General features: G+C 69.5%; 51 protein-coding genes and 1 pseudogene (2 of these 52 running past the window's edge). 21 read left to right on the forward strand and 31 right to left on the reverse strand.

The genetic code is table 11. The features are described from left to right. The 11 genes and pseudogenes from AC3A5T_RS04075 to AC3A5T_RS04125 form a co-directional block, all read left to right on the forward strand. Positions 1 to 173: the 3' end of a hypothetical protein gene (locus AC3A5T_RS04075; RefSeq protein WP_487627487.1), read on the forward strand. 418 nt of this gene lie to the left of the window's left edge; 173 of the gene's 591 nt are visible here — the last part of the coding sequence; its start codon lies beyond the left edge, outside the window; it ends in the stop codon at positions 171 to 173. Between the two features lie 10 nt (positions 174 to 183). Continuing rightward, complete coding sequence (locus tag AC3A5T_RS04080) at positions 184 to 735, forward strand: cob(I)yrinic acid a,c-diamide adenosyltransferase (RefSeq protein WP_487627488.1); 552 nt, start codon at positions 184 to 186, stop codon at positions 733 to 735. Between the two features lie 45 nt (positions 736 to 780). Beyond that, positions 781 to 1692, forward strand: a complete 912-nt coding sequence (locus AC3A5T_RS04085; protein ID WP_487627855.1) for a histone deacetylase family protein — start codon at positions 781 to 783, stop codon at positions 1690 to 1692. A gap of 135 nt (positions 1693 to 1827) precedes the next feature. Continuing rightward, the gene (gene lptD, locus AC3A5T_RS04090) at positions 1828 to 4296 is read left to right on the forward strand and encodes an LPS-assembly protein LptD (protein WP_487627489.1); all 2469 of its coding nucleotides are present in this window, start codon (positions 1828 to 1830) and stop codon (positions 4294 to 4296) included. After that, a complete protein-coding gene (locus AC3A5T_RS04095) occupies positions 4293 to 5612 on the forward strand; it encodes a peptidylprolyl isomerase (RefSeq protein ID WP_487627490.1) in 1320 nt (439 codons plus the stop codon). Before lptD ends, AC3A5T_RS04095 begins: the two co-directional genes overlap by 4 nt. Position 5613: 1 nt before the next feature. Further along, on the forward strand, positions 5614 to 6594 hold the full coding sequence (gene pdxA, locus AC3A5T_RS04100) for a 4-hydroxythreonine-4-phosphate dehydrogenase PdxA (protein ID WP_487627491.1): 981 nt from the start codon (positions 5614 to 5616) through the stop codon (positions 6592 to 6594). Next, complete coding sequence (locus AC3A5T_RS04105) at positions 6591 to 6938, forward strand: tRNA-binding protein (RefSeq protein WP_487627492.1); 348 nt, start codon at positions 6591 to 6593, stop codon at positions 6936 to 6938. The genes pdxA and AC3A5T_RS04105 overlap by 4 nt, the downstream gene beginning before the upstream one ends. A 37-nt stretch (positions 6939 to 6975) precedes the next feature. Further along, entirely contained in the window at positions 6976 to 7782 is an 807-nt protein-coding gene (gene rsmA / locus AC3A5T_RS04110) for a 16S rRNA (adenine(1518)-N(6)/adenine(1519)-N(6))-dimethyltransferase RsmA (RefSeq protein ID WP_487627856.1), read from the forward strand. A 38-nt stretch (positions 7783 to 7820) separates the two neighbouring features. Then, positions 7821 to 8204, forward strand: coding sequence for a Co2+/Mg2+ efflux protein ApaG (gene apaG, locus AC3A5T_RS04115; protein ID WP_332079618.1), 384 nt, complete (start codon positions 7821 to 7823; stop codon positions 8202 to 8204). Continuing rightward, the gene (locus AC3A5T_RS04120; protein ID WP_487627493.1) at positions 8204 to 9055 is read left to right on the forward strand and encodes a symmetrical bis(5'-nucleosyl)-tetraphosphatase; all 852 of its coding nucleotides are present in this window, start codon (positions 8204 to 8206) and stop codon (positions 9053 to 9055) included. Before apaG ends, AC3A5T_RS04120 begins: the two co-directional genes overlap by 1 nt. Before the next feature lie 5 nt (positions 9056 to 9060). Continuing rightward, positions 9061 to 9656: pseudogene (locus AC3A5T_RS04125) on the forward strand (DUF1287 domain-containing protein). Here the strand turns inward: AC3A5T_RS04125 and AC3A5T_RS04130 are convergent. Genes AC3A5T_RS04130 through AC3A5T_RS04155 form a run of 6 tightly spaced genes read right to left on the reverse strand, consistent with a single transcriptional unit; the run spans position 9657 to position 13660 of the window. Continuing rightward, entirely contained in the window at positions 9657 to 10160 is a 504-nt protein-coding gene (locus AC3A5T_RS04130; protein ID WP_487627494.1) for a dihydrofolate reductase, read from the reverse strand. It lies immediately after the preceding pseudogene. Beyond that, positions 10157 to 10711 carry a YqhG/Tai3 family protein gene (locus AC3A5T_RS04135; protein WP_487627495.1) on the reverse strand — a complete coding sequence of 185 codons (555 nt, stop codon included), beginning with the start codon at positions 10709 to 10711 and terminating at the stop codon, positions 10157 to 10159. The genes AC3A5T_RS04130 and AC3A5T_RS04135 overlap by 4 nt, the downstream gene beginning before the upstream one ends. After that, on the reverse strand, positions 10708 to 11502 hold the full coding sequence (locus tag AC3A5T_RS04140) for a thymidylate synthase (RefSeq protein WP_487627496.1): 795 nt from the start codon (positions 11500 to 11502) through the stop codon (positions 10708 to 10710). Before AC3A5T_RS04140 ends, AC3A5T_RS04135 begins: the two co-directional genes overlap by 4 nt. Positions 11503 to 11540: 38 nt before the next feature. Further along, positions 11541 to 12440 (reverse strand): prolipoprotein diacylglyceryl transferase, encoded by a 900-nt coding sequence (gene lgt / locus AC3A5T_RS04145; RefSeq protein ID WP_487627497.1) that lies wholly within the window; start codon positions 12438 to 12440, stop codon positions 11541 to 11543. A gap of 4 nt (positions 12441 to 12444) precedes the next feature. Further along, positions 12445 to 13224, reverse strand: coding sequence for a TerC family protein (locus tag AC3A5T_RS04150; protein ID WP_487627498.1), 780 nt, complete (start codon positions 13222 to 13224; stop codon positions 12445 to 12447). A gap of 55 nt (positions 13225 to 13279) precedes the next feature. Further along, positions 13280 to 13660: a diacylglycerol kinase gene (locus AC3A5T_RS04155; protein WP_487627499.1), complete on the reverse strand. Its 381-nt coding sequence runs from the start codon at positions 13658 to 13660 to the stop codon at positions 13280 to 13282. Between the two features lie 217 nt (positions 13661 to 13877). Here AC3A5T_RS04155 and AC3A5T_RS04160 point away from each other — a divergent pair, with 217 nt between their 5' ends. Then, positions 13878 to 14591: an SGNH/GDSL hydrolase family protein gene (locus tag AC3A5T_RS04160; RefSeq protein WP_487627500.1), complete on the forward strand. Its 714-nt coding sequence runs from the start codon at positions 13878 to 13880 to the stop codon at positions 14589 to 14591. Between the two features lie 401 nt (positions 14592 to 14992). After that, positions 14993 to 16216 (forward strand): S8 family peptidase, encoded by a 1224-nt coding sequence (locus AC3A5T_RS04165; protein ID WP_332079609.1) that lies wholly within the window; start codon positions 14993 to 14995, stop codon positions 16214 to 16216. 57 nt (positions 16217 to 16273) lie between these two features. Here AC3A5T_RS04165 and AC3A5T_RS04170 read toward each other — a convergent pair whose 3' ends face one another. The 5 genes from AC3A5T_RS04170 to AC3A5T_RS04190 form a co-directional block, all read right to left on the reverse strand. Further along, positions 16274 to 17509, reverse strand: coding sequence for an ABC transporter permease (locus tag AC3A5T_RS04170; protein WP_487627501.1), 1236 nt, complete (start codon positions 17507 to 17509; stop codon positions 16274 to 16276). Then, the gene (locus AC3A5T_RS04175) at positions 17506 to 18264 is read right to left on the reverse strand and encodes an ABC transporter ATP-binding protein (protein WP_487627502.1); all 759 of its coding nucleotides are present in this window, start codon (positions 18262 to 18264) and stop codon (positions 17506 to 17508) included. The genes AC3A5T_RS04170 and AC3A5T_RS04175 overlap by 4 nt, the downstream gene beginning before the upstream one ends. After that, positions 18261 to 19784 (reverse strand): efflux RND transporter periplasmic adaptor subunit, encoded by a 1524-nt coding sequence (locus tag AC3A5T_RS04180; RefSeq protein ID WP_487627503.1) that lies wholly within the window; start codon positions 19782 to 19784, stop codon positions 18261 to 18263. The genes AC3A5T_RS04175 and AC3A5T_RS04180 overlap by 4 nt, the downstream gene beginning before the upstream one ends. A 117-nt stretch (positions 19785 to 19901) precedes the next feature. Beyond that, the gene (locus AC3A5T_RS04185) at positions 19902 to 21215 is read right to left on the reverse strand and encodes a sensor histidine kinase (RefSeq protein WP_487627504.1); all 1314 of its coding nucleotides are present in this window, start codon (positions 21213 to 21215) and stop codon (positions 19902 to 19904) included. 22 nt (positions 21216 to 21237) lie between these two features. Continuing rightward, on the reverse strand, positions 21238 to 21951 hold the full coding sequence (locus AC3A5T_RS04190) for a response regulator transcription factor (protein WP_159680050.1): 714 nt from the start codon (positions 21949 to 21951) through the stop codon (positions 21238 to 21240). A 152-nt stretch (positions 21952 to 22103) separates the two neighbouring features. On the opposite strand from AC3A5T_RS04190, the gene AC3A5T_RS04195 reads away from it, so the two are divergent. Continuing rightward, complete coding sequence (locus tag AC3A5T_RS04195) at positions 22104 to 22448, forward strand: DMT family protein (protein WP_310233138.1); 345 nt, start codon at positions 22104 to 22106, stop codon at positions 22446 to 22448. 7 nt (positions 22449 to 22455) lie between these two features. Here the strand turns inward: AC3A5T_RS04195 and AC3A5T_RS04200 are convergent, their stop codons facing one another. From AC3A5T_RS04200 to nudE, 5 genes are all read right to left on the reverse strand, one after another. After that, complete coding sequence (locus AC3A5T_RS04200) at positions 22456 to 22758, reverse strand: Mpo1-like protein (RefSeq protein WP_487627505.1); 303 nt, start codon at positions 22756 to 22758, stop codon at positions 22456 to 22458. Between the two features lie 67 nt (positions 22759 to 22825). Continuing rightward, entirely contained in the window at positions 22826 to 23149 is a 324-nt protein-coding gene (locus tag AC3A5T_RS04205) for a YnfA family protein (protein ID WP_487627506.1), read from the reverse strand. Then, on the reverse strand, positions 23146 to 23931 hold the full coding sequence (gene mazG, locus AC3A5T_RS04210; protein WP_487627857.1) for a nucleoside triphosphate pyrophosphohydrolase: 786 nt from the start codon (positions 23929 to 23931) through the stop codon (positions 23146 to 23148). Before mazG ends, AC3A5T_RS04205 begins: the two co-directional genes overlap by 4 nt. 192 nt (positions 23932 to 24123) lie before the next feature. After that, positions 24124 to 24948 carry a 3'(2'),5'-bisphosphate nucleotidase CysQ gene (gene cysQ / locus AC3A5T_RS04215; RefSeq protein WP_487627507.1) on the reverse strand — a complete coding sequence of 275 codons (825 nt, stop codon included), beginning with the start codon at positions 24946 to 24948 and terminating at the stop codon, positions 24124 to 24126. Beyond that, on the reverse strand, positions 24941 to 25492 hold the full coding sequence (gene nudE / locus AC3A5T_RS04220; RefSeq protein WP_487627508.1) for an ADP compounds hydrolase NudE: 552 nt from the start codon (positions 25490 to 25492) through the stop codon (positions 24941 to 24943). The genes cysQ and nudE overlap by 8 nt, the downstream gene beginning before the upstream one ends. A gap of 53 nt (positions 25493 to 25545) precedes the next feature. Between nudE and bioA the strand changes: the two genes are divergently transcribed. Continuing rightward, positions 25546 to 26973, forward strand: coding sequence for an adenosylmethionine--8-amino-7-oxononanoate transaminase (gene bioA, locus AC3A5T_RS04225; protein WP_487627509.1), 1428 nt, complete (start codon positions 25546 to 25548; stop codon positions 26971 to 26973). Next, positions 26964 to 27701 (forward strand): 16S rRNA (uracil(1498)-N(3))-methyltransferase, encoded by a 738-nt coding sequence (locus AC3A5T_RS04230; protein ID WP_487627510.1) that lies wholly within the window; start codon positions 26964 to 26966, stop codon positions 27699 to 27701. The genes bioA and AC3A5T_RS04230 overlap by 10 nt, the downstream gene beginning before the upstream one ends. A 50-nt stretch (positions 27702 to 27751) precedes the next feature. On the opposite strand, the gene AC3A5T_RS04235 is transcribed toward AC3A5T_RS04230, so the two are convergent. From AC3A5T_RS04235 to pilG, 7 genes are all read right to left on the reverse strand, one after another. Next, positions 27752 to 28219: a chemotaxis protein CheW gene (locus AC3A5T_RS04235; RefSeq protein WP_487627511.1), complete on the reverse strand. Its 468-nt coding sequence runs from the start codon at positions 28217 to 28219 to the stop codon at positions 27752 to 27754. After that, positions 28216 to 29742 (reverse strand): chemotaxis protein CheB, encoded by a 1527-nt coding sequence (locus AC3A5T_RS04240; protein ID WP_487627512.1) that lies wholly within the window; start codon positions 29740 to 29742, stop codon positions 28216 to 28218. The genes AC3A5T_RS04235 and AC3A5T_RS04240 overlap by 4 nt, the downstream gene beginning before the upstream one ends. Beyond that, positions 29735 to 36265, reverse strand: coding sequence for a response regulator (locus AC3A5T_RS04245; protein ID WP_487627513.1), 6531 nt, complete (start codon positions 36263 to 36265; stop codon positions 29735 to 29737). Before AC3A5T_RS04245 ends, AC3A5T_RS04240 begins: the two co-directional genes overlap by 8 nt. Before the next feature lie 73 nt (positions 36266 to 36338). Continuing rightward, entirely contained in the window at positions 36339 to 38360 is a 2022-nt protein-coding gene (locus AC3A5T_RS04250) for a methyl-accepting chemotaxis protein (RefSeq protein WP_332079594.1), read from the reverse strand. A 40-nt stretch (positions 38361 to 38400) separates the two neighbouring features. Beyond that, on the reverse strand, positions 38401 to 38961 hold the full coding sequence (locus AC3A5T_RS04255; RefSeq protein ID WP_487627514.1) for a chemotaxis protein CheW: 561 nt from the start codon (positions 38959 to 38961) through the stop codon (positions 38401 to 38403). Beyond that, complete coding sequence (locus tag AC3A5T_RS04260; protein ID WP_332079592.1) at positions 38961 to 39326, reverse strand: response regulator transcription factor; 366 nt, start codon at positions 39324 to 39326, stop codon at positions 38961 to 38963. The genes AC3A5T_RS04255 and AC3A5T_RS04260 overlap by 1 nt, the downstream gene beginning before the upstream one ends. Positions 39327 to 39343: 17 nt before the next feature. Then, positions 39344 to 39748, reverse strand: coding sequence for a twitching motility response regulator PilG (gene pilG, locus AC3A5T_RS04265; RefSeq protein ID WP_332079591.1), 405 nt, complete (start codon positions 39746 to 39748; stop codon positions 39344 to 39346). A 183-nt stretch (positions 39749 to 39931) separates the two neighbouring features. Between pilG and gshB the strand changes: the two genes are divergently transcribed. Together gshB and AC3A5T_RS04275 are read left to right on the forward strand one after the other, a co-directional pair. Continuing rightward, positions 39932 to 40894 carry a glutathione synthase gene (gshB, locus tag AC3A5T_RS04270; RefSeq protein WP_487627515.1) on the forward strand — a complete coding sequence of 321 codons (963 nt, stop codon included), beginning with the start codon at positions 39932 to 39934 and terminating at the stop codon, positions 40892 to 40894. A 20-nt stretch (positions 40895 to 40914) separates the two neighbouring features. Further along, entirely contained in the window at positions 40915 to 41790 is an 876-nt protein-coding gene (locus tag AC3A5T_RS04275; protein ID WP_332079589.1) for an energy transducer TonB, read from the forward strand. A 156-nt stretch (positions 41791 to 41946) separates the two neighbouring features. Here AC3A5T_RS04275 and lepB read toward each other — a convergent pair whose 3' ends face one another. Genes lepB through mrcB form a run of 5 tightly spaced genes read right to left on the reverse strand, consistent with a single transcriptional unit; the run spans position 41947 to position 48479 of the window. Continuing rightward, on the reverse strand, positions 41947 to 42591 hold the full coding sequence (lepB, locus tag AC3A5T_RS04280; RefSeq protein WP_332079588.1) for a signal peptidase I: 645 nt from the start codon (positions 42589 to 42591) through the stop codon (positions 41947 to 41949). A 26-nt stretch (positions 42592 to 42617) separates the two neighbouring features. Further along, positions 42618 to 43355, reverse strand: a complete 738-nt coding sequence (tsaB, locus tag AC3A5T_RS04285; protein WP_487627516.1) for a tRNA (adenosine(37)-N6)-threonylcarbamoyltransferase complex dimerization subunit type 1 TsaB — start codon at positions 43353 to 43355, stop codon at positions 42618 to 42620. Next, positions 43352 to 45439: a DNA repair helicase YoaA gene (gene yoaA, locus AC3A5T_RS04290; RefSeq protein WP_487627517.1), complete on the reverse strand. Its 2088-nt coding sequence runs from the start codon at positions 45437 to 45439 to the stop codon at positions 43352 to 43354. The genes tsaB and yoaA overlap by 4 nt, the downstream gene beginning before the upstream one ends. Before the next feature lie 20 nt (positions 45440 to 45459). Beyond that, positions 45460 to 45993, reverse strand: coding sequence for a tetratricopeptide repeat protein (locus tag AC3A5T_RS04295; protein ID WP_332079585.1), 534 nt, complete (start codon positions 45991 to 45993; stop codon positions 45460 to 45462). Then, positions 45993 to 48479 (reverse strand): penicillin-binding protein 1B, encoded by a 2487-nt coding sequence (mrcB, locus tag AC3A5T_RS04300; RefSeq protein WP_487627518.1) that lies wholly within the window; start codon positions 48477 to 48479, stop codon positions 45993 to 45995. Before mrcB ends, AC3A5T_RS04295 begins: the two co-directional genes overlap by 1 nt. A gap of 123 nt (positions 48480 to 48602) precedes the next feature. Between mrcB and AC3A5T_RS04305 the strand changes: the two genes are divergently transcribed. Next, positions 48603 to 50699 carry a glycosyltransferase gene (locus AC3A5T_RS04305; protein ID WP_487627519.1) on the forward strand — a complete coding sequence of 699 codons (2097 nt, stop codon included), beginning with the start codon at positions 48603 to 48605 and terminating at the stop codon, positions 50697 to 50699. Positions 50700 to 50745: 46 nt separating this feature from the next. Here the strand turns inward: AC3A5T_RS04305 and AC3A5T_RS04310 are convergent, their stop codons facing one another. Together AC3A5T_RS04310 and AC3A5T_RS04315 are read right to left on the reverse strand one after the other, a co-directional pair. Continuing rightward, positions 50746 to 52293 carry a hypothetical protein gene (locus AC3A5T_RS04310; RefSeq protein WP_487627520.1) on the reverse strand — a complete coding sequence of 516 codons (1548 nt, stop codon included), beginning with the start codon at positions 52291 to 52293 and terminating at the stop codon, positions 50746 to 50748. A gap of 54 nt (positions 52294 to 52347) precedes the next feature. Next, positions 52348 to 54510, reverse strand: a complete 2163-nt coding sequence (locus AC3A5T_RS04315) for a RelA/SpoT family protein (RefSeq protein WP_487627521.1) — start codon at positions 54508 to 54510, stop codon at positions 52348 to 52350. Between the two features lie 61 nt (positions 54511 to 54571). On the opposite strand from AC3A5T_RS04315, the gene AC3A5T_RS04320 reads away from it, so the two are divergent. Beyond that, a complete protein-coding gene (locus AC3A5T_RS04320; protein ID WP_487627522.1) occupies positions 54572 to 55093 on the forward strand; it encodes a hypothetical protein in 522 nt (173 codons plus the stop codon). A 34-nt stretch (positions 55094 to 55127) separates the two neighbouring features. After that, on the forward strand, positions 55128 to 55625 hold the full coding sequence (locus tag AC3A5T_RS04325; RefSeq protein ID WP_487627523.1) for a hypothetical protein: 498 nt from the start codon (positions 55128 to 55130) through the stop codon (positions 55623 to 55625). Here the strand turns inward: AC3A5T_RS04325 and hrpA are convergent. Further along, positions 55618 to 56732, reverse strand: the end of a protein-coding gene (gene hrpA / locus AC3A5T_RS04330) for an ATP-dependent RNA helicase HrpA (RefSeq protein WP_487627524.1). Its footprint extends 2884 nt past the window's final position; the window shows 1115 of its 3999 coding nt (coding positions 2885-3999); the start codon falls outside the window, past its right edge; its stop codon occupies positions 55618 to 55620. The two genes, AC3A5T_RS04325 and hrpA, sit on opposite strands and share 8 nt — an antisense overlap.

Below are 56732 nucleotides of genomic sequence, written 5' to 3' on the forward strand. Positions count from 1 at the left end.
CCTCGGTCGCCGATCCCACGCTCGCCGGCTGGTGGAAGAACTACAGCGACTGGCTGCTGCCCTATATGCGCACCGCCGCGTTGTACGTCGGCGCCGCCGCGATGGCCCACGTGCTGCTGACGCGCGTGCTTCCGAAGCCGGCAACTGCCGCGCGTCCGCTGCACGCCGACTGACGTCGCGCGGATGGGCAACCGTCTTTCGAAGATCTACACCCGCACCGGCGACGACGGCTCGACGGGGCTTGGAGACGGCGCGCGGGTCGGCAAGGATTCCCTGCGCGTCGCCGCGTACGGCACCGTCGACGAGGCGAACTCGACGATCGGCCTGCTGCTGGCCGCTGACGTGCCCGAGGACATCCGCAGCCTGCTGACGACCGTGCAGCACCAGCTGTTCGATCTGGGAGGCGAACTGTGCATCCCGGGCCACGCCGCGATCGAGGACGCGGACATCGCGCGCCTCGAGCAACAGCTCGACCATTACAACGACGACCTGCCGCCGCTGAAGGATTTCATCCTGCCCGGCGGCGGCGAAGCGGCGGCGCGCTGCCACATCGCGCGCACGGTCGTCCGCCGCGCCGAGCGCGAATCGGTGGCGCTGGCGCGGGTCGAGGCCGTCCGCCCGCAGGCCGTGCGCTATCTCAACCGGCTGTCGGACCTGCTGTTCGTGCTCGCCCGGGTGCTGGCACGCGCCAGCGGCCACGGCGAAGTGTTGTGGCACCACGAGCGGCGGCGCTGAGCGATGCACCATCCGGTCGGCTTCGGCGGCGGTGACCAGCGGCGGGTGCCGGTGTTCTCGCATCCGAGTCTGCTGGACCACGACACCGGCCCCGGTCATGCCGAGCGCCCGGAGCGCCTGGCCGCCGTCATCGAGGCGCTGCGCGCCGCCTTCCCCGATCTTGACCTGCGCCAGTCGCCGCCTGCGACCCGCGGCCAGCTGTTGCGCGTCCACGACGCCGCGCTGCTCGCCACCGTGCTCGATTCGCAGCCGAGCGGGCGCATTCCGCTCGACAGCGATACCGTGCTCTCGCCCGGCTCGGCCCAGGCCGCGCTCCATGCGGCAGGCGCCGGCGTCGCCGCTGTGGATGCAGTGCAGGGCGGCAGCGAGCGCCGCGTGTTCTGCGCGGTGCGCCCGCCCGGCCATCACGCGACTGGCGACATCGCGATGGGCTTCTGCCTGTTCAACAACATCGCCGTGGCCGCGGCGCATGCGCTGGACCGCTACGGCCTGACCCGGATCTCGATCGTCGATTTCGACGTGCACCACGGCAACGGCACCCAGGCGATCTTCGAGGCCGAACCGCGCGTGCAGTACGTCAGCTCGCACCAGATGCCGCTGTTCCCCGACACCGGGCGGCGCGACGAGCGCGGGGTCGGCAACATCGTCAACCTGCCGTTGACAGCGGGCACCGGCAGCCGGCGCTTCTGCGAGGCCTGGCGCGAACGCCTGCTGCCCGAGATCGACGCCTTCGCCCCGCAGCTGCTGATGATCTCGGCCGGCTTCGACGCGCACTGGCGCGATCCGCTGGCCCAGCTGCAGCTCGATGCCGAGGATTTCGGCTGGCTGACCGGCGAACTCGTCGCCATCGCCGAGCGGCACTGCGAAGGCCGGATCGTCTCGATGCTCGAAGGCGGCTACGACCTCCAGGCGCTGCGCGAAAGCAGTGTCGCCCACCTGCGCGCACTGGCCGGCTGACCTCGCTTCAGCCGGCACCGCAGCCGGCCCGGAATCGCCGATATCGCAGGTGAACAGGATGTCTTCGGACCGCATTGCCGCTGCCCGGTGGATCGGTCATGCTGGCGCCCGTTTTTCCCGCTGAACGGATCGACCGTGCGCACAGCCCTCCGCTTGCTTCCCCTTCCGTTCTGCATCGCGGTTTCGCTGTCCGCCAACGCCGACGACAGGCTCCGTCCCAATTACTGGGCGCTGTGTCCGATCGAGGACGCCGTCCCGGCCTTCACCGACGCCCAGGCGCCGGTCGGCACGGTCGAGCAGCGCGAAACCCAGCCCACCGACATCGACGGCGACGCCTTCGACGGGCTGGCCGGCGTGGACAGCGACTTCACCGGCAACGTCACCGGCAACGTGACCCTGCGCCGCGGCGACCAGTTCCTCGGCACCGACGACCTGCAGTTTTCGCAGGACGACGGCACCTTCGTCGCCGACGGCAATGTGCGCTACCAGGACCGCGGCATGCGCGTCGTGGCCGACCGCGTCGAGGGCGACACGATCGCCGAGTCCTACCGCATGGACAGCGTGCAGTACCAGCTGACCGCACGCCGCGGCAACGGCGGTGCCGATCACATCCGCATGGACGGCACCGTCGGCGCCCTGCTCGGCTCCACCTATTCGACCTGCACGCCCAGCGACCGCTGGTGGGAACTGAAGGCCGGCCAGATCGACATCGACACCGACATGGGCATGGGCACGGCGCGCAACGCGACCCTGCGCGTGGGCAAGGTGCCGGTGCTGTACGTGCCGTGGTTCCGGTTCCCGATCGACGAACGCCGTCTGTCGGGCCTGTTGTTCCCGCGCATCTCGCAATCCGGCCGCAACGGCTTCGACTACACCCAGCCGATCTATCTGAACCTCGCGCCCAACTACGACATGACGCTCGAACCGCGCTTCATGAGCCGGCGCGGCGTGCAGCTAGGCACCGAGTTCCGCTTCATGACCGACCGCACGCGCGGCGAGCTGGACGTCGCCTATCTGCCGTCCGACAAACTCGCGAGCCGCGAGCGCGATCTGGAAGCAGAGCAGGTGCCGATCGTCGAGAACCGGCGCAAGGCCGACCGTGCGTTTCTCGGCTTCGGCGGTTCGCTGGACATCAATCCGACCTGGCAGGGCCGCGCCAATCTGACCTGGATGAGCGACCCGCGCTATCTGGAAGACTCCAGCAACAACGTCGACGGCATCTCGTCGGTCAGCGCACTGAGTCAGATCGGCGTGTTCGGCCAGGGCTCGTCGGGCGACCGCGGTTTCTGGAACGCGAGCGTGCTCGGCGACTACCAGCTGCTGACCGACTACACGCTTCCCGAATCCGTGCTGCCCTACAACCGCCTGCCGCATGCCTCGTTCACCTGGCAGCGCCCGTACGGCGACTGGATCAACGCCGGCGTCGACACCACCGCGACGCGCTTCGCGCACATCGACGATGCTGCGCGCCCGGGCGGCAGCCGTCTCGACCTGAAGCCGTACATCTCGCTGCCGTTCGAGGGCGCGGCGTGGTTCGTGCGTCCGACGCTGGCCTGGCGCCACACCAGCTATGCGCTGGACCGCGCACTGACCGACCAGATCGCCGCGCAGCGCGCGCGCGCCGAGCTCGGTATTCCCGGCGACCAGCCCGTGCCCGCCGACACCCTGGCGCTCTACAGCAACAGTTCGCCGAGCCGCAGCCAGCCGATCGGCTCGATCGACGCCGGCCTGTTCTTCGACCGCAACACCAGCTGGCGCGGTGAGGAGTATCTGCACACGCTCGAACCGCGGCTGTTCTATTTGAACTCGCCGTACCGCGACCAGTCCGCGCTGCCGCTGTTCGACACCACGCCGCTGACCTTCGGCTGGGGCCAGTTGTTCCGTGACAACCGGTATTCCGGCGCCGACCGGCAGGCCGATGCGAACCAGATCACGATGGCGGTCAGCACGCGCCTGATCCGCGAATCCGACGGCCAGGAAAAGCTGTCGGCCAGCCTCGGCCAGATCGTGTATCTCTCCGACTCGCGGGTCACGATTCCCGGCGAAGCGCAGGTCGAGCAGGGCCGTTCGGCCTGGGTCACCGACGCAACCTACGCGATCAACGACCGCTGGACGGTGAGCGCCGGCTACCAGTGGGATCCCAAGTTCCGCCGCGAAGACCTGATGTCGCTGCGGACGCGCTATCTGATCGGCGACGAAGGCATCGCGAACTTCGCCTACCGCCGCCGCGCAGACCTGATCGAACAGGCCGACCTGTCGTTCCTGTATCCGATCAGCCCGGCATGGAGCCTCGTCGGCCGCTATTACTACTCGTTCACCGACAACCGCCTGCTCGAAGCCGTGGCCGGCGTGCAGTGGGATAGTTGCTGCCTGGCGGCCCGCGTCGTCGGCCGTCGCTACCTGCGCAACCGCCAGGGCGAGCTGAACAACGCCATCATGTTCGAACTTGAACTGAAGGGTCTGGGCTCGGCCGGCCCCGACACGGAAGACCGTTTGCGCCGTGCTATTCTCGGTTATTACCGCGATGACCTCTATCTCGTGCCGCCGTCCGAGCTGCGCAACAGCGACGACGATGAGACCCTGACCCCCGGCCTGAGCCAATGAAGACACTGATCTATTCCCTCGCGGCCGCTGCCGCGCTGTTCGCGTCGACTGCGCACGCGCAGGACCTCCAGCCGCTGGACCGTATCGCCGCCGTCGTCGACGAGGACGTGATCCTCGCCAGCGAACTCGAGCGCGCCGTCGCCAACATCCGCGGCCAGTACGCCACCCGCCAGGATCAGCTGCCGCCGCAGGAAATCCTCGAGCGCCAGGTGCTGGAGCGTCTGATCACGATGCGCCTGCAGACCGCGAATGCGCAGCGCACCGGCGTGCGCGTCAGCGACCAGGAAGTCGATCAGGCGATCGCCGCGATCGCCCAGCAGAACAACTTCACGATGGATCAGCTGCGCCAGCAGCTGGCGGGCGACGGCATGTCGTTCGACGACTTCCGCGCGTCGCTGCGCGAGGAACTGATGATCCAGCGCATGCGCCAGCGCTTCGCGCAGACCCGCATCTCGGTCAGCGACGCGGAAGTCGATGCGGCGCTGTCGGCCGAGGCGACCGGCGCGCAGTATCGTCTGGCGCACATCCTGGTGGCGCTGCCGGAAGGCGCGACCCCCGAGCAGATCCAGACCGGCCAGCAGAAGGTCGACGGCATCAAATCGCTGCTCGATCGCAACGAGATGGAATTCTCCGCCGCCGCCGTGCGCTACTCCGACAGCCCGAACGCGCTGGAAGGCGGCGATCTGGGCTGGCGCCGCGCCGATGAAATCCCGGCCGCATTCGCGACCGCGGTGACCAGTCTCCAGCCCGGCCAGACGATCGGCCCGATCCGGGGCCCGAGCGGCTTCCAGATCCTGCAGCTGGTCGATCGCCGCGAAGCCGCGCAGTCGGCCGATGCCGGTTCGGTCACCGAGTACCAGGCGCGCCACATCCTGATCCGCAGCGAGCCGGGCAACGACGCTGCCGCCAAGGGTCGCGCGGACAGCCTGCGTGCCCGTCTCGTCGGCGGTGCCGACTTCGCCGAAGTCGCGCGCGAGAGCTCGGAAGACAACGCCACCAAGGCCAACGGCGGCGATCTCGGCTGGTTCACCCAGGACGAGTTCGGCCCGGACTTCGGCGGCCAGGTCGCGGCGATCGGCGACGGCGACATTTCCGAGCCCTTCCGCACCCAGGCCGGCTGGCACATCGTCCAGCGCCAGGCCACGCGCCAGGCGGCCGGCAACGACAACAACCGGCGTGCCCAGGCCCGCGAAGCCATCGGCCAGCGCAAGCTGGAAGACGAATGGGACCGCTACGTGCGCGAGCTGCGCGGCGAAGCCTATGTCAGCGTCCGCGTCGGCCCGAACCGCGATCCCGAGATCGGCAGCGGCGGCTGAGATGCGACCCGTCCGGTTGGCGCTGGTCCCGGGCGAACCGGCCGGCGTCGGGCCGGAACTCTGCGTGCGCGCCGCCTGGCGCGCCTGGGACTGCGATCTGGTCGCCATCGGCGACCGTCCCACCCTGCAACGCGCGGCCGACGCGATCGGCCTGTCGATCGCCTTCACCGATGCCGAAGCCACCGACGTGGCGCCGGGCACGCTGCGCCTGATCGAACTGCCGCACGCCGCGGCCACCGCCTTCGGCACTCCGGATCCGCGCAACGCCCGGAGCGTGCTCGACGGCTTGCTGCATGCCGCGGCCGGCTGCCGCGACGGACGCTTCGACGGCATGGTCACCGGCCCAGTGCACAAGGCGGCGATCAACGCCGGTGGCGTGCCCTACACCGGCACCACGGAGCTGCTGGCCCACGACGCCGGCTGCGACGTCGTGATGATGCTGGCCAACCCGACGCTGCGTGTCGCACTGGCGACCACGCACCTGCCGCTGCGCGCCGTGCCCGACGCGATCACCGCGCCGTTGCTGGAACGCGTCATCGGCATCCTCGACGCCGCTCTGCGCGCGGACTTCGGCATCGCCGCACCGCGCATCGCGGTGCTGGGCCTCAATCCGCATGCCGGTGAAGCCGGACATCTCGGTCACGAGGAGATCGAGACCATCACGCCGGTGCTCGAGCGCCTGCGCGCCCGCGGCCTGCTGCTCGAAGGCCCGCTGCCGGCGGATACCGCGTTCCTGCCGGCACGTCTGGCGAACGCCGATGCGGTGCTGGCGATGTATCACGACCAGGGCCTGCCGGTGCTCAAGTACAGCGGCTTCGAATCGGCGGTGAACCTCACCCTCGGCCTGCCCTACCCCCGCGTCGCCGTCGATCACGGCACTGCGCTGGAACTGGCCGGCAGCGGCCGCGCCGATCCGTCGAGCCTGTTCGCCGCGATCGAACAGTGCGCCGCGCTCGGCCGCAACCGCAGGCACGTCGCGTGAGCGCCGACGCCACCATCGGCTGGGACGACTTCATGCGCGTCGATCTGCGCGTGGGCCGCGTGGTGTCGGTCGAGCCGTTCCCGCAAGCGCGCCGTCCTGCCTACATCCTGCATGTCGATTTCGGCCCCGAGCTCGGCGTGCGCAAGTCCAGCGCGCAGATCACCGCGCATTACACGCCCGAGGCGCTGGTCGGCCGGCTGGTCGTGGGCGTGGTCAATTTTCCGCCCAAGCAGATCGGGCCGCTGATGTCCGAATGCCTGGTCACCGGCTTCCACGACGCCGACGGCCACGTGCGCCTGTGCGTGCCCGACGGCGATGTCGCGCCCGGCACCCGCCTGCTGTGAGCTTCCCCTCCATCCGATTCGGCTTGACCACACGATGATGCGTTCCCCTGCCGCGCCCGGCACGTTCTCCGAGCCGCCGAAGAAATCCCTCGGCCAGAACTTCTTGCACGAGCGGGGCGTCGTCGATCGCATCGTGCTGGCGGTCAATCCACAGCCCGGCGACCGGCTCGTGGAGATCGGCCCCGGCCAGGGCGCGATGACGTTTCCGCTGCTCAAGCGCCACGGCGCACTGACCGCGATCGAGTTCGACCGCGATCTGCTCGAGCCGCTGACGCTGCAGGCCGCCGCGCACGGCGCACTGGAGCTGATCCACGCGAACGTGCTCGATGTCGACTTCACCGCGCTCGCAGGCGATGCGCCGATCCGGTTGGTCGGCAACCTGCCCTACAACCTGTCCTCGCCGATCCTGTTCCACGCGCTCGACCATGCGGCGGTCGTGACCGACATGCATTTCATGCTGCAGAAGGAAGTCGTCGAGCGCATGGCATCCGGCCCGGGCAGCAAGGTCTACGGCCGCCTCAGCGTGATGCTGCAGGCCTATTGCGAGGTCACGATGCTGTTCGTCGTCGGCCCCGGCGCATTCCGCCCGCCGCCGAAGGTCGATTCGGCCGTCGTGCGTCTGAAACCGCGCCCGGCGCACACCGTCGGCATCGACGATCCGCGGCGCTTCTCCGATATCGTGAAAGCCGCCTTCGGCCAGCGTCGCAAGACGCTGCGCAATGCGCTGTCGACGCTGATGGACAGCGATGCGATCACCGCTGCCGGCATCGATCCGCAACTGCGCGCCGAGCAGCTCGCGGTCTCGGATTTCGTGCGTCTGGCGAATCATCCGGTGACGACGTAGTCGATGCATTCATGGCCTGCGGATACACTGTCTCCAGCATGGACGAGACAGCCGACTACACACTCGAGATCCAGATCGCGACGCGCTTCCTCGACGAGGAATCGACGCCCGACGACGACCGCTACGTGTTCGCCTACACCATCCGCATCCGCAACACCGGCCGACTGGCCGCGCAGCTGATGGCCCGCCACTGGGTCATCACCGACGCCAATGGCCGGATCGAGGAAGTGCACGGCGACGGCGTGGTCGGCGAACAGCCGCGTCTGGAACCCGGCGAAGCCTTCACCTACACCTCGGGCGCGGTGCTCTCGACCGCGGTCGGCACGATGGAAGGGTCCTACGACATGGTCGGCGACGACGGTGCGCAGTTCGATGCGCCGATTCCGCCGTTCACGCTCTCGATTCCGCGAACCCTGCACTGATGGCCGTCTGGGCGATCGGTGATCTGCAGGGCTGCTACGGCCCCACGCAGCGACTGCTCGAAGCGATCCGCTTCGATCCGGCGGTCGATCGCCTGTGGTTCTGCGGCGATCTGGTCAACCGCGGCGGTGAGTCGGTCGAGACGCTGCGGCTCGTGCACTCGCTGCGCGACAACGTGGTCAGCGTGCTCGGCAATCACGACCTCTCGCTGCTGGCGATCGCCGAGCGCCGCGAGGAAGATCAGCGCAAGGTCAACGCCGACCTGCAGGGCGTGCTGTTCGCACACGACCGCGACGTGTTGCTCGACTGGTTGCGTGCGTGCCCGCTGCTGCACGTCGACCGCGAGCTCGGCTGGATGATGCTGCACGCCGGCCTCGCGCCGCGCTGGGACGTCGATCTCGCACAGCGCCATGCGCGCGAGATCGAGAACAAGCTGCGCGGCCCTGGCTACAAGAAGCTGCTGCGCAACATGTACGGCGATCGCCCCGCCTGGTCGCCGAATCTGACCGGTTACGACCGCGACCGCGCGATCATCAACGTGTTCACGCGCATGCGCTACTGCTCGCCGCGCGGCCGCATCGCGTTCGAGGAGAAGGGCACGCCCGGCACCCAGCAGCCCGGCATCTATCCCTGGTTCGAAGTGCCGGGCCGCGCCGAGCGCGATCTGAAGATCGTCTGCGGCCACTGGTCGACGCTGGGCCTGTTCCTCGGCCTGGGCGTGCATGTGCTCGACACCGGCGCGGTCTGGGGCGGCACGCTCACCGCGCTGCAGCTCGATGCGGAGACGCTGCGTGTCGTGCAGGTGCCCGGCCGCGACGTGTCCGGCCTGCCGCCGCGCAAGGTCCAAGCCTGACGCCGATGCGGGCGGTGTCACGGCTCGCAGCGCTCCTGCTGCTCGCCTGCGTCGCTCTGCCGGCAGTCGCGATACCGGCACTGGTGGACGCCGCGCGTGCGCAGATCGGCGTGACTGTGCGCTACGACCCTGCCTATGTCCGTCTGTCCTATCCCGGGGGCGACGTGCCCGACGACCGCGGTGTCTGCACCGATGTCGTGGTGCGCGCGTTGCGCACGCAGGGGCTGGATCTGCAGCGTGCGATCCACGAGGACATGCGCAGCGCATTCGCCGCGTATCCGCGCGACTGGGCGCCGGCGCGCCCGATCGCAACATCGATCACCGGCGCGTGCCCAACCAGATGCGCTGGTTCGAGCGGCAGGGCTGGCAACGCGCGATCGGCCGGCGCGCTGCGGATTTCCACCCCGGCGACATCGTCGCCTGGCGTCTGCGCAGCGGCCAGCTGCACATCGGCATCGTATCGGATCGCCGCAGCGCAGCCGGCACGCCGCTGATCCTGCACAACATCGCCCGCGGCACACGCGAGGACGACCTGTTGTTCGACCACACCATCATCGGCCACTACCGGCCGACGCGTCCCCTCCCACGCGTCGCGCGCTGATCAGGCGCGGCGGTACTCGACGAACTCGAAGGCATGCGCATGGCGCGCATCGGCCGCATGCGGGGTGCGCGAGATCTCGCGCCACGCCGCGGCGTCCCAGGTGGGAAAGAACGCATCCGCGCCGTCCACCACGGTGTCGACATGGGTCAACTGCAGCACGTCCGCCTGCGGCAGCGTGAGCGTGTAGATCTCGCCGCCACCGATGACGCACAACTCGGTCGCGTGCTGCGCGGCTGCCACAGCGATCGCCTCATCGAGCGTCGCGGCCGCCTGCATCCCGTCGAACGGCACGCGCCCGCTGCGGGTCAGTACGAGGTTGGTGCGTCCGGGCAGCGCGCGTCCCAGCGATTCCGCGGTGCGTCTCCCCATCAGCACCGGCTTGCCGAGCGTCAGCGCCTTGAAGTGGCGGAAGTCGTCGGGCAGATACCAGGGCATCGCATTGCCGCGGCCGATCGCGCGATGGCGATCCAGCGCCGCGACAAGGACCAGAGCGGGCCGGCTCATTCGGCGTCCAGCGCGTCGCGCAGGCTGCCATCGGACGCGAAGTCCCAGTCGCCGCCGAACTCGATGTCGTCGACGCGCCACTGCGCGTGCTCGCAGCGCATCAGCGCGTGGTCGCGCCAGCGCGCGTCCCCCTGGCCGGCATAGCGCATCTCGACCGCCACGCGTGTCGGCGCGGCGGGATCGGCCTGCGCCGACAGCACAGCGGTCGGTCCTTCGAACAGGCTGGTGAACAGGCTGCCCTCGATGAAGGACGGCTTGTCGTCCGGGAACGCCGCGATCTCGGCCTGCTGGCGAACGCGCGCACGCGCGATCGAGGCCTGCATGCCGGAGGACAGCAACGGGCCGAGCGTGCGCATCGCATCCGCCGACGGCAGCCCGCGGGGATTCAGCGCGACGACCTGGCGATAAAATGTCTCCGCGGCATCGACTGGGGATGCGCCGGCGCACGCCGCGGACATCACCGCCACGCTGCCCTCGCGCGTGGGCATCTGTTGGCAGCCCGCAGCCGCCAGCGACGCGACGAGCGCCAGCGCGATGCGCGCGCCGTTCATACCGCGATCGGCGCCTTGATCGCCGGCGCTGGATCGTAGCCTTCGATCGCGATGTCCTCGAAGCGGAACCCGAACAGATCGGTGACGTCCGGATTGAGCCGCAGCGTCGGCAAGGCGCGCGGCGTGCGGGTGAGCTGCTCGCGGGCCTGGTCGTAGTGGTTCGAATACAGATGCGCGTCGCCCAGCGTATGCACGAAATCGCCGACGCCCAGGCCGGTCACCTGCGCGACCATGTGGGTCAGCATCGCATAGCTGGCGATGTTGAACGGCACGCCGAGGAAGATGTCGCCGCTGCGCTGGTAGAGCTGGCAGCTGAGCTTGCCGTCGACGACGTAGAACTGGAACAGCGCGTGGCAGGGCATCAGCGCCATCTCCGACAGCTCGCCGACGTTCCAGGCACTGATCACCAGACGGCGCGAATCGGGATTGCGGCGGATCTCGTCGACCAGCCACTGCATCTGGTCGATCGTGCGGCCGTCGGCCGTCGTCCAGCGCCGCCACTGCTTGCCGTAGACCGGGCCCAGTTCGCCGTCGGCGTCGGCCCACTCGTCCCAGATGCTGACCTTGTTGTCGCGCAGGTAGGCGACGTTGGTGTCGCCCTGCAGGAACCACAGCAGCTCGTGGATGATCGAGCGCAGGTGCAGCTTCTTGGTCGTCACCAGCGGGAAGCCGGCGCTGAGGTCGTAGCGCATCTGCCAGCCGAACACGCTGCGCGTGCCGGTGCCGGTGCGGTCGGACTTCTCGGCGCCGTGGTCGAGGACGTGCTGCAGCAGATCGAGGTACTGCTTCATCGCGATCTCCGGATCGATCGGGGCGATGCGTGCATCGCTTATTGCGTGTCGACGGTCGCCGCGGGCGGCACCGGCTGCAGGGTCGGCGCGCGGCGCGAACGCCACAGCAGGAACAGGCCCAGCGCGATCAGCGGCAGCGACAGCACCTGCCCCATCGTCAGCCAGCCGAACGCCAGATAGCCGAGCTCGGCATCGGGCACGCGGACGAACTCGACGATAAAGCGGAACACGCCGTACAGCAGCGCGAACAGGCCCGACACCGCATAGCGCGGCCGCGGCTTGCGCGAGAACCACCACAGCACGACGAACATCACCAGGCCTTCGAGAAACGCCTGGTAGAGCTGCGACGGATGGCGGGCGAACTGGTCCAGCGCGCCGGTCGCGAATTCGCTCTGCAGGCGCTCGGCCGACCAGCCGCGGAACGCGGGATCGGTCGGGAACACGACGCCCCAGCCGGCCTGCGTGTACTTGCCCCACAACTCGGCGCCGATGTAGTTGCCGATGCGACCGAAGCCCAGACCCGGCGGCACCCACGGCGCGACGAAATCCATGACGTCGAAGAAGTGCAGGCCCTGCTTGCGCGTCCACCACCACGCCGCCACCAGCACACCGAGCAGGCCGCCGTGGAAGCTCATGCCGCCGTCCCAGACCTTGACCAGCATCAGCGGGTCGCGCAGCAGATCGCCGAAGGCATAGAACAGTACGTAGCCGATCCGGCCGCCGAGGATCACGCCGAGGATGCCGTAGAACAGCAGGTCGCCGAACTGTTCGACGTTGACGCCCGGCAGGCGCCCGGCGCGGATGCGGCTGCGTCCGAGCAGCCACGCCGTGCCGAAGGCCAGCAGGTACATCAGGCCGTACCAGTGGATCGACGGATGGAAGGCGCCCACCTGTGGCAGGTGGACCGCGATGGGATCGATCTGGTGGAGGATCGTCATCGGATCAGCGCGGCAACGGATCGGTCGGCTCGTCCACCGGCGGCGTCCGCTCGCCGCGCACGCGCATCGCGTTGCGCTTGGCCCACAGGTTCAGCATCTCGACCGCGGCCGAGAAGCCCATCGAGCCGTAGATGTAGCCCTTCGGGATGTGCAGGCCGAAGCCGTCGAGCAGCAGATAGATACCGATCAGCACGATGAAGGTCAGCGCCAGCATCTTCACCGTCGGGTTCGCGTCGATGAACTTGCCCAGCGGCTGCGCCGCCAGCAGCATCACCGCCACCGCCAGCAGGATCGCGCAGACCATTACCGGCACGTAGTCGCCGGCCATGCCGACCGCGGCGATCACCGAGTCCAGCGAGAACACGATGTCGATGACCGCGATCTGCGCGATCACCGCGCCGAACGAAGCCGTCGCCTTGCCGACCGTGCCGTGCGCCTCGCCGTCCTCGCCCTTGAGCTGCTCGCGGATCTCCATCGCGCCCTTCACGATCAGGAACAGACCGCCGAGGATCAGCACCAGATCGCGCACCGAGATGCCGCGGCCGAACAGCTCGAACAGCGGCTCGGTCAGCCCGGCCAGCCAGGCCAGCATCAGCAGCAGGCCGATGCGCGTGATGCACGCCACCGCGATGCCGAACTTGCGCGCGAACTCGCGCTGCTCGACCGGCAGCTTCGACACCGCGATCGAGATGAAGACCAGATTGTCGATGCCGAGCACGATCTCGATCGCGCTGAGCGTGATCAGCAGGATCCAGACCTGCGGGTCGGTAATCAATTCCATCATCGGTGACACATCCTCATTGAGATTCGATCGGCACGGCGCGTGGCCGCCACCGCGCTCACAGCCAGCGCGGCAGCAGGATCAGGCCCCACACCACCACTACATGGACCATCGTGACGAACACCGCGGCCGAGCCCATGTCCTTGGCCCGGCCCGCGAGTTCGTGGAATTCGGGGCCGTAGCGCTCGATCACGGCTTCGATCGCCGAGTTCAGCAGTTCCACGGCCAGCACCAGCAGACAACTGCCCAGCAGCAGCGCGCGCTCCACACCGTCGGCGCCCAGCCAGATCGCCAGCGGCGCGAGCACGACCAGCAGATACACCTCGAGCCGGAACGAGGACTCGTGCAGCCAGGCGGCACGCAGGCCCTGGCAGGACCAGACCGTCGCCTGGAACATGCGCACGAAACCGCGTGGGCGATGACCGATACCGTCCGCCATCGTTCACGGCACCCGTCGGACGGCACGACGCGCGGCGCGCGCCACGCTGCGGCCAGGCGCGGGCCGCGGAACAGTCGGAGACATGGTGGGCCGGATGTGTCGGGCAGTCGCGTTGCGGCAATTCTGACACATCGTCCGCAAGGCGACGGCGGTCCCCGGTTTGCATTGCCGGGCGGCGGCTGTTTGACTGGCCGGCGGATTTTCCAGGAGCGACACCATGCCCATTCGACATCTGTCCCACCGCTGCCGGGCGCTGTGCGCCGCCGCACTGCTCGCCGCCGGCGTGCTCGCTGGCTGCGCCACCGGCAACGGCGTGCCGGCCGGTCTGGACCCGGTGTCCTCGCCGGAATGGGCCACCGACATGGCGCGCTTCGCGGCCGAGGACGCGGCGACACCGCCGCCCGAGCGCCCGATCGTGTTCACCGGCAGTTCCTCGGTGCGGATGTGGGACACGCTGGCCGCCGATTTTCCGGACGCGACCGTGCTCAACCGCGGCTTCGGCGGCTCGCAGGTCCGCGACGCGATCTGGTACGCCGATGAAGTCGCCCTGCGTTACCGGCCGCGGCAGATCGTGCTCTACGCCGGCGACAACGATATCGCCGAGGGCCGCTCGGCCGCGCAGGTCCTCGCCGACACGCAAGCCTTCGTCACCCGCATCCGCACGACCCAGCCGGGCACGCCGATCGCCCTGCTCGGCATCAAGCCCAGCCCGTCGCGTGCGCACCTGCTCGGCGTGCAGCGCGACGCCAACACCGCACTGCGCGACTGGGCCGCGACCCAGCGCAACGTCGCCTACATCGACGTGTTCACCCCGATGCTCGATGCCGACGGCGTGCCGCGCGAGGATCTGTTCATCGCCGATCGCCTGCATATGAACGCCGCGGGCTATGCGATGTGGAAGGACATCATCGGTCCGTATCTGGTGCGTTGAACCCGCCGGTCGCACGCAGCCACTCGCAGACACTGCAACGCCCGGCGTCGCCGGGCGCCCCGCACATCGGAATGTCATGGCGCTTCTCTCTACGCGGGAAGACCGGACGGCCATGCGAACCAGTACGCGAATCGAACGACCCGTCGTGCGTCACCGCGACCCGCGCCTTGCGGATTCTGCGCGATGGAAATGATTCCCGCCTGCGCTTGAAACGCTTACACGGCGATTTCCGTGCCGCGGCGCACAGCGCGAGCGAGCGTCAGGTGTGCACGGCGCCCTGTTCATTGACACGTGCAACCGTCCCGGCCAGCGTCGGTCGACCGGTGCAGCGCGCATGCGTGTCGCCCGGGACAGGAACAGGGGGAAGACCGCGGTAGCCACCCTTCATCAAGGAAATCACGATGATCCACAAGCGCCTGCTCGTTCTCGCCGTAGCCTCCGTCCTTGCCTCGCCCGCGTTCGCCGCGGAACTGCGCAAGGTCGACAACGCGATTCCCGGCCAGTACATCGTCGTCTTCAACAGCGACGAGATCCGCGAACGCGTCGATGCCGACCGCCTCGCCGGCCGACTCGACAAGGCCCTCGTGGCCTCGCCCGATGCCGCCGTCGCCGCTGAAGTGGAAAAGCGTGTGGTCGACGTCGCCGCCCAGCACGACCTCAAGGTCACCCAGCTCTACACACATGCGCTGCACGGCATGGTCGTCAACGCCGACGACCGCAAGCTGGCCAGCCTGCTCAACGATCCGCGCGTCGATTTCGTCGAGCAGGATGCCTACGTCGAACTGTCGGCCACGCAGACCGGCGCCACCTGGGGCCTGGACCGCATCGACCAGCGCGACCGCCCCTTGAACGGCACCTACGTCTACGATCCGCTGGCCGCCAACGTGCGCGCCTACATCATCGACAGCGGCATCCGTACCGGCCACACGCAGTTCGGCACGCGTCTGCTGTCGGGCTACTCGGCGATCAACGACGGTCGCGGTACCAACGACTGCAACGGCCACGGCACGCACGTCGCCGGCACCGTCGGCGGCACGACCTGGGGGGTGGCCAAGCAGGTGCGTCTGGTGCCGGTGCGCGTGTTCGGCTGCACCGGCGGCAGCGCCAACTCGACGATCATCGCCGGCATCGACTGGGTGCGCGCCAACCGCGTGCTGCCGGCCGTCGCCAACATGAGCCTCGGCGGCCCCGCGTCGACCGCGACCGACAACGCGACCAACAACCTGATCAACAGCGGCGTCACCGTCGTGGTCGCGGCCGGCAACAACAACGGCGCCAATGCCTGCAACTACTCGCCGGCGCGCGTGGCCAATGCGGTGACGGTGGGTTCGACCACGTCCACCGATGCGCGCTCCTCGTTCTCCAATATCGGCAGCTGCGTGAACATCTTCGCGCCGGGCAGCTCGATCACCTCGGCGTGGTCCACAAGCACGTCGGCGTCGAACACCATCAGCGGCACCTCGATGGCCTCGCCGCACGTGGCCGGCGCCGCGGCGCTGTATCTGACCAACAACCCCTCGGCCTCGCCGGCGACGGTGCGCAACTGGCTCTACAGCAATTCGACACCGAACCGGGTCAGCAACCCCGGGACCGGCTCGCCGAACCGCCTGCTCTACACGCGCTGATCGCGCGCATGCACTGCGGAGAAGGGCGCCCTCGGGCGCCCTTTTTCTTCGCGACGTCTACTGCTGCCGCAGCGCGTCGATCGGATCGAGTTCCGAGGCCTTGCGCGCCGGGTAGTAGCCGAAGAACAGGCCGGTCGCGACCGAGAAGCCCGCGGCCAGCAGCACGATCTGGCTGTTGAGCGCGGTCGGCAGATCGCTGAAACGGCCCACGAGCAAAGCGCCGCCGACACCGATCGCGATGCCCAGTACGCCGCCGCCAAGCGACAGCAGCATCGCTTCGGCGAGGAACTGCCGGCGCACGTCGGTGGGACCGGCGCCGACCGCCATGCGCAGGCCGATCTCGCGGATCCGCTCGGTCACCGAGACCAGCATGATGTTCATGATGCCGATGCCGCCGACGATCAGCGAGATCGTCGCGACCGCACCGAGCAGCAGCGACATCAGGCGCGTGGTCGCGGTACGCGTGGCGACGATCTCGGAGATGTTGCGCACGCTGAAGTCGTCTTCCGCGCCCGGAGCGATGCGATGGCGTTGCCGCAGCAGTGCTTCCACTTCGCCCTGCACATAAGGCAGATCGTCGGCGTTGCCGACCGTCAATGCGATCTGCATCACCGCGCCCGCCGGCATGCCCATTGCGCCGAGCAGACGTCGGCGCCCGGTTTCGAGCGGCACCATCATCACGTCGTCCTGATCCTGGCCGAAGCCGCCCTGCCCCTTCGAATTCAGCACGCCGACCACGACGAACGGCGTGCGCCCGATGCGCACCGTCTGACCGACCCCGCTGTCCTCGCCGAACAGTTCCCGCCGCACGGTCTCGCCGATGATCACGTTCTTGCCGGCGCCGCTGTAGTCCTGCGGCTCGAAGCCCGAGCCGTCGACGATCGTCCAGCCGTTGATCTCGAAGAAATCCGGCTGCACGCCCTGCCAGCTGCTGGCCCAGTTCTTCTCGGCGAACACGATCTGGCTGCTGCCGCGCAGCGACCCCGAGACCAGCTGCACTTCGGGAATCTCGCTGCGGATCGCTTCGGCGTCGCCTTCGTTCAAGGTGAAGAAACTGCTGCTCGCCTGACGCGCGCCACCTGGCGTGCGCCGCGAGCCGGGCGAGATGTCCAGTCGCTGCGACCCGAGGCCCGACACCATGCGATCGATCTCGGCCTGCGTGCCCTGGCCCACCGACACCATCACGATGACCGCCGCGATGCCGATGATCACACCCAGCGAGGTGAGCGCACTGCGCATCCAGTTGCCGCGCAGCGCGAAGATCGCGGTGCGCAGGACGTCGAGATAGGTCATGGCGCGGCTCCGGTCTGCGCGTGCGCGCGGGTGTCGTAGGGGCCTTCCTCGTGCAGCTCGCCATCGCGCATGACGAAGGTGCGATCGGCGTGCGCGGCGACTTCGGGATCGTGGGTGATCAGCACCACGGTGTGGCCGTCGTCGCGCAGCCGTTTGAACAGGGCGAGGATTTCCTCGCCTGTCTTGGTGTCGAGCGCGCCGGTGGGTTCGTCGGCGAGCAGCACCGGCGGCCGGTTGATCAGCGCGCGCGCGATCGCCACGCGCTGCTGCTGGCCGCCCGACAGTTCGCTCGGGCGGTGCGTGCCGCGGTTTTCCAGCCCGACCGAGGCCAGTGCCTCGCGCGCGCGCTCCGCGCGCTCTTCGTTCGGCACGCGCGCGTAGCCGAGCGGCATCGCGACGTTCTCGAGTGCGGTCATGCGCGGCAGCAGATTGAAGCCCTGGAACACGAAGCCGATCTTGTCGCGGCGCAGCTCGGCCAGCTGCTCGCGGTCGAGCGTGGCGACGTCGATGCCGTCGCACAGGTACTGGCCGCCGGTCGGCGTGTCGAGGCAGCCGACGAGATTCATCAGCGTCGACTTGCCCGACCCCGACGGCCCCATGATCGCGACGAACTCGCCGTGCGCGATCGACATGTGCACGCCCTTGAGCGCGATGACTTCGGCTTCGGTACCGGCCGAATAGATCTTCTCCAGCCCGCGGGTCTCGATGACCGGCGGCCGGCTGCCGGCCTGCGGCGGAACGGCGATCGCGCTCATCGGGTCGCCGCGCGCTCGCCGGTGACGATCAGATCACCTTCCGCGATGCCGCCCGAGGCTTCGGTCATGCTGCCGTCGCTGGCGCCCAGCCGCACCGGCACCGCCTCGCGGCGTCCGTCGACCAGACGGTAGACGGTCACGCGGGTCGCACCGACGGTCGCCGCCAGCGTGCGATTCCACTGCGCGCGCTGGTTGGCGTCGAGCGTGGCGGTGAAGTCGGCGAAGGTCTGCTGGAAGCGGTCCATCATCCGCTGGCGGATCTGCGCCTGCACGCTGGGATCGCTGCCGCCACCGCCCATCGTCATGCCCGGCGGCGGTCCGCCACCGGCATTGCCGCGCTGACCGCCGGGCGGACCGCTCGGGCGCGGCGCCTGCTGACGTTCGCGCATCGCCGCGAGCGCACTGTCGAACGCGGCCTGCTGCGGCGCGGTGAGCTGCATCGCGGCGGCCGCGGCGGCGAGATCATCGGCCAGTCCGCCACCGCGCGGCGCAGCGCCGCCTTCCGGACGCGCGGCCGCGGCGATGTCGGCCGCATCGGCCGGACGGTAACGCAGCGCCGCGTTGGCGATCTTCAACACGTTCTCGCGGTTGCTGACTTCGATCTCGGCATTGACCGTCAGGCCCGGCAACAGCGTGCCGTCGGCGTTGTCGACCGCCACGACCACCGGATAGGTCACCACGTTGTTCGTCGTCGTCGCCGCCAGCCGCACCTGTTCGACGGTGCCGTTGAAGCGGCGGTCGTTGAACGCGTCGGCGGTGAACGTCACGCTCTGACCGACCTGCACCTGGCCGATGTCGGCCTCGTCGACCGCGAGTTCGATGCGCATCTTGCGCAGGTCCTCGGCAATGGTGAACAGCTCCGGCGCCTGCAGGCTCGCGGCGACGGTCTGCCCGGGTTCGATCGAACGCGTGAGGATGGTGCCATCAACCGGCGAGCGGATCACGGTGCGTTCCATGTTGATGCGCGAGGTCTGCGTGGACGCGGTCTGCTGCACGATCTGCGCCTGCGCGGAATTCGCCTGCGCCTTGGCCTGGTCGAGCGCGGCGCGCGCGAGATCGACATCGCTGCGTGCGACCAGCTGCTGGCCGGCCAGCGACGCCTTGCGGTCGTAGTCGAGCTGCGCGTTGCGCAACGTGGCCTGCGCCTGCGCCAGCGACGCGCGTGCGCTGTTGACCTGGGCCGAGCCCTGTTCGATCTGCGCCTGGTAGGTCGCCGGATCGATGCGCGCCAGCACCTGGCCCTGCGTCACCGGATCGTTGAAGTCGACCAGCACCTCGGTGATCTGGCCCGAGACCTGGCTGCCGACGACGACCGTCGAGGTCGCGCTGAGCGTGCCGGTGGCGGAGATCACGACGCGGATGTCGCCGCGCTCGACCGGCGTCGTGCGCCAGGCGTCTTCCGCGGCGGCTGCAGTGCGCTGGGACCAGAACCAGACGCCGCCGGCGACGACGGCAGCGATCAATACGACGGGCACGAACCGCGAAACGGCGCGGCGACGGGGCTTGGGGCGGGTCGACATGGGTCCGGTCTTGATGGGCGACTGGAGACGCTAACGCATCGCGTGGCGTGGAGTTGACCCGGGCGCGGACTTTTTTACGTGCAGCGCTCGATCCGCCGCCACGGCGTCGGCATCGATTCAGACCAGCCGGTCGCCGAGCACGATGGTGACCGTGGTGCCCTCGTCGGGCGTGCTGTCGAGCGCGACCGGCCAGCCGAAGCGCGTGCCGAGGCGGCGCACGATCGACAGACCGATACCCTTGCCGGACTGCGAGAACGGATCGGCGCGGTAGAACGGGTCGTACACGCGCTTGAGCACGTCGGGTGTCATACCGATGCCGGTGTCGCGGACGATGATGCGGTCGCGCTCGACGATCACGTCGACGCCGCCGGTTTCGGTGAACGCCCAGGCATTGCGCAGCAGATGCCCGAGCATCACGCCGAGCACGCGCGGCGGCGCGTCGAGCCGCGGCCGGCCCTGGATGTCGCAGGTCAGCGACAGCTGCTTGCCTTCGAACAACTGCCGCACCTTGTCGAGTTCTTCCTCGACCACGTCGACCACTTCGAAGACTTCGCTCTGCGGCATGACGCCACGCTCGCGTGCGAGCACCAGCAGCGCGTCGATCACCGCTTCCATGTCCTGCGTCGCGCGCCGGATGCGCAGCAGCGGGCGCTGCTGGTGCGGCGGCGTGGCGGGGTCGGCGGCGATCATGTCGCTGGCGACGCGGATCACCGTCAGCGGCGTGCGCAGTTCGTGGCTGGCGTCGCGGGTGAACTCGCGCTCGCGGCGCACGAAGGCGCCGATGCGATCGCCGAGCCCGTGCAGCGCGCTGGTCAAGGCCTGCGCCTCGCGGCCGGCATCGTCCTGGGTGGTCAGCGCCGCTGGCACGCCATCGTCGTTGTCGGACGGATTCCAGCGGCCCACTTCGTCGGCCAGCCGGTGGATCGGCAGCACCATGCGTTTGGACGTGCGGTAGGTCATCCACGAGACGACGAACATCGTCGCCATCATCAGCAGCGCGAGGCCGCCCGCCGCCAGTGCGAGGATGCGATCGAACAGCGACAGCGACGCGGCGAGATACAGCGTGCCGGCTTCGCGCCGGTCGACCAGCAGGACGCCTTCGGTGTCGCGCCGCGGCGAGAACCCTTCCGGCGCGCCCTTGAACCACAGCAGATTCGCGACCGCGCGGTCGCCCCCGATGATCGCCTCGAGGTCGCCGCCACCGGCAGGCATGAAATAGCCCTGCAGGTTGACGCCGAACGGCGGCGGATAGGCCGCGTTGGTGGCCTTGGCCTGCCACCAGGCATCGGCCTCGGCCTGCAGCCACTGGCGCGCGACGACCTCGCGGCCGATGAAGGCCGCGGTCATCACGCAGACGATCAACGTCATCCCGGCGATCACCGCCTGGAAGGTGAACGCATCACGGATGCGATTGGGCAGCCCCTGGGGCATGGTCGAGCGTCGCGTCGTCGGCTCAGGCCGGCGACTGCTCGATGTCGGCGATGCGATACCCGGCGCTCTGCACGGTGTGCAGCAGCTGCTTGTCGTAGGGCTTGTCGATGATCTTGCGCAGGTTGTAGAGATGGCTGCGCAGGGTGTCGGAGTCCGGCAGGCTGTTGCCCCAGATCTCGCGCTCGATCTCCTGGCGGTTCACCACGCGCGGCGATTCGCGCATCAGGATCGTCAGCAGCTTCATGCCGATCGGCGACAGCTGCAGTTCGGTGCCGCCTCGCGTGGCGCGCATGCTGGCGGGGTCGAGCACCAGATCGGCGACCTTGAGCACTTCCGAACCCACCTGGCGGCGCTCGCGGCGGATCAGCGCGCGCAGACGCGCTTCCAGTTCCTGGATCGCGAAGGGCTTTGTCAGATAGTCGTCGGCGCCGGAACTCAGGCCGGTGAGCTTTTCGTCGAGCGTGTCGCGCGCGGTCAGCATCAGCACCGGCGTCGACTTGCGCGCATCCTCGCGCAGGCGCTTGCAGACTTCGATGCCGTCCAGACGCGGCAGCATCAGGTCGAGCACGATCACGTCGTAATTGTTCTCGGTGGCCAGGCGGTAGCCGTCCAGACCATCGGCGGCGTAGTCCACCTCGAAGCCGCGACCTTCCAGGTATTCGCCGACCATCTCGGAAATATTGCGGTTGTCCTCGACGATGAGGACGAGGCCTCCGGGTTCCTGACCTGCGCGCATGTACGACTCCGTAGCTGGGGTGCGTGTGGATTAAGCTTTGTGAATTTCCCACTTTCACGGTGCAGGATTTGTGAAGATTTCGTGGATCGCCCGCGTCGTGGCGGGCTTGGCGCTACGATCTGCGCCGTCCCCGCCTCTTCGGAAATTCCGTCATGCCCGGCTACGAGCGCTATCTGCCCATTCTTCTGCTGGTGGGCTCGAACATCTTCATGACGTTCGCCTGGTACGGGCATCTGAAGTACCGCAGCGTCCCGATCCTGACCGTCATCGTCGTCAGCTGGGGCATCGCATTCTTCGAATACATGCTGATGGTGCCTGCGAACCGGATCGGCGCCGCGGTCTATTCCGCGCCGCAGCTCAAGGGCATGCAGGAGGTCATCACCCTGCTGGTGTTCGCGGGCTTCTCGACCTGGTATCTGGGCCAGCCGCTGAAGTGGAACCACTGGGCCGGCTTCGCGCTGATCGTGGTCGCGGCCTGGCTGATCTTTTTGGAGTGACCCGCGGTCAGAAGCGGATACGGCCAATCAGGATGTCCTTGAACATCACCCAGTCGCCGATGAAGGAATAGATCGGGTGCTTGAACGTGGCCGGCCGGTTCTTCTCGAAGAAGAAATGCCCGACCCACGCGAATGCGTAGCCGCAGACCAGCGCGGCCCAGAGCCACATCGGGTTGCGCTGCCAGATCGCCACGCCGACCAGCGCCAGCGCGCCGCAGCTGCCGATGAAATGCAGGCGACGCGACACCGGGTGCGCGTGCTCGCCGAGATAGAACGGATAGAACTCGCGGAAGCTGGCGAAGCGGCGCATGCGTCCTCCCAGAGCAGGCGGTGTACACGCCATTGATCGCACCGGCGCCCGCGTGCGTCAACCGCCGTCAGGCGCTGCGCGGGGCGAACATGATCACCGCCATGCCGCCGAGGCACAGCGCGGCCCCCAGCAGATCCCAGCGGCTGGGCACGATGCCGTCGACGCGCCACAGCCACAGCAGCGCGACCGCGACATAGACCCCGCCGTAGGCTGCGTACACGCGCCCCGACGCGGTGGGATGCAGGGTCAGCAACCACGCGAACGCGGCCAACGCTGCGGCGGCCGGCAGCAGCAACCATGCACTGCCGTCCTTGCGCAGCCACAGCCACGGCAGATAGCAGCCGACGATCTCGAAGAACGCGGTGGCGAGGAACAGCAGCAACGTTTTCATGGCGCGCGTTCGGCCTGTTTGGCGCGGTTCCAGTAGGCGTCCTGCGCGTCCAGCGACTGGCCTGCGAGCGCACTGCCCTCGGCCTCGGCCATCGCTTCCATCGCGCGGAAACGCCGCTCGAACTTGTGGTTCGCGCGTCGCAGCGCCGCGCCGACATCGACCTTGGCGTGCCGTGCGAGATTCGCCGCGACGAACAGCAGATCGCCGAGTTCTTCTTCGAGTCGATCCTGCGCCGCTGTGTCGTCCGGATCGGCAGCGACCGCATCGAACTCCACGCGGACCTCGTCGATCTCCTCGTGCAGTTTCGCGATCACCGGCTGCGGTCCCGGCCAGTCGAAGCCCACGCGCGCGGCGCGCTGCTGCAGCTTCACCGCACGCTGCCATTCCGGCAGCCCGCGTGCGATACCGGCCAATGCCGACGTGTCCGTGTCGCCCGCCGCGGCGCGCTCCTCGCGCTTGATCGCCTCCCAGTTGCGCAGCACGGTCTCGGCATCGTCCGCGGACACATCGCCGAAGATGTGCGGGTGCCGGCGGATCATCTTGTCGCTGATCGCGTCGACGACGTCGCCGAACGCGAACGCGCCCTGCTCCTGCGCCATCTGCGCGTGGAAGACGACCTGCAGCAGCAGATCGCCGAGTTCATCGCACAGGCCCGGCAGGTCGCCGCGATCGATCGCATCGGCAACTTCGTAGGCTTCTTCGATCGTGTACGCGGCGATGGACGCGAAATCCTGCTTGACGTCCCAGGGACAGCCGCGCTGCGGATCGCGCAGACGCGCCATGATGTCGAGGATGCGATGGATATCGCCGGGGGCATCAGTCACGTCGAACTCCTGGAAGACGGGGTGCGGATTGATCGGACCGCAACGAGCGATTGTGGGAGCGCGCTTGCGCGATCCGGTCGCGCCAGGCACGCCTCATCGCGCGCAAGCGCGCTCCCGCGGAATCCTGTCGTGTGCGCGATACGCGCGTACTCAGGCCGCGAGCCAGTCGCGCCACGGCAACGCCGGATCGCCGAGCGCGATGAAATCGCCGTTGAGGATCGTGTCGCGCTGGTTGTAGCGGAACGGCCGGCCCTGCGGGTCGAGCACCGCGCCGCCTGCGCCTTCGAGGATCGCCTGGCCGGCCGCGGTGTCCCATTCGCTGGTCGGGCCGAAGCGCGGATAGACATCCATGCCGCCTTCGGCAAGCCGGCAGAACTTCAGCGACGACCCCAGCGGCACCGGGGTGACGTCGCCGATCCGCTCGAGCAGTGCCGTTGTGCGCGGATCGCGATGCGAGCGGCTCGCGGCCACGCGCAAAGCGACCGGCCTCGCAGGATCGTGGCGCGGCGCCTGCAGTGCAGTGTCGCGATCGCCTTCGCGGAGAAACGAACCGTGGCCGGGTGCGCCATGCCACAGCGCACCGGTCACCGGCGCCTGGATCACGCCGAACACCGCGACGCCGTATTCGATCAGCGCGATGTTGACCGTGAACTCGCCATTGCGTTTGACGAACTCGCGCGTGCCGTCAAGCGGGTCGACGAGCCACATGCGGGTCCATGCGCGGCGCTCCGCGGCGGGGACGACGACGGCGGATTCTTCGGAGACGATCGGAATGTCGGGCGTCAGCGCGCGCAGGCCGTCGACGATAACGCGGTGCGCGGCCAGATCGGCCGCGGTGACCGGGCTGGCGTCGGCCTTGCGGACGACGTCGAAATCTTCGGCGTAGACGGCGAGGATCGCGTCGGCCGCGGCGCGCGCGATCGCGATGACGCCGTCTCGGACCGCGGCAGTGACGGGCCCGGCGGCGTCAGCCACCGTGGTGACGCAGCCAGTCGCGGACGATGAACAGCGCGGCGATCGAACGGCCTTCGGAGAACTCGTCGAGCAGGATCAGCTCGTGCAGCGCATCGAGCTTCCACGGCACCACGTCGAGTTCTTCGGGCTCGTCGCCAGCCAGACGCTCGGGGTACAGATCGCGCGCGACGACCAGCGTCGCCTGGTGGCTCATGTACTGCGGCGCCAGCGAGATCGAGCGCAGCGCTTCGACACTGCGCGCGCCGTAGCCGATCTCCTCCTTGAGTTCGCGGTTGGCGGCTTCGAGCGCGGTCTCGCCGGCGTCGATGCGGCCCTTGACCAGACCCAGTTCGTAGCGGTGGAAGCCGGCGGCGTACTCGCGCACCAGCAGCACCGTCTCCGCATCCAGCATCGGCACCACGATCACCGCGCCATGGCCGCGGCCGTGCAGGCGTTCGTACAGCCGCCGTTCGCCGTTGGAGAACTCCAGATCGAGCCGCTCCATGCGGTACAGCGCCGCTTCGTGCTCGGTGACGTCGTGGATGGTCGGCAACGTCTTGCTCATGCCCGCGCCCTCCCGTCTGCACGGCGGCGGCGCTGCGGAGCGATAATGACGGGATGACTGGACAGATTCACGATGCGGCCATTCTAGCCGACGGCAACGACTGGCGGACCCGCGACCTCGCCGCGGTCTGGCACCCCTGCACCCAGATGCGCGAGCATCCCGACATCCAGCCGATGCTGCCGATCGTGCGCGGCGAAGGCGCCTGGCTGATAGAGGCCGGCGGCCGGAAGATCCTCGATTCGGGCAGCAGCTGGTGGACCAACCTGCACGGCCACGCCGAGTCGCGCATCGCCGAGGCCATCGCGACGCAGGCGCGCACGCTGGAGCAGGTGATCCTGGCCGGCTGCACGCATCCGGCCGCGGTCGAACTCGCCGAGCGCCTGCTCGCCGTCGCCCCGCGCGAGCCGGGACGCCCGCCGCTGACCAAGGTGTTCTACGCCGACAACGGCTCGGCCGGCGTCGAAGTCGCGCTGAAGATGGCGTTCCAGTGGTTCCAGAACCGCGGCGACGAACCGCGCCGGACCAAGTTCGTCGCGCTGCAGAACGGCTATCACGGCGAGACGCTCGGCGCGCTCGCGGTCGGCGACATTCCGCTGTACCGCCGCGTCTATGCGCCACTGCTGTGCGAGGCGATGTTCGCGCCCTCGCCCGATGCCTACACCGCGCGCGCCGGACAGAGCGCGGCCGGCCATGCCGAAGACGCGGCCGATGCGCTGGCGCATCTGCTCGATGCGCACGCGGGCGAGATCTGTGCGCTGATCCTGGAACCGCTGGTGCAGTGCGCCGGCGGCATGCGCATGCATGACCCGGTGTATCTCAAGCGCGTGCGCGAGCTGTGCGACGTGCACGGCGTGTTCCTGATCGCCGACGAGATCGCGGTCGGCTTCGGTCGCACCGGCACGTTCTTCGCATGCGAGCAGGCGCCCGGCAACGCTGGCGTTGCCGATGGTATCCAGCCCGATCTGCTGTGCCTGTCGAAGGGTCTGACCGGTGGCTTCCTGCCGCTGTCGACGGTGCTGGCGACGCAGGCGCTGTACGACGGCTTCCTCGACGCCTCGCGCGAACGCGCCTTCCTGCATTCGCACAGCTACACCGGCAATCCGCTGGCCTGCGCCGCGGCATTGGCCTCGCTCGACATCTTCGCCACCGACGACGTGCTGGCGCGCAACCGCGACACGGCCGCGAAAATGGCCACGCTCGCGGCGCAGATCGGCGCGCACCGGCACGTCGCCGATACGCGTCAGACCGGGATGATCGTCGCGTTCGAACTCACCCGCGATGGCGACAAGACCACGCCCTTCGATCCTGCGCTGCGCGTCGGCCTGCATGCGTATCGACACGCGGTCGAACGCGGCGTGCTGCTGCGTCCGCTCGGCGACATCCTCTACTGGATGCCGCCCTACTGCATCGACGACGCGCAACTTCAACTACTGGCCGAGGTCACCGCCGACGCCATCGAGGCGGGCACCGCATGCGCGTGATCCGCGCCTTTGTCGATCGCCCGCTCGCGAGCGGCCAGCCGGTCGAACTGCCCGACGACGCCGTGGCGCATCTGGTGCGCGTACTGCGCCTGCGCGAAGGCGATGCCTGCGTGCTGTTCAACGGCGACGGCGTCGATCACGACGCGCGCCTGGTCCGCGTGGACAAGCGCAGCGCCGTGGCCGAGATCACCGGCAGCCGCGCGATCGCGCTCGAATCGCCGCTGTCGATCACCCTGGTGCAGGGCATCGCGCGCGGCGAGAAGATGGACTGGATCCTGCAGAAGGCGACCGAGCTCGGCGTCGCCGCGTTCGTGCCCGTCTCCAGCGACCGCAGCGAAGTGAAGCTCGACGCCGAACGCGCGGCCAAGCGCCTGGCGCACTGGCGCAGCGTGGTGGTGTCGGCCTGCGAACAGAGCTGGCGTTCGAAGATTCCGGCGGTCGCGCCGCCGCGCGCGCTCGCGGCCGCGCTCGCCGATCTGCCTGCCGATGCGTCGCGCTGGCTGCTCGATCCCGATGCGCCGTCGGGTCTCGCGACGATGCCACCGCCGTCGGGCCGCATCGTGCTCGCGATCGGTCCGGAAGGCGGCTGGTCCGCGAACGATCGGGCGGCCTTGATCGCCGCCGGCTTCGATGGACTGCGGCTCGGACCGCGGATCCTGCGCACCGAGACCGCCGGCATGGCCGCCATCGCCGCGCTGCAGGCGCGGTTCGGTGATCTCGCCGGCTGACCGCCGGCTCTGAGTTCAAGCATTCCCGGCAGCTGAGCGCCGGCGGCGACTCAGGCAGCCAGCGCCTCGCGCACGGACTGTTCGATCATGTCGATATCGGGAATCAATGCCACGTCGTCGTTGAGGCGTACGCGAGCGCGCACCGCGAACGGCAGCGCGTCGCCGTCACCGTCCGATTCGTCGAGCAGATTCGCTTCGGAAATCGTGACCAGCCGCGGGAAGCCTTCGGTCAGCAGCGCGAAGAACGGCAGGCGCGCGTCGCCGCCCAGCGTCTTCAGCACGACGACCTTGCTGGCCAGTTCGGCGCGTTCGTCGCCCTGCTTCGACAGCACGGGAAAAGCGACCAGCGGCAGACGCCAGCCGCGCCAGCGCAGGCGCCCCAGCAGCCAGTCGGGCGCATTCGCGACCACTTCCGGCGGCGAGTACGAGAGCACCTCGGAAATCGTCGCATTGGGCAGCAACAGCTGCGTGGCACCGGCGCGGATCAGGACGCCGCGGATTTCTCGATCTGCGCTCACAGCGACAACCCTCCGGAATCGAAACGGCGCGCGCTCGGCATCCAGCGCGCGATCAGCCAGTCGGCGATGTCGGTTGGACTGCCCGACGGACCACCGCGCTGCGCGACGGCGCGCGCCGCGACCGGGTCGTAGCAGCCTTCTTCGCTCTGACCGCCGACCAGCGCGCCCTGCCAGGCAGGTCCCATCGCCACGTCGACGAGCGATGCATCGGCACCGCTGAGAAACAGCAGGGCGCTGTCGTCGGCCGGAACCGCATCGGCGAGACCGGCGATGTCACCGGCTTCGGCGAAACGCAGTGCGCCACCGGCCGCGCTCGGCATCAGGTCCGGCGGCAGAAAATAGACCTCGCCCGGCGAGACCGTCATGCCGGCCTCGGCCAGCTGCACCGGCATCGCGGTCGCACGTTCCATCTGCCGCACGAGCCGGTCGTATCGACCGCCGTCGAGCTGCAGCCGCACCAGCACCGGGCGCGGGAAGCCTTCGGGCAACGCGCCCAGCAACTGGCGCACCGCGTCGGGTCCGCCCAGGCCGCCTTCGATCAGCACGACACCCTTGACCGGCCCGTGGCCGTAGCTGTCGGTATCGGTGAGGCTCAGGCCGGAGATGCGCGATTCCAGATCGGACAGGTCGCGCTGCAAGGTCTTGGCCGGCGTGACGGCCACGGGCGCCTCGTCGTCCGCCGGCGGCGACGCGCGGAACGACGGCAATGCCTCGTCATCGAGCAGCGTCAGCGGCTGGGATGTTGATTCGACGACCGGTCCGGGCGCCGGCGCGGCCGGCGCATCGATCGATGCATCGGTCTCGACCGCATCCTCAGCCGGAGATTCGTCCGGCGTCGTCGGACCGTCCGACCACGCGGCCAGATTCTCGTCGAGATCGCGCACTTTCCCCGGCGGCGCGGCCGGCGGGGTGTAGCTGGTCTCGTCGTATTCGGCGAGTTCGAAATCGAAACTGAACTCTACAGCCGGCGTCTGCACATTCGGCGGTGCGTCGAACTCGGCCGCGACCGGATCGAATGCGAGATGCGTCCCGTCGTCTGATGTCGATTCCGGTGTGATCGACTTCTCGATCTCGGGCGCCGCAGGCGCTTCGGGCGCGACGAACACGGCAGCTTCCGTGTGCGCGTCGAACTCCAGCGTCAGCGGGGACGCTTCGTCCGGCGCATCAATGAGCGCCGACGGCGGCAGCACATCGCCGACACCACGCAGCTTCGCAGCGAGATGGCGCACCCAGCGCGCGGCATCCCAGCCGGTGCGCTCAAGCACCAGCGCAGCTTCTTCGAAGATCACCGTGCGGCCGGGCGTGGCGAAGGTCGGCTCGAAGGGCTCAAGCACGTCCTCGTCGACGGGATCGAGCACCACTACGAGCACGGAAGGCGCCAGTGCTTCGAGCGCATCCGGCGCGTGCTGCGCGGGATCGAGCGTGGCGACCAGTTCGGCGCCGGCTTCGGTCAGGCCTTCAACCACGCGGTCGCAGGCGGCACCTGCGCGCGCCAGCACGACGGTACGGATCGCGTCAGTCATCGTCGCGCTCCAGCTTCAGCAGCTCGTAGACATGGCGCAGCAACTCGGGCTCCTGGTAGGGCTTGCCGAGATAGCGGTCCACGCCGATCTCGAACGCACGCTGGCGATGTTTCTCGCCGGTACGCGAGGTGATCATCATGATGTGCACGTCGCGCAGACGCGGATCGGCCTTCATCTGCGTGGCGAGTTCGTAGCCGTCCATGCGCGGCATCTCGATGTCGAGCAGCATCAGATCGGGCACGCGCTCGTCCATGCGCTCCAGTGCATCGAGGCCGTCCTTCGCGGTCACGACCTCGAAGTTGTGGCGCTCCAGCACGCGGCCGGTGACCTTGCGCATCGTCACCGAATCGTCGACCACCATCACCAGCGGCACCGCGCGGCGTTCGACTGTCGGCTCTGCCGCGTGCACGGGTGCATCGACCTGCGCAGTCTGCGTGCCGTAGCGACGCACCAGCGGCGCGATGTCGAGGATCACGACCACGCGGCCGTCGCCCATGATCGTCGCGCCGAAGATGCCCGGAATCGACGTGATCTGCGGCCCCACCGGCTTCACCACGATTTCCTTGTTGCCGACGATTTCGTCAACCGCCACCGCCGCGCGCAGCTCACCGGCGCGGATCAGCAGCAAGGGCATCTGCAACTGGCCTTCGGCGCGCGCCGACGGCTGGCCGACGAGGCGTCCGAGGTCGTACAGCGGATAGTCTTCGCCGCCGTAGCGGTAGATCGCGCCGGGCTTCGCCTCGGCACGCGCGATGCGACCGACGCCGCGCACCGATGCGATCGGCACTGCGAAACTCGTCTCGCCGATGCGCACGAACGCGGCCTGGGTGACGGCCAGCGTCTGCGGCAGGCGCAGCGTGAACGTCGTGCCCGCGCCATCGCGCGAGCGGATGTCGAAGGTGCCGCCGAGCTGGCGGACTTCGCTGGCGACGACGTCCATGCCGACGCCGCGACCGGCCAGGCGACTGACTTCGGTCGCGGTAGAGAAGCCCGGCTGCAGGATCAGCGCATCGAGATCGATGTCGGCGACCTCGGCATTCGCCTGCAACAGCCCGCGTTCCTCGGCGCGGCGGCGGATCGCGGCGCGGTCGAGACCGGCGCCGTCGTCGCCGACTTCCAGCACGACTTCCGAACCCTCGCGGCGGACGGCGATGTGGACGCTGCCCTCGTCGGCCTTGCCGGCCTTGCGACGCGCATCCGGCGCTTCCAACCCGTGCGCGACCGCATTGCGCAGCATGTGTTCCAGCGGCGAGACCATGCGTTCGAGCACGTTGCGATCCAGCTCGCCCTGCGTGCCTTCGAGGCGCAGCTGGACCTGCTTGCCGGTGTCCTGCGCAGCCTGCCGGACGACGCGGCGCAGACGCGGGACGAGGCCGTCGAACGGCACCATGCGCGTGCGCATCAGGCCTTCCTGCAGATCCGAACTCACCCGAGACTGCTGGGTCAGCAGCGTCTCGTACTGGCGGGTCTGGTCTTCGAGCATCTGCTGCAGGCTGCCGAAGTCGGACGCGGTCTCGCTGAGACCACGCGAGAGCTGCTGCAGTGTCGAGAAGCGGTCGAGTTCCAGCGGGTCGAAGGTGGTATCGGTGTCCTCGCCTTCGCGCTGGTAACGCGCGACGATCTGCGCTTCGGTCTCGCTGTCGAGGCGGCGCAGCTGGTCGCGCAGACGCGTATTGGTCTGCGTCAGTTCGTTCATCGCGCCGCGGAACGCGCCGAGCTGCTGCTCCAGACGCGCGCGGTAGATCGCGACCTCGCCGGCGTAGGTGACCAGCTTGTCGAGCAGGTCGGCGCGGATGCGCACCTGCTCCTGCGAACCGCGCAGCGCGTTCTCTTCATCCTCTGCGGTGCCGCTGTCGAGCGGCAGCGGCGCGGACAGCGGCGCGAGTTCGACCTTCGGCGCCTCGTCCGCGGGCGCCGGCGACGCGGTCTGCGATTCGCTCGGGCGCTTGCCACTGAACGCATCGACCAGCGCCTGCGACGGGCCGATCGCGCGCCGGTCGCCGGCGCGGGTCACCATCGTGTGCAGGCGATCGAAGCCGCGTTCGAGCAGCATCACGTCGCCACGGCGCAGCGTGCGCCGACGCTCGGCCACGGATTCGAGCAGGGTCTCCATCGCATGACCCAGCTCGCCGATTTCCATCAGGCCGGCCATGCGCGCGCCGCCCTTGAGCGTGTGCAGATCGCGCTGCAGACCGGCCACCGCGTCGCGGTTGTCGGGCGCGACCCGCAGCTGCGCCAGCAGGCCGTCGGAATGGTCGAGCAGGTCGATGCCTTCCTCGACGAAGATGTCGATCAGTTCCGGATCGAGACCCTCGAGCGCGAGCGCGGTATCGGGATCGTCTTCGCTGACCGGCAGCTCGTCGGTGGGCAAGGAACCGGTTGCATCGGCCGGGATCCCGGCTTCGGCGGTGTCTGCAGGCGCGTCCGTCTCGTCGTCGATCGAATCGACTGGCGCAACTTCGAGGTCGGAAGGTGGCACGGCTGCGACGTCGTCGACTTCAGGGTCGATAGTCAACGCGTGCGCTTCGATGTCTGCCACAGACGCTGTGATGTCGATGGTTTCCGAGTCGGCGTTGTCGGCCGGATCCGAGATCGCATCCGAAGCGTCTTCGACATCGATCACGTCGGATACCAGCGCACCATCGACAACGTCTGTCGATCCGATCTCCGGCGACGTCGCCACGTCCTCGTTCGATGGCGTTTGGACATCGGACGCATCGCCGACGATCCCGACTGCATCGACGTCGTCTGCAGCAGCGTCAAGGGAGTCTTCTGCGGACGACGCGTTTGCCTCTGCGGCAGCCGACTCGGCATCGCGCAGACGACGTGCGGCTTCGTCCTGATCGAAGCGGGCACGCTCGGCGACCAGCACGCTGGCGTCGATGTGGGCCTGACGGCGCAGTTTCTCGAACGCTTCGATCGCGATCCGCGCAGCATCGGCCTGACGCGCATCCTCTACTTCGACGTTGTCCGACGCAGCCTGATCCGTCGCCGCAGCGGCGTCGTCCGTCTCCGCAGCCTGCTCGGCCGCCAGACGCTCTGCTTCCAGCCGCTCGGACTCGACACGCTCGGCGTCGAGTCGTGCGGCTTCCGCCTGCTCGGCTTCTGCCTTTGCGATCCGCTCGGCGGCGAGACGGGCTTCCTCCGCGCGTTCGCTCTCGACACGCTCGGCTTCGATCCGGGACGCTTCCACCTGTTCGGCTTCAGCCTGTGCGAGACGCTCGGCGTCGAGGCGCTCCTGCTCAAGACGGTCGGCCTCAGAACGCTCGGATTCAAGGCGCTCGGCTTCGAGGCGTGCCGCTTCGGCCTGTTCGGCTTCGGCTTGCGCGAGACGCTCGGCGTCGAGACGCTCCTGTTCCAGACGCTCGCGCTCGACGCGTTCCGACTCGGCGCGTTCGGCCTCTGCAAGCGCAACAAGTTCTGCGTCCAAGCGTTCCTGTTCAAGACGCTCGGCCTCGACACGCTCGGTCTCTGCATGCTCGGCTTCGAGCCGCTCGACTTCCAGCTGCGCAGCGCGCTCGGCCTCCAGATGCTCGGCGTCCTGCGCCACCTGCCCGGCATCACTGTCTAGGTCGAGTGCGATCGACGTGGAATCGGACAGATCGTCCAGCGCATCGATGTCGTCGGGCAGATCGAATTCGAACCGCTCGACCGGCGCTTCGGGGAGGCGGTCGCGCAATGCGCCGACCTGCTCGGCCAGTGCGGTCATGACCGCGATGCGTGGCTCGGGTGCGTGCAGCTGGCGCAGCGCTCCGCGGGCGGCGACGCAGACCGCGTCGAGCACCGGTGTGACATCGGCGTCCGGCGCGGTGCCGGCGGCGACCAGACGACGTGCGTATTCCTCGGCGGGACCGAGCAGCAGACCGATCGCGGGCACTTCGGCCATCGCGAACGCGCCGTGCATCGTGTGCAGCGCGCGCAGCAGACGCTCGCCGTCGGCGGGTGCGCCGGCATCGATCGCACCGAGCCAGTCGCCGACGGTCTGCAGATGGCCCTGTACTTCGTTGTCGAGGATTTCGAGCAGCAGCGCGTCGACGGACGCGGGCACGGTCTCGATTTCGTCCGACGCCGCGACGGGCGCCGCCTCTGCGATGTCGGACGTCGCGTCGTCGGCACTCGCGACCGGCGCGACGTCGGATTCGACGGCCACCGGCACCGGCGCGTCTTCGAGATCGACCTCCACGGTATCGGTGGCCATCGCGAGCGCCGCGGGCTGCACCGGCAAGGTGTCGTCGCCGGCGGCGATGCGCGCCGCATTGGCCTGCATGGTGTCGAGATCGGCGCGCAGCGTGGCTTCGCCGCGCAGCACCGCCTGCAGTTCGGGCAGCGCATAGAACGCCTGGTCGACCATCTCGACCACGGCCGGCGTGGCCGGGCGACCGTCGATGACGCGGTTGAGCATGGTCTCGATCGACCAGCTGAACTCGCCGAGCGCCTTCGCGCCGACGAGTCGACCGCTGCCCTTGAGCGTGTGGAACACGCGCCGGATCGGTCGCACGAGTTCGATGTTGTCCGGCTGCGCGCGCCACGGCGGCAGCAGCGCGTCGAGATTCTCGATCTCGCCGGCGAACTCCTCGAGGAACACTTCGCGGATCTCGTCGTCGATCTCGTCGCCGACGTCCTCGAAACCACCGGCGACATTGCGCGCCGGCGCAGGCGTCGGCGCGAGCGATGCATGCACCGTGCCTGCGACTGCGGCAGGCGCCGGTTCGACCTCGGCAGCCGGTGGTTCCCACACCTCGATGCCGCGGGCGAACTGGTCGAGGTGGAAGCCGGCCGTCGCACTGTCGGCCTCGTCGAACGGGCTGTCGTCGGGCACAGCCTCGTGCGCGACGCTCGCTTCCGGCAGCGGCCAGTAGCCGAGGGCCTCCAGCGAGCTGCGCGCGATGTCGAGAATGTCGGCGCGGTTCGGACGCTGCTCGCGCAACGCTTCGAGGTAGTACTCCAGGCTCGCCAGCGCGTCGGCGAAGGTGTCGAGCTGGCGGCCATTGGGCACGCGCTGACGCGCGATCAGTTCGCGTTCGGCATACAGGCGCACGCCGGCCAGATAACTCGCGGCCTGCGGCAGCTCCAGCATCGCCAGCGCACCGCCGACCTCGGCCAGCAGACGCGGCACTTCCTGCAGTTCGGCGTGATCCCAGCTGGTCTCGACGAACGCGACCAGCGCCTGACGCGCGTCGGAGAAATTGGCGATCGCCTCGCGGACGAGCACCGCCATCGACTGCTGCGCCTCGACGGCGAGCGTGTCGTCGGAACCATCGGTGACCTCGGCGCCGAGACGCGACACCTGGTCGTCGAGCGTCGCATCGACGTAGAGCAACGCGCCGGCGACGTCGAGCAGCGTGTCCTCGCTGGCCGGCATGGCACCGCCGACGATGCCGCGCATCGTGTCGCGCTGCTGCTGCACCACGGTACGCGCGGCGCCCAGACCGAGCATGCCGAGCGTGTCGGCGACGCCGGCCAGCACCTCGACCTGCGGTTGCAGACCGGCGATGTCGGTCGAGCCGGTGCGCAGATGCAGGTCCAGCGCGTCCTTGACCCGCAGCAGGTCCTCCTTGACCGCGGCGGCGACGGTGCCGAGCAGCGCGCGGTTGCGGCCGCCCAGACTGCCGCGTGCATGTTCGAGTTCGGCTTCGCTCGGCAGTTGCGCCTGCAGGTCGAAAGCCTCGCGCAACGCGTCGAGCGCGGGATGCGCGGCGTCGCTGTGGGCGACGTGATACAGCAGCTGACGCGTGGGTTCCTGTGCACCGTCGGCGAGCGTCGCGTCGAGACGCGGCGCCTGCGCGTACTGGCGCACTTCGCGTTCGACGCCGGCGAACACTTGGCGCAGCGTGGGATGCAGGGCCGGCGCGAACGCGCCATCGGCCAGTGCGTCGGCAACGCGCGAGGCGACCCACAGCATGCGACGCTGGGTTTCGGTGCCGGCTTGCGCGGCCAGGGCGGACAGGCCGGTGACCAGCGCACCGGTATCGCCGGGGCTGCCGGTCGCGGGCCAGGCCTGCAGCGCGACGCGCAACTGGCGCAGCGCGGCGTCGGGGTCGATACCGGCATCTTCGACCGGCGCGGTGTCGGGCAACGCACGCGCCAGATCCGGGGCGAACAGGATGCTTTCGCTCAGCCCGGTTTCGCCGCGTGCGGCGCGCAGTTCGTTGAGCAGCGGCAGCAGCACGATCGGAATGTCGCGGTGCCCGCCCTGCAGCCGTTCGAGATAGTCGGGCAGCAGCAGCATGCCTCGCAGCAGCGCAGCCGACGCGATGTCGCGGTCGGCGGTCGCGTCGTCGCGGAGCGCATCGGCCAGCCGCTCCATTTCCTCGACGACCATCGCCGGCGCGTACAGCTCGACCATGCGCAACGTGCCCTGCGCTTGGTGCAGATACCCGGCGCACAGACGCATGCGGCCCGGATCGTCCGGTGCTTCGACGAAGCCTTCCAGTTCGATCCGCGCCTGGCGCAGCACCTCGTCCAGCTCCGGCTTGATCCAGCCGAGCATGGTGTGGTCGATGGCATCGCGCAGACCGCTCATGCGGCGGTTCCGCGAAGGACGCCGCGCGCGTCAGCGCGAATGAAGCAGACGGTCATGGAATCCGTTCCGTGGCTCAGGCCGGCAGCTTGAAGTCGGCGACCGAGCGACGCAGGTCGGCGGCGAGCTGCGCCAGGTTGCCGATCGACGCCGCGGTCTGGTTCGCGCCCTGCGAGGTCTGTTTGGTGATCGACTGGATCGTGTGCATGGCCGTGGTGATGTTGGTCGCGGCCGAGGACTGCTGGTGCGCGGCCGAAGAAATGCCCTGGATGAGGTCGGCGAGGCTGGTCGAGACGCTTTCGATCTCGCCCAGCGCGGTACCGGCGTCTTCGGCCAGGCGCGCACCGGCGACCACTTCGGAGGTCGTCTGTTCCATCGACGTCACCGCTTCGTTGGTGTCGGACTGGATCGTCTGCACCAGCGTTTCGATGCGGCGGGTTGCATTGGTCGCGCGTTCCGCGAGGCGCTGCACTTCGTCGGCCACGACCGCGAAACCGCGGCCGGCTTCACCGGCGGAGGCCGCCTGGATCGCGGCGTTGAGCGCGAGGATGTTGGTCTGCTCGGAGATGTCGTTGATCAGTTCGACGATCGAGCCGATCTCCTGCGAGCTTTCGCCCAGCCGCTTGATGCGCTTCGAGGTTTCCTGGATCTGGTCGCGGATCGAGTCCATGCCGGCGATCGTCTCGCGCACCACGCCCGCGCCCTTGGTCGCGATCTGCACCGAGCGCTGCGCCACGTCGGCCGATTCGGCGGAGTTCTTCGACACCTGGTCGATGCTGACCGCGATCTCGTTGATCCGGTCCGACGCGGAGTTGATCTCCTGCTCCTGGTGCTCGGCCGCTTCGGCCAGATGCATCGCGGTGGCCTGGGTTTCCTGCGCGCTGGAGGCGACCTGCACCGAGGTGTCGTTGATCGTCTGCACGAGGCTGCGCAGCTGCTCGATCGCGAAGTTGATCGAGTCGGCGATCGCGCCGGTCATGTCTTCGGTGACCGTCGCCTTGACCGTCAGGTCGCCTTCGGCGAGCGAACCCATTTCGTCCAGCAGGCGCATGATCGCCTCCTGGTTGCGGTTGTTGAGTTCCATCGTGGTCTCGTAGCGCTCGCGCTGCGCGCGATTCAGCGAGACAAGCAGACCGGCGATGGCGACCAGTGCGATCAGGCCGGCGACGATGCTGATCCAGATGTTGCCGAGGATGCTGCGGTCGGTCATGGAGCCGAACGCGGTGAAGGCGTTGAACAGCGATTCGCTGTCGGCCAGCAACTGGTCGGAACCGGTCACCAGCGCACCGGCGGCGGCCTGCGCTTGGAAAAGCTGCTCGCTGCTGCCGAGGATGGCTTCGAGCTCGGCGCGCATCCGCGCCCAGGCTTCGTCGGCGCGGGTCAGCGCGGCGAGCGCGTTGCCGTTGGTCAGCGCCTGCAGTTCGCGCGACGGGTCGCCCTCGCGCAGACCGGTCATGACCTGCTGGAAATCTTCCGCATTGCGACGCAGACCCTGGCCCGCGATCGCGGCGCCGGCGCCGCCGGCCTGCACCTCGGTCACGCGGCGTGCCATGTCGCCGGCGATCACCACCTGGCGCAGCGCCATGTAGACCTGCGAGGACGGCGAGCCGCTGCTCGACATCGCACGCACCAGTTCGTCGAGCAGGGCCTGCAGCTGCGGCACACCCTGGCTGAAGCGCTGGGCCTGCCCGGCGAATGCGGTCACCGCGGCTTCGCTGTCGGCGAGCCGCTGCGCGCTGGCGCCGAGCGGCGTCCAGGTTTCGGTGACCTTGGCGACCGCGCCGGAAACGCCGGGCGTGTCGCCATAGCTGGCGTTGAGCTGCTGGATGTCACCGTCGATCTGCGCGCGCGTGGCCTTGAACGTGGCGAACGCCGCCGCGTTGCCGCGGACCGCGTCGCTGCCCTGGTTGGCCAGCCGCTGGCTGTCCACGCGCAGGTTCGAGGCCGAGGTACTGGCGCCGCCGAGGGCCGAGGCCTTCCACGTGCCGTAACCGGTGTTGAGGACCAGGATCGCGCCGGCCACGACCAGCACCACGACCCAGAAGTTCGTGCCGAAGGTGCGACGTTTGATGGCGAGAGTATCGGCGGCTGTGCTCATGCGGGCTGTCCGTTCCTGATGCTGGGTGCGACGGCGGCCATCAGGCCGCGGCGTGTCGAAATTCCGGGGTGCGACCGAGACGTTCGAGGCTGAAGACGCCCCAGGTCGCGTTGGCATGCGCATAGGCGCGTTCGACGAAGTGGCCGTAGCGGCCTTCGGCGATGCGGTCGGCCGAGACCTCGTCTTCCTCGAGGAAACTGCGCTGGCCGAACAGTTCGTCGATCGTCAGCGCGACGTCGCCGCCGGGCTGGCGCACGATCAGCACGCGCTGGCTTTCCTGCAGCACGGTGCGCTCGCCCTCCAGGAACTGCTTGAGGTCGACGATCGGCAGCAGGCTGCCGCGGATGTTGGCGACGCCGAGCACCCAGGGCTGCGCGCCGGGCACCGGGGTCACCGGCGGCATCGGCAGGATCTCGATGACCTCGTCGAACGACGAGGCCAGCATGCGCCGGCCGATGCGGTAGCCCACGCCACGCCACAGGCCGGGCGCGTCGAGCTGGTCGGGCAGGCCGATGCTGTGCGCCAGGCTGCGCCGCTCGTACTCGGCCAGAAGTGCGAACGCGCCCGTGGCGGGCGCGTCGACGGATTGCGGGGTGGACATCAGCCCGCCAGAACCGCGTTGACCTGACTGATCAGCGCGTCCTCGGTCGGCGGCTTGACGATGTAGCCCTTCGCGCCCTGGCGCATGCCCCACATCCGGTCCGTCTCCATGCCCTTGGTGCTGATGATGACGATCGGAATGCCGGAGGTTTCGGCGTCCTTGGCCAGCGCACGCGTGGCCTGGAAGCCGCTCATGCCCGGCAGCACCACGTCCATCAGCACGAGGTCGGGGCGCTCGCGCTTGCACGCGATGATGCCGTCCTCGGCGTTGCCCGATGCGGTGACCTCATGCCCGTGGCGTTCCAGCCACTGGGTCAGCACCGCGGTATCGGTCGGCGAATCCTCGATCAACAGGATGCGTGCCATGCCCTGCTCTCCCCTGATCAGGCGGTGACGTGCGTACGGATCGCGTCGAGGAGTTCCTCGCGCGTGAATGGTTTGGTGACGTACTGCTCGGAGCCGACGATGCGGCCGCGGGCCTTGTCGAACAGGCCGTCCTTGGACGACAGCATGATCACCGGCGTGTTGCGGAACACCTGGTTGTTCTTGATCAGCGCGCAGGTCTGATACCCGTCCAGGCGCGGCATCATGATGTCGACGAAGATGATCTGCGGCTTCTGGTCGGCGATCTTGGCGAGCGCCTCGAAACCGTCGACGGCGGTGACGACGTCGGCCCCTTCGCGACGCAGCAGCGTCTCGGCGGTGCGCCGGATGGTCTTCGAGTCGTCGATCACCATCACCCGCAAGCCATCGAGGCTGCCGGAGGACGGCTTGTCGTCACTGGTCATGCATTCTCCCCTGGTGCGCGGCGCGGGACTTCGCGCGCCGGTGCAGGACGGAGTTATACCGCGGCCCGGCGTCGGCCTGTCAAGATTTTCACGCGCTTTGTGCGCAGCGCCTCGAAATGCGGCGGCGCGGCGCGAGAACCGCCCCTGATAAGATCGTGCGTCCCTATTCCGCAGGTCGTACGCATGCCCCTGGATGTCGTCGTGGTGATGGACCCGATCGGGTCGATCAAGATCGCCAAGGACTCGACGTTCGCGATGCTGCTTGAAGCACAGCGCCGCGGCCATCGCCTGCACTACGTGATTCCGGGCGGCCTGGCGATGACCGGTGGCGAGGCAGTCGCGCGCACTGCACCGCTGACCGTGCGCGAAGATCCGGACGACTGGTACACCCTTGGCACGCCGGCGCTGCGCCGTTTCGGCGACGGCGACGTGGTGCTGATGCGCAAGGACCCGCCGGTCGATCCGGAGTTCGTCGGCGACACGCAGATCCTCGGCGTGGCGCAGCGGCAGGGCGCGATGATCGTCAACGATCCGCAGGGGCTGCGCGACATGAACGAGAAGCTGGGCGCGCTGGCATTTCCGCAGTGCTGCCCGCCGACGCTGGTCAGCCGCGATGCGGCGTCGCTGAAGGTCTTCGTCGCCGAACACCGCGACGCCGTACTCAAGCCGCTCGACGGCATGGGCGGTCGCTCGATCTTCCGCGCCGTCGCTGGCGATGCCAACCTCAATGTGATCCTGGAAACGCTGACCGACGGCGGCCGCCGCCTGGCGATGGCGCAGCGCTATCTGCCGGAGATCGTCGACGGCGACAAACGCATCCTGCTGATCGACGGGGTGCCGGTCGACTATTGTCTGGCGCGGATTCCGCAGGGCGACGAGTTCCGCGGCAACCTCGCGGTCGGCGGCCGCGGCGAGGCGCGTCCGCTGAGCGAGCGCGACCGCTGGATCGCCGCGCAGGTCGGCCCGGCGCTGGCCGCACGCGGTATGCGCTTCGTCGGTCTGGATGTCATCGGCGACTGGCTGACCGAGGTCAACGTCACCAGCCCGACCTGCATCCGCGAGATCGACGCGGCCTACGGCACCAATATCGCCGGCCTGCTGTTCGACGCGATCGAGCGCGGCCCGGTCGCGACGCACACGCCCTGACGCGCACCGCGCCGCCGACGATGCAGGCCGCCCCGCCGCCACCGCAGATCGACGACGGCGCGCGCCTCGGTGCGACGTTCGTCCTGTCGCTGCTGGTGCATGGCCTGCTGGTGCTGGGCATCGGCTTCGCGACCGAGGACGCCGCGCCGGTGATGCCGACGCTGGACGTGATCCTGACCGAGACCACGAGTCCGCTGACCCAGGCGCAGGCCGACTTTCTCGCCCAGGCCAGCAACCAGGGCGGCGGCGAGCACGAGCAGACCAACCGCCCGCGCGAGGCGCAGATCGGCCAGGTGCCGCAGGACACGACCGGCGTCGCTCCGATGGAACTGCGCGCGCAGTCGCCCGATGCGCAGCCACCGCCGCTCGACCGCGTGGTCGCCAGCACCCGCGGCGAGACCGCGCTGCCGGTCGAAGATCCCACCACGCAGACCGATCCCTCGACGCTGCCGCGCGGGCCCGAGAAGATCGAGCGCGATCTGGAAATGGCGCGGCTCGCGGCCGAGATCCACATGCGCTCGGAGCGCTACGCGCGCCGGCCCAAGCGCAAGTTCGTCTCGGCGAGCACGCAGGAATACGCCTACGCCGCCTACCTGCGGCAATGGGTGGACCGCGTGGAGCGCGTCGGCAATCTCAACTATCCCGACGAAGCGCGGCGCCGGCAGTTGGCCGGCGAACTGGTGATCAGCGTGGCGATCCGCCGCGACGGCTCGGTGGAACGGGCCGACATCATCCGCAGCAGCGGCACCGCGATGCTCGACGACGCGGCGCTCCGCATCGCGCGGCTGGCCGAGCCCTATCCGCCGCTGCCGACGACGGGCGACGAGGTCGACGTGCTCCACGTCACCCGGACCTGGAACTTCCTGCCGGGTGGCGAGCTGATCGACGATCGGTGAGGCGCTGTCGATTTCCGCAAGCGCGGCCCCTGGCCGCGATCAAGCGCTCCGGGTGAACACGTCCCGGCGATGGCAGCTGGCGTGTGGGCGCGCGCTTGCGCGCGCGGGGGCAGTCCAGATCGGGCGCCATCGCGCGCAAGTGCGCGCCCACAGATCCTAGAGCTTCCGCCAGCCGAAGCCGTCGCCGGTGCGCCAGAACACGCCGCGCGCCTGGCCGTAGATCGCCGCCGCGGGCACGAAGCCGAAATAGCGCCCGTCGATGCTGGCGCCGCGATGATCGCCGAGCACCAGCACCTGGCCGTCGGGCACCTGCAGTGCCTCGAGATCGGGACCACCGCCGGCATCGAGATTCAGCGTGACCTGCACGTCGCCGAAGTCCTCCGGTGCACCGGGCTGATCGGCGAGCGGTGCGCCGTTGATCGCCAGGCGGCCATCGACGAGATCGACGCGGTCGCCACCGACGGCGACCACGCGCTTGATCAGGCGGATGCCGTCCGAGGGCGAGCGGAACACGACGACATCGCCGCGTGCCGGCGCATCGCCACCCCACACCGCCCATTGCGTGAACGGCACGCGCAGGCCGTAGGCACGCATGTCGACGACCACGCGGTCGCCCGGCAGCAGTGTCGGTTCCATCGAACCGCTGGGCACGTAGTAGTGGTTGGCCAGCGACGAGCGCGCGACCAGCAGCAGGCCGAGCAGACAGACCAGCGGCAGACCTTCGCGGCGCAGCCAGCCACGCAGGCGTGCGCCACGCTGGCCGGCGCGCCAGGGCGAAGGTGGTGGGGACGTCGCGGTCATGTCGCGCTCTCCATGCAGGTCCGGTGTCAGACCGTGCCCGGCGTGCCGGGTTCCGCCGCGCGACGGGAGGCGCGCAAGGCGATCTGTTCGACGAGGGTCAACGCGACGTTGTCGCGCAGGTAGGCGGGCTCGACACGCTCGGGCGCGATCGCCTCACCGCGCGCGAATGCCACGGCAGCGATCTGCGCCAGATCGGCCGCATGCGGCAGCGCGGTCGCGTCGATCCACGCAAAGCGCGCGCGCAGACGCGACTGCAATGCACCATCGACAGCCGAGAAGCCGGTGCCGACGCCTGACCACGCGGCCGCATCGCCCGGCAGCTCGACGGCGTCGGGCGCGGACACGCGGGCGGCGCCGAGCGCGCGCAGACCATCGGCCTCGTGCACGAAGGCCTGGCTGTAGACCTCGCCCATGCGCGCATCGATCGCGGCCAGGACCGGCGTGCCCGGCGTCGTCTGTGCACGCATCGCCAGGACTTCCAGCGTGGAGCGCGCGACGACCGGTCGGTCGAGCGCCAGTGCGATGCCCTGCACCAGCGCGATGGCCAGACGCACGCCGGTGAATGCACCGGGCCCCCGGCCGACCGCCACCGCATCGAGCTGGCTGCGCGCGATACCGGCTTCCGCCAGCAACGCCTCGGCCCACGGCAATGCGAGTTCGGCGTGCCGGCGCGGTACGATCTCGAAGCGCTCCAGCACACGGCCGTCGTCCCAGATGGCGACGGAACAGGCCTCGGTGGCAGTTTCAAACGCGAGCAGTTTCATCGGGACAGGGATTCGGGATGCGGAACGGAGGATTCGGACGGCGCGTCCGGCGCTATTGTCGCAGGCACCGGCGCCTCGCGGTTCGCGAAGAACGCGGCGACGGTCGACAGCTCCCGGGTCCGCGGCAGCGGCGGTAGCGAATCGAGGAACACACCACCGTAGCTGCGGCCGAGCAGCCGCGGGTCGCACAGCACCAGCACACCGCGATCGAACTCAGTGCGGATCAGGCGGCCCACGCCCTGCTTGAGCGCGATCACCGCCTGCGGCAGCTGCTCGTCGCGGAACGGATTGCCGCCCGCGCGGCGGATCGCATCCAGCCGAGCCTCGAACACCGGATCGTCCGGGGCGGCGAAGGGCAGCTTGTCGATCACCACGACGCTCAACGCGTCGCCGGCGACGTCGACACCTTCGCGGAAACTCGCCGCGCCCAGCAGCACGCCGTTGCCCGAATCGCGGAAGCGCTGCAGCAGCACGTGGCGCGGCGCCTCGCCCTGCACGAACAGCGGCCAGGGACACGCGCGGCTGCCATCGCGCAGCAGCGCCGCGGTTTCACGCAGGGCGCGATGCGAGGCGAACAGCAGGAACGCGCGTCCGGCCGAGGCTTCGAGCACAGGGAGCACCGCGTCGACGACGGCGCGCGTGTAGTCCTGTGCCGACGGTTGCGGCAGTTTCGGCGGCAGATAGCACAGTGCCTGGTGCGGCCAGTCGAACGGGCTGGGCGTCAGCAGGGTCTGCGGCGCTTCGATGCCGAGGCGCTCCGCGATGTGGTCGAAGTGGCCATCGACCGCCAGCGTCGCCGAGGTGAAGATCCATGCCGCGCCAGAAGCTTCCCGATGCGTGCGCAGCGGTGCCGAGACATCCAGCGGGGTGCGCTGCAGCCGGAAGCCGCGCGGGGTGAGTTCGTACCACAGCACGCCGTCGTCGAGCGGTGGCGACTCGGCATCTTCGACGGGCGGCGCGTCGTCGTCGAACATCGACTCCGCCGCCGCGCTGCCGTCGTTCCAGCGCCGCAGCTTCGTGACGAAAGCCTGCGCGCGCGCGTGACAGCTGTCGAAGCCGGGTGAGGCTTCGCGCAATGGACCGAGCGCATCGCGCAGATGCAGCAGCGCGTCGTCGAGCGCATGCAGCGCGTCCTCGACCGCAGGTTCGTACAGCGCGCGATAGCGGGTGCCACGTGGCGGCAGTCCGTCCATCGCGGTGCGCAGCGCGCGCGTGGCCTCTTCCAGCGCATGTGCCGGGGACTGCAGCACCGGCAACGCGCCGGGCACGTCCTTGCACTCGGCGATCGCGTCGCGCGCCAGCTCGACCAGCGGCCGCGCGCTCATGCCCTCGCCGAAGAACTGCGCGGCGAGTTCCGGCAACTGGTGCGCCTCGTCGACGATGAAGAGCTGCGCCCCGGGGAGGATCTCGCCGAAGCCTTCCTGCTTCAGCGCCAGATCCGCCAGCAGCAGATGGTGGTTGACCACGACCACGTCCGCGGCCTGCGCCCGCTGGCGCGCCTGCACGAGGAAGCACTCGCTCCAGAACGGGCAGTCGTTGCCGAGGCAGTTGTCGACGGTCGAGGTCACCAGCGGCAGCAGCGGCGTGTCTTCGGGCAGGCCGTCGAGTTCGGCCATGTCGCCCATGCGTGTGCGCCCGGCCCAGGCAACGATGCGCTGGAACTGGTGGATCTGCTCGCGCGAGGCCAGCCGCGGTTCGCCACGCGCCTGCTCGAGGCGATACAGACACAGATAATTCGCGCGGCCCTTGAGCAGCGCACTGCGCAGGCCGCTGCCGAGCGCATCGCGTACGCGCGGCAGATCGCGATGGAACAGCTGGTCCTGCAGCGCGCGCGTGCCGGTCGAGACGATCGTCTTCAGCCCCGACAGCAGCGCCGGCACGAGATACGCGAACGTCTTGCCGGTGCCGGTGCCGGCCTCGGCCAGCAGCGTGGCGCGCTGGTCGATCGCATCGGCCACCGCCATCGCCAGCGATTGCTGGGCGACGCGTGGCCGGAACGCGGGAATCCGTTCCGCCAGCAGGCCGCCGGGGGCGAGGGCCTCGCGGCTGCGGTCCGCGAGGCGGGCGTCACGCGCGTCGAGCACGGACCCGGCCAGTGGCGCGATCAGTAGCGATTGGGCCCGGCGACACGGCAGCCATCGGCCTGGCCGCGCGCCTGGGTCGCGCCTTCGGCGTCTCCGGTCGACAGGCGCACCTGTTCGAGGGTGATCCAGTGGCGACGGCACAGCGGACCGACCTGCGCACCGAGCGCGTAGGCGCGTTCGGCCAGTTGCGTGGCCCTGGGCAGATCGTTCTGCAGGATCGCCAGTTCCGCGCGCTCCTGCAGCAGGGCGGGATCGCTGTCGACGATCGTCATGGCTTCGTCGAGTGCGGCGACGGCGCCCGCCAGGTCGCCCTGCGCCTCCAGCGTGACCGCGCGTGCGCGCAGGTCTTCGACCATCGGATCGCGCAGCGGCTGCACGGCGAGTTCGCCGTCGCCATCGCCGGCGGATGCACGGATCGTCTGGACCATGGTCGCCGGCGGGATGGTCGAGACCGGCGCGGCGTCTGCGGTGCTCGGCGACGGACTGGCGCAGGCGGCGAGCACGAGCGCGGCCGACAGCGCGGACAGACGGAATGCGAGACGGGACGGATGCATCAGGGCGACTCCTCGACAGGCGGTGCGGGTGCGGGTGCGGGTGCGGGCGCAGGGGCCGGCGGTGCGGTGTCGGCCGGCGGCGCGGCCTCCTCGTCACGGCCGAAGCCGAAGAACTCGCGCCAGCCGCGGCGCTCCTGCTGTACCGGCGCGCCGGTCGCATCCACGAGATTGCCATTCTCGTCGACGAAGGTCTGGTTGGGATCGTAGGTCGGGCACGGCTGGTACGGCGGCGCGTAGCCGGCGACGAAGGCGAATCGACGCGCATCGGGGCAGTCGGCGTCGGTGCTGTTGGACTGCGCGACCCACTGCCATTCGAGACCCGCATCGCCGACTTCCAGCGGCTTGCTCGGCAGGCGCGAGAAGATGCCCGACCACACGCGCATCGCGCCGGTTGCGCCGTAGAGACCGGTCTGCTCGTTCTGGTCGTTGCCGACCCAGACCACGGCCAGATGATCGCCGGTCCAGCCGGCGAACCAGCTGTCGCGGCCGTCGTTGCTGGTGCCGGTCTTGCCGGCGGCGTTGAGCCGGCCGAGGCCGTCGCTGACCAGTTGGCGGCCCGTGCCCGAGGTCACTGCGTGCTGCAGGGCCAGCGTCACCAGACGCGCGGCAATCGCGTCGCCTTCCTGCGCAGGGCGCGGCGCGTTGTCGTACCGGTTGACCACCCGGCCCTGCTCGTCGATCACGCCGCGCACCGCGCGCAGCGGCTGGATCTCGCCGCCGGAAGCGAGGAACTGGTAGAGCTGCGCCATCGCATACGGGCTCTGGTCCATCGAGCCCAGCGTCAGCGACGGATTGGGCGTCGCGCGCACGCCGGCGAGCACGTGCACCAGGTCGGCCAGCGCCCGCGCGCCGACGGCCTCGCCGATGCGCACCGTCGCCTGGTTGTAGGAGCGCGCCAGCGCATCGATCATCCGCACCGTGCCGTGACTGCGGCCGTCGGAATTGCCGGGCGACCAGCGCTGTCCGTTCTCCAGCGTGATCGTCACCGGCGAATCGTCGACCCAGCTGGCCAGTGAGTACTGCGCGGGATTGCCGAACGCGAGCAGATACACGAACGGCTTGAGCAGCGAGCCGACCGGGCGGTGCGCCTCGACGACGCGGTTGAAGCCGTGCTCGACCGGATCGCGACTGCCGACCGCGGCCACCACTTCGCCCGAATGCACGTCGGTCACGACCAGGCCCGCCTGCAGCGGCGGCCGCTTGCCGGTGCTCAGATCCTTGATCGTGCGCACCGTCGAGCCTTCCGCGTACGCCTGCGCCGACGGCGCCATCGCGGTCATCACCGACAGGCCCGCGCCCTGCAGCTCGCCGGTCGGATAGTCGCGCGCCAGCTGGCGACGCACGAGATCGACGTAGGCGGGGAAACGGTTCGCGGCGATGCTGCCGGGCGTCTCGGTGACGCCGAGCGGGCGTTTGGCGGCGCGGTCGTGCGCAGCCTGGTCGATCAGACCGGATTCGAGCATCTTGCCGAGCACGAAATCGCGGCGCGCCAGCGCGCGTTCCGGATTGCGGCGCGGATCATAATGCGAGGGCCCGCGAATGATGCCGACCAGCAGCGCGACCTGCTCGGTTTCCAGATCGTCGAGGCGACGGCCGAACCAGAACTCCGCGCCCGCGGCCACGCCGTGGATCGCCTGCGCGCCGCGCTGGCCCAGATAGACCTGGTTGAGATAGGCCTCGAGGATCGGGCCCTTGCCGTAGCGCGCCTCGATCAGCATCGCGTACAGGATTTCGTTGAACTTGCGCGTATAGGTCTGCTCGCGGCCGATGCCGAGCAGGCCGCTGCGCGCGAGCTGCTGGGTCAGCGTGCTCGCGCCCTGCCGGGTCTCGCCGGCGCGCAGGTTGATCATCGCCGCGCGGGCCATGCCGCTGAGGTCGATGCCGTGGTGATGCGCGAAGTCCTTGTCCTCGACCGCCTGCAGCGTGTCGGTCAGCAGCTGCGGCACTTCGTCGATGCGCACCAGCCGGCGCTCTTCCTGGCGCTGGCCGTAGAGCGTGGCGATACGCGCCGGATCCATGCGCGCGACCTTGAGCGCGCGCTCGCCATCGCCATCGCGCAGCCGCGACACGCGTCCCCCCGACAGCGACAGCTGCACACGACCGGGCGCGACCGCGCCGTCCACGTCGCGATAACCGCGGCTGGATATCGTCCAGCGCCCGCCCTCGCTCGCATACGTGCCCGGCTTGACGCCGTCGCCTTCGCGGTAGCCCGCCGCATCGAGCTCGGTCTTGAGCGTCGCCGCGTTCATCGCCACGCCGGGCGCGATCTGCAGCGGACGCGCATAGACGCGCGTCGGCACCTGCCAGGTCAGCGCCCCGAACTTCTCGCTGACCTGATGGTTCAAGTACAGCGTGTAGGGAATCAGGAATCCGAGACCGAGACCGACCAGTGCGAGCACCGCGGTGACCGCGCGCCGACGCCAGGCGGGCGGCGCGTCGTCGTTCAGATCGTCGGTGTCGTCGTCTTCGTAATCGATCCGGGCCATGGAATTCCTGCACCCGCGGCGGCGGGTCGATGTGGATGCCACAATAGCGCCGGGCAGTCTATCCCAGCGCTCCGGCGCGGACCGCAGGCCGCCTCCCGAACAGTCAGCTGGAGTTACGAACGCATGTCGTTTTCCCTGGCGGGCGCGCGGTTCCAGTTGGAACGCGCGCTCGGCCTGTGCCGCCGCGGCCTGGCCAGTCTGCGCACCCGCGGCCCTGCCGCGACGTGGCAGCGTGTCAGCGCGCAACTGGGGCTCTTCGCGCCCGCTTCGGCCAATGCATTGCTGGCAGCGGACACGTCGCCATTCGCGCCGTTTGCCCTGCCCGTCTCCGACGCGCCCGACGTCAGCATCGTCATCCCGGTGCATGGCCACGTCGACCAGACGATCGCGTGCCTGCGCGCGATCGCAGCACACCCGCCGCGCACGCCGATCGAAGTGATCGTCGTCGACGATGCGAGTCCGGACGATACGCGCGCGCTGCTGGCGCAGGTCGATGGCCTGCGGCTGCATGCGCTGCCGGCGAATCTCGGTTTCATCGGCGCATGCAATGCAGGCGCCGCGATCGCACGCGGCCGTTTCCTGCTGTTCCTCAACAACGACACCGTGCCGCAGCCCGGCTGGCTGGATGCATTGCGCGCGACCTTCGATGCGCACGCCGACGTCGGCATCGTCGGCGCGCAGCTGGTCTACCCCGACGGTCGTCTGCAGGAGGCCGGCGCGATGCTCGCGCGGGATGGACGCGGCGAGAGCCGGGGCCGGTTTGCCGATCCCACGCATCCCGCATTCGCCTGGTGCGCGGACGTGGACTACGTTTCAGGCGCAGCGCTGATGCTCGAACGCAGCCTGTTCGAACGTCTCGACGGATTCGACCCGCGCTATGCGCCGGCCTACTACGAGGACACCGATCTCGCGTTCCGCGTCCGCGATGCAGGGCTGCGCGTGCTGGTGCAGCCGGTGGCGCGCGTCGTGCACTTGGAAGGCGTCACCGCGGGCACCGATCCGACCCGAGGCATGAAGGCCGCGCAGGCGCGCAACCTGCCGGCGTTCGAAGCGCGCTGGCGTGACGCACTCGCATCGCGACCGGTCGATCCCGTCGCCGCTGGACAAGTGCCGCGCCCCGGTACGCCACAGGTGCTGATCGTCGACAACCTCACGCCCAGCCCGAACCGCGATTCGGCGTCGTTGCGGCTGGTGAATCTGATGCGGCTGCTGCGCGAGGCCGGCGCGCACGTCGTGTTCCTGCCCGCGGACCGACGGTTTGCGGGCGATGCGACACGCGACCTGCAGGCGCTCGGCGTCGAGGCCTGGTATGACCAGCACGTCGGGGGTGTCGCCCGCTGGATGCGGACGCACGGCGGTCGCTTCCAGCGCGTGCTGCTGTGCCGCCACTACACCGCGCGCGAATTCCTGCCGCTGGTGCGTGCGCACGCGCCGCAGGCGCGCGTCGTGTTCGACAGCATCGATCTGCATTACGTCCGCGAGCAGCGCGGCGCGGACGTCGCGCAGGACGCCTCGCTGGCGCGCGCCGCCGCACGCACGCGCTCGCTGGAGCTGGACGTCATCGCGCGAAGCGACCACACCCTCGTGGTCAGCGCGGCCGAGGCCGAAGTGCTGTCCAGCGATGCGCCGGATGCGCGCGTCACCGTGCTGTCGAATCTGCACGAGGTTGCAGGTACGGGCGCGGCATTCGCCGAGCGGCGTGATCTGGTCTTCGTCGGCGGTTTCCGTCATCCGCCCAACGTCGATGCGATGCGCTGGTTCCTGGGCGAGGTGTTCCCGCGCATCAGAGCCGCGCTGCCGGACGTGAATTTCCACTGCATCGGCGGCTACGTGCCCGACACCATCGCCGCGTTCGCGGATGCGCCCGGCGTGCGCATCCATGGCCACGTGCCGGACATCGCGCCCTATATGGAGGGCTGTCGCATCGCCGTCGCACCGCTGCGCTTCGGTGCGGGCGTGAAGGGCAAGGTCAATCTGAGCATGGCACACGGCCAGCCGGTCGTCGCGACGCCGTGCGCGGCCGAAGGCATGCACCTGCGCGATGGAGAGGACGTGTTGCTAGCCGAGGACGCGGCGGCCTTCGCGGATGCCGTGGTCGCGCTGTACGGCGACGAAGTGTTGTGGGCCCGCCTCGCCCGCAACGGGCTTGCAAACGTGCAGGCGCATTTCTCGATGGACGCGGCGCGCGACACGGTGCGTCGCGTGTTCTTCGACTGCTGATTGCCGGGCAACCGGCGCTGCGACCGTCGAGGCGCGAGAAAAACAGTCAGCGGTTGATCGACGCCGCGCGCAGCCGGCGCGCGAACTCCGCATGACCCGGCACGCCGGCGTCGACATCGCGCGCCGATGCGAGCGCGGCCTCCGCGCCGGCGAGATTGCCCGCGCCCAGACGCTCGTCGCCGATCGCCAGCCAACGCTGCGCGAGCCGGCGCCTTGCTTCGCGCACGGCGCTGCCTGCGTCGCCGAGCACTTCGCGGGCATCGAGGCAGGCGCGCGCGCGCGCCAGACTGTTCGCGCGCAGGCCGGCATCGAAGCATTGCCGGGCCGACGGCAGCAGACGCGAGGACGCGCGCGCAACCGCCGCGTCGTCGGGCGCCACCAGACGCGCGGCCCGGATCTTGTCGTAGGCACTGTCGCCGGGCGGCGTCAGCAGATCGCCGCGTGCTTCGGCGGCAGCGGCCTGACGCAACAGGGTGTCCACACGCTGGCGACGTTGGGCAGGCGGCAGTTGCGGTCCGAGGCGCGCATGGCGCGCGCGTGAGCGCTCGACGTGTTCGCCGGCCACGCGCACGGCATCGCTGTCGGCCGCGAGCGCGCGGGCTTCGCGCAGTTGCGCGTCGGCATCGGCGAAATTGAAGTCGCGCGCGAAGCGCTCCGCGCGGGCTGCGTAGGCAGCGCCGGCATCGTGCAAGCCGCGTTGCGCGCGCGCATCGGCCGGATCGAACGCGAGCAACGTGCGCCACTCGGCGACCGCGCGTTCGACATGGCCCGCTTCCAGGCTGCGTGCGGCGCGACGGCGCAGCGCATCGAGTTCTTCGGTCAGGCGCGCATCGGTGTCGGGGAGGTCGACGTGGCCGGCATCGTATTCGCGGACACGTGCGATCAGGTCGGCCGCTTCGCGGAGGCCGCCTTCGCGAAGACGCCGCCGCGCGTCCTCCAGCAGCGACGCCAGCGCATCCTCGCGACCGCGCAGGGCATCGGCATTGTCGGGCTGCAGCGCCAGCACGCGGCGATACAACGGCAACGCACTCTGCTCCCCTGCGTCGAGGATGCCGGCCGCCTGCGCGGCCTGCGCCTCGGCGACCAGGCGATCGAGCCCGGCACCGGCCGCTTCCCGCTGACGCAGCGCGGTCGTCACCGCATCGACGTGCTCGCGCGGCGCCGAGAGTTCGTTGGCGAGTCGCAGCGCCGCGTGCGCGTCGTCGAAACGGCCCGCCTCGACCGCGGCCGCTGCCTGCACCACCGCCGCGCGCGCGACCTCGGCCAGACCCGCGCGCGGACGGACGTCGTCGGGATCGAGCGCGAGGGCGGCTTCGTAGAGTTGTCGGGCGCCGTCGCCATCGGGCGTGCTCAGGCGCCCGGCGGCGGTCGCGACTGCAGCCTCGTCGAGCAACGCCTGCCCGCGGGTTTCCGGCCACAGCCGGTCGACCAGGAACAGGCGGACCAGCACGACCAGGACCACCACGAGCGCGAACACACCGGCCGCGAGCCACCACCCGCGTCGACGCTGCAATGCCTCGGCCGCCGAGGCGCGCGCGCGCGAGGACGCACCCGCCAGACGCTCGCGCGGGGGCGGTGCGGGATGATCAGGCATGTCGGATTCGCGTCGCACGCGGCGCAGTATGGAAGCCCCCAATGAACGGCCGCGTCACCGGCGCGCGGCGTCCACGCCGGGCATCCCGTCGAGCTTGCCGAGCAGACGCGCGAGCTGGCCGTAATCCGCGACCCGCACGCGCAGTTGCAGGCGCACGCGCGACAGCCCGAGCGACTCGCTCTGGATCGACAGCACGTGCACATCCTCCTGCGCGATCGCGTTGCTCAGATCCTTGAGCAGATGCCGGCGATCGACGGCCTCGACGACGATGTCCGATGCATGGCCGCCACTGGCGCGCCCCCACTCCACAGGCAGCACGCGCTGCGGCTCGTGCGCCGACAGCCGCAGGAAGGCCGGGCAATCGCGGCGGTGCACGGTCACTCCGCGCGCGCGGGTCAGGTAACCGGCGATCGGCTCGCCCGGCACCGGCCGGCAGCAGCGCGCGACCTGCACCAGCAGATTGTCGACGCCGACCACGTGGAATTCGGAGTCGGCGGCCTTGGGCAGGCGACGCGGTTGCCGCAGCGGCAGCGTCGGCGTGGCGTCGTCGGCCGGCGCTTCGCGTTCGCGCTCCAGCTCCAGCAACGCACGACCCACCTGGTTCGGACCGACGTCGCCGAGCGCGACCAGCACGTGCAGGTCGTCGACGGTGGCGACGTTGAAGCGCGACAGCACCGGCGCGAGATCCGCCTGCAGCAGGCCGAGGCGGCGCAGGTCCTTGTCCAGCAGCTCGCGACCGGCCTGCAGGTTGCGCGCGCGGTCGAGCTTGTGGAACCAGTTGCGGACCTTCTCGCGCGAGCGCGCGCTGGCCAGGAATCCGTTGGACACCACCAGCCAGTCGCGACGCGGCGACGGCGTCTTCGCGGTCAGGATTTCGACCCGCTCGCCGCTGTGCAGCACGTAATCCAGCGGCACGATGCGACCGTCGACCTTGGCGCCGCGGCAGCGGTGCCCGACCATCGTGTGCACGTGGTAGGCGAAATCCAGCGGTGTCGCACCCTGTGGCAGATCAACGATCTCACCCTTGGGCGTCAGCACGAAGACCCGGTCTTCGACCAGTTCCGTACCGAGCGCGCCGGCCAGCGACGGATCGCCCTCGCCCGCCGGTTCGGTGTGTGCATCGAGCAGACGGCGCATCCATTCGATCCGTCGCTCCAGCGCGGCATCGCCGGCCGACGACGAGCGCTGCGAGCCGCCGCTTTCCTTGTAACGCCAGTGCGCGGCGACGCCCAGTTCGGACGCCTCGTGCATCTCGCGGGTGCGGATCTGCACCTCCAGCGTCTTGCCGTCCGGCCCGACGACCGCGGTGTGTAGCGAGCGATAGTCGTTGTGCTTGGGCCGGGCGATGTAGTCGTCAAACTCGCTGGGGATCGGCGTCCACAGCGCATGCACCACACCGAGCGCGGCGTAGCAGGCGGGAATGTCGTCGACCAGCACGCGCACGGCCCGCAGATCGTAGAGTTCGCCGATCGGTACCTGCTTGCGCTGCATCTTCTTCCAGATGCTGAAGATGTGTTTGGGCCGGCCCGCGACCTCACCGCGCACGCCCTGCGCGGCCAGCGCTTCGCCGAGTTGTACGCGGACCGCCTCGATGTGGCGCTCGCGCCCGGTGCGCTTGTCGTCGAGGAGGCCGGCGATGCGGCGATAGGTGTCCGGCTCGAGATAACGGAACGCGAGGTCTTCGAGCTCCCACTTCAGCTGCCAGATGCCGAGCCGGTTCGCCAGCGGCGCATGGATGTCGCGGGTCAGCGCCGCCAGCGCGCGACGCGCGGCGTCGTCTTCGCTGCGCGCCGCGGCGCGCATCAGCGCCAGTTGCCGCGCCAGCAGCACCAGCACCAGCCGCAGGTCGCGGATCAACGCCAGCAACAGGCGTCGCAGGCCTTCGGGATTGCCTTCGCTCGCGTGCTCGGCATGCAGCGACCAGACCTGGTGCGCGGCGGCCAGCCCTTCGATCAGCGGAACGATCGCCGGCAGTCGCGCCACCAGCAGGGGCCGCCACGCGAGCACCGCATCGGCGAGCGCGGTCGCGACGACTTCGACGTCGGCACCGAGCAGGCCCAGCGAACCGACGGTGTCCAGCAGCACGGCCGCATCGCCCGCAGCGATCTGCGCCTCGTCCGGCAGCGACACCAGCAACGCGCGCAGCGAAGGACCGGACGCAGCCATCGTCGGCAGCGCCAGCAGGCGGTCGCGCAGGTTGTCCGGAGGCTCGGGCATCGGCCGCTCGATGCGGGCAGGACGGTCTACACTAGCGGCGCCCCGACCAGAGGAACAGAGCATGCGTGCAGTCCACAGTGTCTTGATCGCGGCGGCGCTTGCCGCAGCCGTGCCCGCATTCGCGCAGCAGACGCGGATCGAGGATCACCTGACCGCTGCAGAGTTTCGCGATGCGGGGCTGGGCAAGCTCAGCGACGCTGAACTCGCGCGACTGAACGAACTACTGGCGCGCGATGCTGCGCCCTCTGCGGCCGCAGCGGCTGCGCCGGACGTCGAAGCGCGCATCGCGCAGGCGCGCGAGGAAGGCCGTCGTGAGGCGACGGTCGCGGCGGAGCCGGCGGCGCGTCCCGCGGAATCGCGCGAGCCGGTCCAGAGCACCATCCCCGGCGCGTTCACGGGCTTCGCACGTGGCCGCGAATACACGCTGGCGAACGGCCAGGTGTGGCGGCAGACCAACAACGCGTCGATCGCGGGCGCACGCGGCCAGGATGTCGGCGTCCGGGTCCGGCCCGGCCTGCTGAGCGTCTGGTGGATGCAGGTCGATGGCTACAACGCACAGGCCAAGGTCGAGCGGGTGCGCTGAGCGATCCGCCGCCGCTTCTTCAAGGATCCACACGATGCGCGCAACTCCTGTCCTGATTCTCGCCCTGTCGCTTGCAGCTGCCAGCGCCGCCTGGGCACAGACGTCCACGCTGGAAACCCGCATGGGGGCCACGCAATTCCGCACGTCGGGCCTGCACAAGCTCGATCCGGCCGAACTGCGCGCACTTGAGCAATGGATGGCCACCCAGACGACGGCCGCGCACGCACCTGCCGAAGCACAGCTTGCCGAAGCGCGTGCCGAAGGACGCCGCGAAGCGGCCCAGCTGCGTACGCCACCGGAATCGGCACCCGAGCCGGTGAGCAGCACACTGACCGGCCGATTCGAAGGTTTCAGGCGCGGGCGCGAGTACACGCTCGCGAACGGCCAGGTCTGGAAGCAAGTCGGCGAGACATCAATGGAAGGCGTGCGTGCCGAGGGGCCGGCCGTCCAGATCGAGCCTGCCCGTATGGGCGGCTGGTGGATGCGCGTGGCCGGTTACAACCTGCGCGTGCGCGTCGAACGCATCAAGTAAGCGCCGCCACCCGCGTCGCCAGTTTCTTCGGCGACACGCCGCCTTTCGCGCCCAGTTCCTGGGCGAACAGCGACACCCGCAATTCTTCGATATCCCAGCGCAGCGCCTGCCAGTCGGGCGCATCGCTGCGGCCGCGCGCGGCGGCTTCGGCGAGCGCGTCGACGAAGGGTTTGACGTCGAGCATGCGCTGCTGGTCGCGTTGCGGATCGCGTTGCGCCCGTTCGGCGCGCAGCGACAACGCATGCAGCCAGCGCGCGTATTCCGACAGCGCCGTCGCCGGTACCGTGCGCAGGAATCCCGGCGGCACCAGCGCGTGCAGCTGGGCCTGCATGTCGTCAAGGTTCGCGCGCGCCCAGCCCATCAGCTTCGATTCGAGCTTCGCGCGCACGTCGGCGACGCGATCGAGAATGGCCTCCGCTTGCTGCAGGCGCGCCATCGCTTCGCCGAACAACGCCTTGCCGACGGCGTCACGATGCGCGGCGAACGCATCGGCATCGCGGATCGTCTCGAGTCCGTCGGTGAGCAGCGCGGCGAGCGCACCGTCGACGAGATCCTCGCGCAGACGGTCGCCCGGCTTGCCGTCGCGCGGCGCGGCGGATTCGATCGCGGCGTAGAGCAACGCCGTTTTCGGCGCGACCGGCAGCTGCTTGCGCGCATGCCGCACGCGATCCGCCAGTGCGATCGTCAGCAAGCGTCGCACGCCCTGCGGATGCAGGCGTCGCGCGTGCGTCGCGTCGGCATGCACCGCGAGCGACGCGCTGTCGCCGTCGTCCTGCAATGCCGGATACGCCGGCAGGCCGCCGGCGCCGGGAATCGACACCGGGACCGGTGTCTCCGGAAACGTCGTCAGCCCGCCCTGCTGCAGGCCATCGGCGGCGTGCGCGGCGAAGGCGCGTGCAGCGCGCGCGCCGAACCGGTGGCGCAGGTCATCGAGATCGCGCGATTCGGCGAGCACCGTGGCGCCTTTGCGGTCGCGGCCCGTCTCGACCAGACGCAGGTTCGCGCGCAGATGCGGCTCCAGAGCCGCCTCGTCGAAATCCGACGCGGTGATGTCCACGCCGGCGAGCTTCCTGAGAAATCGCGCCAGGGTGCCGGTGAACGCGTCGG

This window comes from Luteimonas sp. Soil_C_16, from assembly GCF_057657295.1.

Excerpts from the sequence above, each read along its gene's own strand:
- AC3A5T_RS04245 (WP_487627513.1), bottom strand. The coding sequence starts at position 36,265 with ATGAGCGGTCTGCGCGATGCCATCGACCACACCATGCTCGGCTGGATC.
- AC3A5T_RS04295 (WP_332079585.1), bottom strand. The coding sequence starts at position 45,993 with ATGCATCCGTCCCGTCTCGCATTCCGTCTGTCCGCGCTGTCGGCCGCG.
- AC3A5T_RS04130 (WP_487627494.1), bottom strand. The coding sequence starts at position 10,160 with ATGAGCCGGCCCGCTCTGGTCCTTGTCGCGGCGCTGGATCGCCATCGC.
- AC3A5T_RS04195 (WP_310233138.1), top strand. The coding sequence starts at position 22,104 with ATGCCCGGCTACGAGCGCTATCTGCCCATTCTTCTGCTGGTGGGCTCG.
- AC3A5T_RS04310 (WP_487627520.1), bottom strand. The coding sequence starts at position 52,293 with ATGCCTGATCATCCCGCACCGCCCCCGCGCGAGCGTCTGGCGGGTGCG.
- gshB (WP_487627515.1), top strand. The coding sequence starts at position 39,932 with ATGCCCCTGGATGTCGTCGTGGTGATGGACCCGATCGGGTCGATCAAG.
- AC3A5T_RS04135 (WP_487627495.1), bottom strand. The coding sequence starts at position 10,711 with ATGAACGGCGCGCGCATCGCGCTGGCGCTCGTCGCGTCGCTGGCGGCT.
- AC3A5T_RS04305 (WP_487627519.1), top strand. The coding sequence starts at position 48,603 with ATGTCGTTTTCCCTGGCGGGCGCGCGGTTCCAGTTGGAACGCGCGCTC.
- AC3A5T_RS04205 (WP_487627506.1), bottom strand. The coding sequence starts at position 23,149 with ATGAAAACGTTGCTGCTGTTCCTCGCCACCGCGTTCTTCGAGATCGTC.
- AC3A5T_RS04200 (WP_487627505.1), bottom strand. The coding sequence starts at position 22,758 with ATGCGCCGCTTCGCCAGCTTCCGCGAGTTCTATCCGTTCTATCTCGGC.
- mazG (WP_487627857.1), bottom strand. The coding sequence starts at position 23,931 with ATGGCGCGTCTGCGCGATCCGCAGCGCGGCTGTCCCTGGGACGTCAAG.
- bioA (WP_487627509.1), top strand. The coding sequence starts at position 25,546 with ATGACTGGACAGATTCACGATGCGGCCATTCTAGCCGACGGCAACGAC.
- lepB (WP_332079588.1), bottom strand. The coding sequence starts at position 42,591 with ATGACCGCGACGTCCCCACCACCTTCGCCCTGGCGCGCCGGCCAGCGT.
- AC3A5T_RS04170 (WP_487627501.1), bottom strand. The coding sequence starts at position 17,509 with ATGACCTATCTCGACGTCCTGCGCACCGCGATCTTCGCGCTGCGCGGC.
- AC3A5T_RS04325 (WP_487627523.1), top strand. The coding sequence starts at position 55,128 with ATGCGCGCAACTCCTGTCCTGATTCTCGCCCTGTCGCTTGCAGCTGCC.
- pilG (WP_332079591.1), bottom strand. The coding sequence starts at position 39,748 with ATGACCAGTGACGACAAGCCGTCCTCCGGCAGCCTCGATGGCTTGCGG.
- lgt (WP_487627497.1), bottom strand. The coding sequence starts at position 12,440 with ATGACGATCCTCCACCAGATCGATCCCATCGCGGTCCACCTGCCACAG.
- AC3A5T_RS04150 (WP_487627498.1), bottom strand. The coding sequence starts at position 13,224 with ATGATGGAATTGATTACCGACCCGCAGGTCTGGATCCTGCTGATCACG.
- AC3A5T_RS04190 (WP_159680050.1), bottom strand. The coding sequence starts at position 21,951 with ATGCGCGCAGGTCAGGAACCCGGAGGCCTCGTCCTCATCGTCGAGGAC.
- AC3A5T_RS04255 (WP_487627514.1), bottom strand. The coding sequence starts at position 38,961 with ATGTCCACCCCGCAATCCGTCGACGCGCCCGCCACGGGCGCGTTCGCA.
- AC3A5T_RS04120 (WP_487627493.1), top strand. The coding sequence starts at position 8,204 with ATGGCCGTCTGGGCGATCGGTGATCTGCAGGGCTGCTACGGCCCCACG.
- AC3A5T_RS04320 (WP_487627522.1), top strand. The coding sequence starts at position 54,572 with ATGCGTGCAGTCCACAGTGTCTTGATCGCGGCGGCGCTTGCCGCAGCC.
- AC3A5T_RS04185 (WP_487627504.1), bottom strand. The coding sequence starts at position 21,215 with ATGCCCCAGGGGCTGCCCAATCGCATCCGTGATGCGTTCACCTTCCAG.
- AC3A5T_RS04315 (WP_487627521.1), bottom strand. The coding sequence starts at position 54,510 with ATGCCCGAGCCTCCGGACAACCTGCGCGACCGCCTGCTGGCGCTGCCG.
- AC3A5T_RS04080 (WP_487627488.1), top strand. The coding sequence starts at position 184 with ATGGGCAACCGTCTTTCGAAGATCTACACCCGCACCGGCGACGACGGC.
- AC3A5T_RS04240 (WP_487627512.1), bottom strand. The coding sequence starts at position 29,742 with ATGACTGACGCGATCCGTACCGTCGTGCTGGCGCGCGCAGGTGCCGCC.
- AC3A5T_RS04140 (WP_487627496.1), bottom strand. The coding sequence starts at position 11,502 with ATGAAGCAGTACCTCGATCTGCTGCAGCACGTCCTCGACCACGGCGCC.
- AC3A5T_RS04165 (WP_332079609.1), top strand. The coding sequence starts at position 14,993 with ATGATCCACAAGCGCCTGCTCGTTCTCGCCGTAGCCTCCGTCCTTGCC.
- AC3A5T_RS04180 (WP_487627503.1), bottom strand. The coding sequence starts at position 19,784 with ATGTCGACCCGCCCCAAGCCCCGTCGCCGCGCCGTTTCGCGGTTCGTG.
- pdxA (WP_487627491.1), top strand. The coding sequence starts at position 5,614 with ATGCGACCCGTCCGGTTGGCGCTGGTCCCGGGCGAACCGGCCGGCGTC.
- AC3A5T_RS04250 (WP_332079594.1), bottom strand. The coding sequence starts at position 38,360 with ATGAGCACAGCCGCCGATACTCTCGCCATCAAACGTCGCACCTTCGGC.
- AC3A5T_RS04230 (WP_487627510.1), top strand. The coding sequence starts at position 26,964 with ATGCGCGTGATCCGCGCCTTTGTCGATCGCCCGCTCGCGAGCGGCCAG.
- AC3A5T_RS04095 (WP_487627490.1), top strand. The coding sequence starts at position 4,293 with ATGAAGACACTGATCTATTCCCTCGCGGCCGCTGCCGCGCTGTTCGCG.
- AC3A5T_RS04160 (WP_487627500.1), top strand. The coding sequence starts at position 13,878 with ATGCCCATTCGACATCTGTCCCACCGCTGCCGGGCGCTGTGCGCCGCC.
- apaG (WP_332079618.1), top strand. The coding sequence starts at position 7,821 with ATGGACGAGACAGCCGACTACACACTCGAGATCCAGATCGCGACGCGC.
- nudE (WP_487627508.1), bottom strand. The coding sequence starts at position 25,492 with ATGAGCAAGACGTTGCCGACCATCCACGACGTCACCGAGCACGAAGCG.
- AC3A5T_RS04175 (WP_487627502.1), bottom strand. The coding sequence starts at position 18,264 with ATGAGCGCGATCGCCGTTCCGCCGCAGGCCGGCAGCCGGCCGCCGGTC.
- AC3A5T_RS04260 (WP_332079592.1), bottom strand. The coding sequence starts at position 39,326 with ATGGCACGCATCCTGTTGATCGAGGATTCGCCGACCGATACCGCGGTG.
- tsaB (WP_487627516.1), bottom strand. The coding sequence starts at position 43,355 with ATGAAACTGCTCGCGTTTGAAACTGCCACCGAGGCCTGTTCCGTCGCC.
- mrcB (WP_487627518.1), bottom strand. The coding sequence starts at position 48,479 with ATGGCCCGGATCGATTACGAAGACGACGACACCGACGATCTGAACGAC.
- rsmA (WP_487627856.1), top strand. The coding sequence starts at position 6,976 with ATGCGTTCCCCTGCCGCGCCCGGCACGTTCTCCGAGCCGCCGAAGAAA.
- AC3A5T_RS04275 (WP_332079589.1), top strand. The coding sequence starts at position 40,915 with ATGCAGGCCGCCCCGCCGCCACCGCAGATCGACGACGGCGCGCGCCTC.
- AC3A5T_RS04155 (WP_487627499.1), bottom strand. The coding sequence starts at position 13,660 with ATGGCGGACGGTATCGGTCATCGCCCACGCGGTTTCGTGCGCATGTTC.